This window comes from Bartonella sp. AA83SXKL, assembly GCF_042196965.1.
Lineage (GTDB): Bacteria > Pseudomonadota > Alphaproteobacteria > Rhizobiales > Rhizobiaceae > Bartonella.
This window is the reverse complement of record NZ_JBHIRG010000012.1, coordinates 1-45993: the sequence shown is the minus strand read 5'-3', so window position 1 is coordinate 45993 and position 45993 is coordinate 1. Positions and strand designations below refer to the sequence as shown.

The following is a 45993-nucleotide window of genomic DNA, read 5'->3' as shown; positions in this document are numbered from 1 at the left end:
AAACTCAATAGAATCAAGATTCACCTATTCCCCCATATTAGACATAACTATTTTATTTTACTTGCTTTTTATATACCCTTTACGAACAGCGTCGCAAAATAGGCTTGGATACCTTGAGAGATATTTCTATAAGACAATGCTATCCAATTCTCTCATGATTATAATCCTCAATCTGATAAAGTTGAAACAAACAATAGGATTGCGAATATGATTTGGGGAGCTCATCTAAAAGATGAAAAATGATAAAAAATTCCGCTATAACAATTGAAGAAGCGAGCATTCGTTGAGCCGTAACTTCTTTATTTTAGAATTTTTATATCACACTTTACTGTTGAGTAATATATATTTATTAAAATACATGACCACGGTCTAGAGCATCAAGCTTTGGCGAGAAAAACATTTCAGTATCTGCTTGTAAGACATTTTGACAATTTTTAGATTCCTTAACAAATTGTCCTGAAAGAAAACACTTCGTTCCCCATTCTTCTCTTAATTTTGCATCTTTTTTTCAATCTTCTACGCTATAGTTTTTTTTCACACCCCAAGACGAATAATAGAGCCATGCATAATAAAATAATTTTTTTTCATTTTATCCCTCTTTAAATACCTTATCTGTTAATATTATCCCCCCAAATGAGGGTTGAATTTTCACACTGTATGAGAATACAACCTCACTATCCACTTGCTTGCTTTCAAAGTGAACACTCTGAGTAAAGTAACGCAAGAAGAGCTCACAATAGCCATCGTATGAGTTTGTCATAAAATACAATAAGAAGGGAGAGAGCCCAAACTGAATACAAATGATGAAATCAGAAGGCGCATTAATGCTTTTGTTCAACTGATTTCAAATAGTTACATTGCAATAGGCATCGCCCCTAGCCCTATAGAAAGCCTATGAGCATTATAAGACTTAAGTCTCACGATCATTAAACCACAAAGCCATAACAAAAAAGTATGAGCTCTTTTTACCTATTTATATGTTGATTATTGTTCCCCATCGAAGGCCTAAATAGAAACGTTTTGTGATATATAGAAAACAATCAGCAATGCAAATCATTTTTACGAAGATTTCTTCGTGTAGAGTCTATTTGAAATCCATCCATCATTTGGAAGTCTGAATTTAAAAGCAGATAATTATGAAAGCTTTTCAAGGAAGGCAACAGATTGATCACTTTTAAAGAAGTAAAAAACGTGATCCAATCCTGAAGACAAAATTCTGATGAAAAAACTTTTGCTATGAATTCTTTTAAGGCATTGTGAAAGATTCTATCCATTATATTAAACGTTACACCATTTTTGGGGCTGTTCATTTTTTACTTTTATCAACACCGCTCTAGAAATCCGTTTCTTGAGCGTTTTTTATCGCCTCACTTTCTCCTTCAAACACAAATACTCAAAAATGCTTTGCCACCAACAATGACATTTTCCCGCTTTTATAAAACACATAAGTAAAAATAGAGAAGCGATTTTGAAAGCAACCCTCCCTTGAAAAGGGAAGTACCATCCATTTACTTCATAAACGAAAATAATCTCACCGTTTATTCAAATTTGCTCTACGATTTGGTACAATTTTATTGATAAAGTTTTCTCTATAAAAATTTAAGTAAATATGTTCATTAAAACCAATCATGGACTAGCAAAGGGATTATAGGATCCATTATCTCGCCGCCATTTTAAAGGTTCAGTGAAATCACTCGACCAAAGACCAATCTTGTTGCCACGTGCTTTTTCTTCCGCATGATGATACTGGGCTGGAATAGGATTTTTCCCCTCTTTTGAGAGTACCAACATACCTTCTGTAAGACCTGCCTCAGCTAAATCAACCCCTTGAACAAAACATTGCGCATAATAAACACCATTGTGCATCAAAGCCTGTTTACAGGATAAATCCTGCCCAAGTGTTTTGGTGACAAGCCAAGCCGTTGTAACCGCACCACAGGGCCATTCTTGATCATTTAATCTTGCTTTTTGACGGGGTGCACATGTGTCCACACCATAAAGATGAATATCACGGGAGATATGTGAGCGCCAAGATTGTGCAGCAGGCGTCAGTAATTTAAATGTAACCCCACTTGTAACAGAAGCCTTACCATGAAAAACAACAGCATTATTTGCAACATCATTTAATGAAACACTCTTCTGCAAATCGAGAGCTGGTTCATTTTTTTCTAATTGCTGTTTGGTGATAGATCTACCCAACTTTTTTTCTTCTCGATAGAGATCGACAATATCTTGGATATCTTGCGTCTCAAATGTTTTAAGAATGCTGAAATCCATTTTATCTTTATATTGGCTTAATCCCCACACTGTCGCCCCCATAATGTAAATAATAACAATCAATTTAAATAGCATCTCTTAACACGCTCGCTCAAAAAATTCGTTTTTTTCCTATCATGTCAGATTATTGATCAGCAATCCCCTTGTTTTTAAAGAAAAAATCCAAATATAAGTGTTGCAGATTAACTACATTTTGTAAAGAATGATATTCTTTCTTTCATTATTTTAATATTGTTATTTTTACCAATATACACAACTTAAAATTGCCATTTTCATGTAACACAATCTCAATTTGAAAAGACTTCTGTCTCTTTACGAAGAAGAGCTTGAGAGTGAACAGATCCACGATCAAGGCTTTTAAAGCAAACAAACGAGAAGAATTAAACTGTCATCAAATGACAGCACTCTTTAGTTTGTTAGAGGCAATGGAATGTCGACATATGAACAAATATTATTTGTTAAAGAGAGGTAAAATGACAGATAATAGATTCCAAAACATCATTTTTATCGTGACCATGCTGCTTTTTACGGCAGTTTTTGTATCTGATCTTTCTTATGCTGCTTCTACTACTGGTGGAGGTGGTCTGGGAAATCTTGATGGTGTTTTAGGCAACATTGTCACAATGATGACGGGTCCAACGGCAAGGCTCATTGCAATTATATGTGTTGCTGCTGTGGGGATTGGCTGGATGTACGGCTTTATTGATTTACGCAAAGCAGCTTACTGTGTTCTGGGGATTGCTATTGTTTTTGGTGCCCCTGCTCTCGTCACTAAATTAGCGGGCACAACATAAATGAACGAAGATACTCTTTTCCTTGCCTGTACGCGCCCGGCCATGTTTGCTGGTGTTACAATGGAAGCGATGGCGCTTAATGTCATGGCAACATCCATTCTTTTCATTTTAACCAGTGATTTTACCATGTTTGGTCTTGGGATTGGGATGCACTTTATTTTGCGAGAAGTGACAAAGTACGATCACAACCAATTTCGCGTATTATTTGCATGGCTCAATACCCGAGGAAAACAAAAAAACCTCAACAGATGGGGAGGAGGTTCAACCTCCCCTTTACGCCTTATCCGCACTTATAAGGAACTAAGCTGAAGGAACGAAACTGGTGAAACAGATGTCAATAATGAAACGGGAAACTTTGCCTGAAGAATATATTCCCTATATACGCTACATCAACCAACATGTCGTTGCTTTAAATTCACGCTGTTTAATGGTTGTGATGGCTGTTGAGGGTATAAATTTTGACACTGCGGATATTGATCAATTAAATTCTTTACACAACCAATTAAACACCCTTTTTAAAAATATCGCAGACGAACGGCTTGCTTTATATTCTCACATCATCCGCCGCCGTGAAACGATATACCCAGAAGGTCATTTTCTTTCATCTTTTGCAACAACATTAGATGAAAAATATAAAAAGAAAATGGTTTCGCAAGAACTGTATAGAAATGATCTATTTATTTCACTGCTTTGGAATCCGGCCGCGGATAAAACAGAAAAGCTGGTTTCATTTTTTCAGCGCTTGAGCAAAGCCAAGAAAACACAATCTGAGCCCGATGAGGAAGCTATTCGTAAACTCGAAGAGTTAAGTCAAGATCTTATGCAAGGTTTGGAAGAGTATGAAGTCCGTCTACTATCAATCTATGAACATGAAGGACTTTTATTTGCCGAACAAAGTGAATTTCTCCACCAGCTAGTGGGGGGAAGACGTGAGCGTATTCCTCTCACATTTGGAACTATTGCTTCAACAATTTACTCGGATCGTGTTATTTTTGGGAAAGAAATTATCGAAATTCGCCATGAAAGCAATGAACGCTTTGTGGGCATGTTTGGATGGAAAGAGTATCCTTCTAAAACACGCCCAGGTATGACTGATGGTCTGCTTACGGTGCCATTTGAATTCATCTTAACACAATCCTTTGTTTTTAAAAGTAAGGCAGCCGCCAGTGCGATTATGAGCCGCAAACAAAATCAAATGATCAATGCAGCTGACCGTGCTAGCTCACAAATCGATGCACTGGATGAAGCGCTAGATGATTTAGAATCAAACCGTTTTGTTTTGGGAGAACACCACATTTCTTTAGCTGTTTTTGCTGATCATCCTAAAATATTGTCTGAAAACTTATCAAAAGCACGTTCCCATTTAACCAATGGAGGAGCCGTGATTGCCAGAGAAGATTTAGGATTGGAAGCAGCATGGTGGGCACAACTTCCTGGAAACTTTAGCTATCGTGCGCGTTCAGGCGCCATTACCAGCAGAAATTTTGCCGCTTTATCGCCCTTCCATTCTTTCCCTGTTGGCAAACTGAACGATAATGTTTGGGGAGCTGCTGTCGCATTGCTAAAAACACAGGCTGGTTCACCTTACTATTTTAATTTTCATTATGGCGATCTTGGAAACACATTTGTTTGTGGTCCATCAGGATCTGGTAAAACAGTGATTGTTAATTTTCTTCTTGCACAATTACAAAAACACAATCCAACAATGGTTTTTTTTGATAAAGATCAAGGAGCAGAGATTTTTGTACGGGCTGGAGGAGGGAAATACAAACCTTTTAAAAATGGGCAACCCACGGGTATTGCTCCCTTAAAGGGCATGGAATACACCGAAAAAAATAAAATATTTCTTCGTAATTGGATCTTAAAGCTGGTAACCGCTGAAGGGCAAATCGTAACGGAAGAAGAGCGACAAGATATCGCCAAAGCCATCGATTCCTTAGAAAACTTACCCCCAACCCAGCGTTCTCTTGGTGCCCTTCAACTGTTTTTTGACAACACATCCAAAGAAGGGATTGCCATACGGCTGCAACGCTGGATTAGAGGCAATGATTTAGGATGGGTTTTTGATAATGACCAAGATGATCTCAATTTAAATGCGCAGTTCATTGGCTATGACATGACCGATTTCTTAGATAATGAAGAAATTCGACGCCCCTTAATGATGTATCTCTTTCACCGCATTCTTGATTTGATTGATGGGCGGCGCATCATTATCGTCGTTGATGAATTCTGGAAAGCTTTAGAAGATGATTCATTTAAAGCTTTTGCGCAAGATCGGCTAAAAACAATTCGTAAACAAAATGGCATGATGCTCTTTGCAACACAAAGTCCTAAAGATGCTTTGAACTCAACAATCGCGCACACAATCATTGAGCAATGCCCCACCCAAATATTTTTTCCAAATCAAAAAGCAAATTACAATGATTATGTCGAAGCTTTCAAACTTACTGAGCGTGAATTTGAACTGATACAGTCAGAGTTAAGCAGAGAATCCCGTCGTTTTCTCATCAAACAAGGACAAAGTTCCGTCGTTGCAGAACTTAACTTACGTGGAATGAATGATGAGATCGCCGTTTTAAGCGGCACAACAAAAAACATTGAACTCATGAATGAAATTATCAACGAATATGGAGCTGCCCCTGACAAATGGCTGCCCATATTTTATCAAAGGAGAAAAAATCAATGAAAAAATATGGCTTAGTTACACTGTTATCTTTTTCTTTTATTTCTCATGCAATAGCGCAAACAACACCCGATGTAGATGAATATTATAAACAAGCACTCGAGAACACACAAAAATTAAATACTGCAAAATCTGAAACAGCTGAAAGCATTTATAAAAGTGCAACTGATACTGCAAAAAAAATTAAAGACATAAGTCAAGAACTTGAAAATATTAAATCAAAACCAGAAACAAAACCAGAAGAATTGCAAGCCCTTCGACAAGAGATTCAAGTAAAGCTTTCTCTTCTTCAAGCAGGTCTTCAAGTAAGTTCTTTAAAACTTCAGTCTCTTGATATGATTCAAGCAAGAGATACGAAAACAAAAGATGAGCTACGTGAAGAAAAGGAACAACAAAAGCATAAATATCTTGAGGCACAATTAAAAGAAAAAGAAAAGAAATTAAAAGAAAAACTTGAAAGTACGAGTACAAATGTCAGACTTTAGTTTTTCTCCCTTTGAAAGCGTTTCTGGGTATATTTTAAAACCCCTCGATAATGTGATGGACACAACGGTGAGTGGGCTGTCTTCTGCTATTTCAGCGCCCTTAAATCTCGCCGCAATCATTTTTATCTTTCTTTATGGCTATAATGTTATGACAGGTCGCGTTGCCCTTTCCATGCATAGTCTTCTCAATAATGTTGTTAAAATCGTTGTTGTTACAACAATGGCAACGAATGCGGATACATTTAATACTTATGTCAAGGATATTTTCTTCAATGATTTATCCAATGCTATTGGGAATGCGCTTAACAGTAATCCTGCAAGCTCCAATGTTTTTGATTATATTTTGTTAAAGGCAAGTTCGCGTTATCAAGAAGTCTTATACAATGCTTGGTTTTTTGAAAAGATCATTGTAGGTCTTCTTGGTTCTATCATGCTTCTCGCGGTTATTCTTTTTTGTATAGGTGGTTTTATTGTGCAAATGTTTGCACAAGTTGCACTCGTCATGATTATAGGTCTTGGTCCTCTATTTATTAGTTTGTATTTGTTCAATGCAACGCGAAAATACTCCGATGCATGGATTACAACTTTGATCAATTTTACCATTTTACAAGTTCTCGTAATCATGCTTGGAACCATTATATGTCAAGTTATCCTACAGGTTCTCAAAGTTTCATATGAATCAATTTACGTTCTTTTTCCCCCTGTCATCGTCATTTCGATCATAGGAGTTATTATCTTCCGTGCGCTTCCTGGTATTGCAACAGCGCTGGCCTCTGGCGGACCATACTTTAACGCTGGTGTCTCTTCAGGAGGACAGATTTTTACAATGCTTTCCAATGGTGCAAGAGCGAGTGGCAATGCAGTAAAAAGTGCCACTTCACAAATCTCAGGAGCTGCCGGTAACGCTGTTAGAAGTGCGGCAGGGGCAGCAGCAAAAGCAGGTAAATCTGGAGGCGGTCGTGGTCGATTTTAAGATAAATCACCTCTTTAAAAGAATAAGCATTTTTGTTTTTGCCTTGTGTGCGCCCTTTGGCGCACACGCCATGATCCTGTTCCAAATAAGATCTAACATCTTGGGTCTAACAACAAAACCAATCAAAATCTTGCATCACATAAACTTGTAAAAATGTTCAGAACAAAGGCTCTCATGCATTGTATTCCAAGATATTTGTGAGTTCAAAAAATGAAACGAAAAATAACTTTTGTTATGGTCCTAACGATCGCTCTTACTGGTTGTGCCTCTTTGAGTGGCCCTAAAAAACCACCACGCTGTAATGGCAAACATACACGCGCTTTAAATAAAGATAAGTGGAATTGGGACAATAAAAACATTGTCTACCCAGAAAAGAGCGTAAAGCCTGTTACCACTCCCATCATTCTCAATACTTTGGAAAGTGAAAAAGTAACAGCCAATTCAGCTTTATTAAAGCCGATTATTCATGAAGCACGATCTGATAAAACTGTGGAGGTTATGCGTGAAAAGTGATGCCCTTGAAGAATATATAAAAGAAGCGCGCTCATTTGACATTGATCGCATGCATAGCATGCGCGTGCGGATGAAAATCTCCATGGCTTTAACAGTGCTTTTTGGATTGATGACAATTGCGCTAGCTTTAGCTGTCGCAGCTTTGACGCCTTTGAAAACGGTAGAGCCTTTTGTTATCCGCGTTGATAACTCAACAGGCATTATTGATACTGTAAGCGCCCTAAAAGAATCCCCTAACGACTATGATGAAGCGATAACGCGTTATTTTGCCAGCCAATACGTTCGCGCTCGTGAAGGTTTTCAAGCATCAGAAGCAGAAAACAATTTTCGCTTAGTCTCTCTTTTATCTTCTCCAAAAGAACAAAACCGTTTTGCAAAATGGTACGCGGGCAATAATCCAGAAAGTCCGCAAAATATTTATCATAACATGATTGCTACGATCACAATCAAATCAATCTCTTTTATAAGTAAAGATCTTATCCAAGTTCGTTACTATAAAACGATCAGAGACTTGAATGAAAAAGAAAATATTTCCCATTGGATTTCAATCTTAAATTTTTCCTACGTGAACGCACACATTTCAACGTCTGATCGTCTTATCAACCCTCTTGGTTTTCAAGTATCGGAATATAGATCTGATCCAGAGGTGATAAAATGATCAGACTTTTACAAACAATCTCTTTAATTTTTACGATCACTGTCAGCTTGCACACAGTTCTCTCACTTGCGGAAACAGCGCCTGTCAGTGCACGTAAAGATAACCGCATCAGATTTGTCAATTATGACCCCTACAACGTCGTACAAATCATTGGCTCCATTCGCTCTTCGGTTCAACTAGAATTTGCCGTTGATGAAGAAGTAACCTATGTAGGAATTGGAAATTCGGTTGCTTGGCAAGTTGCACCGGCTGGACACTTTGTTTTTCTCAAACCACGTGAAGTTCAGCCTGTGACAAATTTACAAATTGTCACAAGCCGCCAAGATGGAACACAACGCTCTTATCAATTCGAGCTACAAGTCCGTGAAGGCGATGTTTCAGCCGGCAATGAGACGTATTTCTTGGTAAAGTTTCGTTATCCAGAAGATGAAGCCTTACGTAAGAAATTAGCCGAAGCAGAAAAAGAAAAACAACGTGAAGAAAACTTTGTCAATGATATTTTAAATATCCATGAAGATTTTGGACCACGCAATTGGGCTTATGAAGCTCAAGGCTCATCCCTTATTGAACCTGCTTCTGTCTATGATAATGGGAAAACAACAACCTTTACCTTTTTAGGCAACATTGAAATCCCTGCCATTTACATTGTATCGCCTGATGGGCAAGAAGCGCTTATTCCCAAATCGATTAAAGGCAACAAGGTTATTGTTCATGCAACAGCTGCACAATTCACGCTACGACGTGGGAATGAAGTATTGTGCATCTTTAACAAAAGGTTCGTACCAAAAGGAATTAATCCTGAAACAGGTACGACATCACCATCTGTACAACGTAAAGTGAACCTAGGAAGCAGCCATGAATAACACCGTGGATGAAAAAAGCATTAATGATCGCGATACAATAAAAAATGCTCAAGGGAAAAGTCAACAAAACAATGTGGGGAAAGCTATTGCTCTTATTATTCTTTTCAGTGTCTGTCTTTATTTAGCCTATTCAACACTTGTTACAGACAAAAAGCAACCAATTGAATCTTCAAAAGAAGGAAAAGTTATAAAACAAACAGAGCTTTTTCATCCTGCAAAGCCTACCCCTCCCCCCTTTGAACAGCCTCAACGAAATAACGCTCTATTACCAAAAGTCGAGCTACCAACACCAAACATCAATCAATTAAATTCTGATGACTCACTGCTGGAGGCAGCACAACGTGCTCCTGTATTAGCTTATGCAAGTACACAACAAGGCAAAATAGATTCACAAACAAATAATGGTGCTTTGCCTCACCAACTTGAAAGCAAACCTGATGAAACGACACAACGTTTTAATCATCTTCTCAAACCCACAGTGCTTGAAGGTATTCGTGCTTCAACCCTTGGCAATCGAAACTACATCATCGCGATGGGAACTTCTATTCCTTGTATTTTAGAAACAGCCATCAACAGTGATCAACAAGGTTTTGCCAGTTGTATCATCTCCAGAGATATCTTATCAGACAATGGTCGTGTTGTGCTTCTTGATAAAGGCACCCAAATTGTTGGTGAATATCGCGCCGGATTGAAAAAAGGCCAAACACGTCTCTTTGTACTATGGAATAGAGCAAAAACCCCCAATGGTATCATTATATCTTTAGCTTCACCGGCAACGGATGCTTTAGGGCGTTCTGGTATGGATGGAGATATTGATAACCATTGGCTCGAGAGGATTGGGTCTGCGCTTCTTGTCTCACTAATAAAAGATGCAACACACTATGCCAATAAACGTTTATCAAAAAAACAGGAAAAAGAAGAAACTGAAACAATCTCTTCAGGACAAAACATCGCAAACATTCTCGTAGAAAATTACGCCAATATTCCTCCAACATTATCCAAAAACCAAGGGGAAATGGTGAATATCTTTGTTGCCCGCGATTTAGATTTTTCCAGCGTTTATAAATTGAAAGTCATCGAAAACAAAAAACAGATTATCAATCGAGCTGTTTCAAGAAACTTTTACAAAAATTCGGCGGTAACTTTAGAATGAACTCAAACTTACATACCATGAGCGATGAAACCGTTGCGATTGTTCTCACAAAACTTGAACCCATCAGTGCTTTTTTGAAAGATGATAGACTCTTTGAAATTGTTATCAATCGTCCCTATCAAGTCATGACTGAAGGATTTGATGGATGGAAAACAATAGAAGCACCGGGGCTCTCTTTTAATGAGCTTATGGGGATTGCGAAAGTTGTCGCCTCCTATTCCAAGCAAAACATATCGGACAAAAACCCAATATTATCTGCAACGCTACCAGGCAATGAGCGCATTCAAATTGTCATTCCGCCGGCTGTCGAAAAAGACACGATTAGTATGACAATTCGTAAACCATCATCGCAGAGTTTTTCTCTCGAAGAACTCGCCAAGAAAGGCCTCTTCTCGCTCTGTGAACAGGTCTCTTTCACACCTTTGAATGACTATCATTCTCGTTTTAATGAACTCAAAATCATCGAGCATAAATTAGCCAATGCCTACTGTAATAAAGACTTTGTCTCTTTTTTAAATCAAGCTGTAGAATGCCAGAAAAATATTTTAATTGCGGGAAAAACCGGTTCGGGTAAAACAACATTATCAAAAGCATTAATCGCCAAAATCCCTCAAGAAGAGCGTATTATCACCATTGAAGACACGCAAGAATTGGTGATACCACACCCTAACCATGTCTCAATGTTCTATTCAAAAGATGGACAAGGCTTAGCCTCCGTTGGGCCCAAAGAGTTACTTGAATCATCTTTACGGATGCGTCCTGATCGTATTCTTTTGCAAGAACTTCGAGATGGTACAGCCTTTTATTATATCCGCAATGTCAATTCAGGCCATCCAGGTTCCATTACGACGGTTCACGCATCAACAGCACTTGCAGCCTTTGAGCAGATGACCCTTTTGGTCAAAGAAAGTGAAGGCGGTGGTGATTTAGAGCGTGATGATATTCGAGGCCTGTTGATTTCAATGATTGATATCATCATCCAATGCAAACGGATTGAAGGAAAATTTAAGGTCACAGAAATTTATTACGATCCCTTCAAACAACGAAACATCTTTGGAGGTGACTAAAAGAAGATCACACCGGCTGCCAAAGGCTCTTTTAAAGCAACAATTGCAAATAAGAGAAAAAATGCATGAAAACCAACGAAACAGAAATAGAGAAAATCTTTTATCGATGACAGAAGAAGAATTAAAAAAACGCCGTGAAGCCGTTGAAGCAGCCATCAGCACCCATGCGATAGAGGGAATAGCGCTTCATCCTACAACACTCAAAATTTTAGAAGAATACGCAAAGGGAAATATTTCACTCGAGGAATTTAACACTCTTATGGACAACGTAAAATTATAAGGAAGCTACGATGCCAAAAGCAAAAGCAAAGACAAAAAATATACAGATAGTTTCTCCCCATCATTATGTTTACCCAAACACCACAACACTCAAAAATAAATATGGAATAAAAGACTTAAAATCCTTTCTGGAGAAATGCTCACATGATACAGCAGAAGCAATGGTTAATTTGCGTGAAGCCCCCTTACCAGAAAAGTTTGATAGCTCCTATCTATGCTCTATTCATCACCACTTATTTAAAAATACCTTTGAATGGGCTGGATATATGCGCCATCTCCCCTTTACATTTGAAGATGGCACCATAGCCGCTATGCCCGAAATGAAAAGAACAGGATGGGAAAATCCTTTTGCACTCGGCGATGAAATCCAAGACGGTTTACAAAAATTAGATCAAACGCTTGCCGAAAAAGATAATTTGCAAGGCTTAACGCGTGAGAAATTTAACGCTGAAGCAATAAGCTTATTTAACGCCCTTAACCAACTTCATCCTTTTAGAGAAGGCAATGGACGTACACAACGGGTCTTTTTTGAAAAGCTTGCTCAAGCAGCAGGGCATCAGCTTGACTTTTCACTTGTTACAAAAGAACGCATGATGCTCGCCAGTGTTGCTGTAGCAGAAAATGGTGATCTAGAACCAATGCAACATCTGTTTGAAGATATCTCTAATCCCAATAAAATACTTCTTTTAAAGGAATTCATGAGCAACATGAAAGAACTTGGGCGCAATGTTAATGATCGTCCTGTTATGGTTGCAAAAGAAGGTGAAACTTACACGGGCACCTATAGGGGTGCTGGTTATGATAGCTTTGCTTTCAATGTGAAAGGCGCTTACATCATCGGCAATAAAGAACAACTCACACCAGAACAACTCAAAACATTAAAACCCGGTGATAGATTTACTTTTACCGTTCCCAAAACAAAAGCGCTTGAAAGCATTCTCATTCCAGAAGAAAGATTAGCCCCTTTGACAGAAAATGAAACGGCCCAAATGGTTGCAGAAGATTCTTGTGTCCACGCAAGCCTAAAACAGGTCCAGCAATTGTCAAAAATTGTTTATGGTAGTACAAAAACATTAGACAAACAGATGGAAGAAATCATCAAAAATCCAAACTTAGGCCAACCGCTCGCCAACCAGATTGAAAGAGCACCGCACTCTATTTCTCATCTTGCCGGTTTCAGTTTATGTGGACTACAAAATCAGGCACGTGCAAACGCTAAAAATCATCTTGAGATGCTCTGTACTGCCGTTGTAAATTTTGCCCATGCAGTGAGACATGCTGAAAAGGAAATTACGCAAGAACATGCAACAGAACAAAGTCGCCTTGCAAAAATGGTAGAAATGCCAAGTCAAAGCTTGCAAAACCTCTTCGCCTTGCCAAAAGAATTACAACAAGAAGCTTTAGCAAAAAATCCTTTATGTCAAAAAGAGCTCAGCAACTTTGTAAAAAAGATCAACACCCGTCTCTCACCAAATGAACATAAAGCAGTTCAAAATAATGATTATGAAACATTGGCTCAAAGCATTGGTGTATCAGAAAATAAAGCCAAACAAATTACACAAATTATTAAGCAAACCAAAGAAGTACACCAGCAAGCACAAGTATGCACAATGCACCGTTCCAAAGCATTCGCTATGGCCTGCTAAGAATAGACAAAACCTTCCTCCTTAATGAGAAAGGCTCATAAGCGAAAACTGTTTGGCGTTATCTGCACCTTTGCAAAAAGAGATGAGAGTTCATATCACACACCTAGAAAAGAGCATTTCGCAACATATTCTGACAGAATTGAAAGTAAAATACAATGAAATATACCAAAACACAAATGGTACTCATTTTAACACCGATCGCTTTAGGTGCTTTAACGATATTCCTTGTCCCTCATTTTTTATTGTTTATAACAAATGGACTAAAAAGCGATCAAATTTATTGGACACTTCGTTCTGAGCCTTTATTAGTCTTAGCACTAACGGCTGCTGTTTCATTGTTGTATAGTCTCTCGCAAAAACTACACCTGCGTAAAATGATCACTTTTGTCTCCGTTGTCTTTTTTGGAACAACCGCTCTTTACTATATTGGTGGTGAAATAAAACGCTTAAGTCCCTATGTTGGCCAACAAGGAATAACATGGGGCTATGCTCTTCAATTCATGGACCCCATGGTTGTTTTTGGCATCATCGTTGGTGTTTTTTTTTCCATCATGCAATTCGTAACAACCCTTCCCCCTAAAAGTAAGGTCAAGCGCGCAAAAAAAGGTATTTTTGGTGAGGCCGCTTGGATGAATTTAAGAGAGGCAGCAAAAATCTTTCCTGCCAATGGGGAAATTGTTGTGGGTGAAAGATACCGTGTCGATCAAGATAATGTGTGCAACATTCCCTTTGCACCTGGCAATAAAACAACATGGGGAAAGGGTGGAACAGCCCCTTTGCTAACCTTTAATCTTGATTTTGGTTCAACTCATATGATCTTTTTTGCTGGTTCTGGTGGCTATAAAACAACAAGTACAGTAGTTCCTACGTGTTTAACCTATCCAGGGTCTATTATTTGTCTTGATCCTTCAACAGAAGTTGCCCCAATGGTCAAATTTGCGCGTCAAAAAATGGGAAATAGAAATGTCATTGTTCTCGATCCTAACTCATTGTTAACAAAAAACTTTAATGTCATCGATTGGCTTTTAGACGACAGCGTACCACGCACACAACGCGAAGCGAATATTGTAAGCTTTTCAAAGTTGCTTCTTACAGATAAAAAATCAGACAATTCTTCAGCGGAATATTTCTCAACACAAGCCCATAATCTATTAACAGCTCTTCTTGCTCATGTTGTATTTTCTGATGAATATGAAGACAGCGAGCGCAATTTAAAAACATTGCGTGGTATTCTCTCTCAATCAGAAACAGCTGTTGTTAATCAATTACGCATGATTCAAGAAACAACACCTTCTCCTTTTATTCGTGAAATGGTTGGTATTTTTACAGAAATGGCAGAGCAAACCTTTTCAGGGGTTTATACCACCGCCTCAAAAGACACCCAATGGCTTTCTTTATCCAATTATGCAGATCTTGTCTGCGGAGATGATTTTTTTTCCTCAGATATTACCAATGGCAATACAGATGTTTTTCTCAATCTCCCCGCAAGCATTTTAAACAGTTATCCAGCTATTGGACGTGTGATTATTGGCGCCTTTCTCAATGCCATGGTTACAGCAGACGGTAACTATAAAAAACGTGTTTTATTTGTCTTAGATGAAGTTGATCTTTTAGGCTATATGAATATTTTAGAAGAAGCCCGCGACCGTGGACGTAAATACGGTACATCCTTGATGCTCTTCTATCAATCCTCTGGTCAGTTGGTCAACCACTTTGGAGAAGCAGGAGCACGTTCATGGTTTGAAAGTTGTTCCTTTGTCAGCTATGCTGCCATTAAAGATCTCCAAACTGCCAAAGACATTTCAGAACGCTGTGGTCAAATGACCGTTGAAGTAACCGGAACGAACAAATCAAGAGGCTTATCTTTAGGAAAGAGCTCTTACAACATCAATTACCAACAAAGAGCTCTCATTTTACCCCACGAAGTTATTCAAGAAATGCGTCAAGATGAACAAATTATTCTGATGCAAGGACAACCCCCTTTACGTTGTGGTCGAGCGATCTATTTTAGAAGAAAAGAAATGTTAGCCGCAGCTGCAAAAAACCGTTTTGCCCCAAAAGCACAGAAAAACTAAAAAACACCCTCTAATGAAGGCCATGCATCAAAACAAAAACATCAAAGGATAAAAGCAGAGATTCTATCTCATAAAAGCCTATAAAGAAGGAATTCCCGCTTGATACAACAAGAAAAATATGGGGAAAAGTCTTTAAATGATGGTATTATGCCTGTGCTTACCAATGCCAATTTTCTTTATAAAGCACTCTCCTCATCTCCAAATAATAAATACCAATCATATCTATGCCTTGAGAATCCTATCAAGAAACTTTTGAAGGCACCGCTTTTATAGGGAAATTTTTCTACAAAAAAATTAAAAGACAATATGCATGAAAACAACCCAAATGAACCATTCTCTCTCAGTAAAAGAAAAAAGTGCCAAGATAAAGATTGATACACTCAAAAACACCTACGAATTTGAGGGATTTTTTCCTCACCCAAGTCTCAACATCTCAAAACAATATGCGTGGGGGATTTTCAAACAAAAAGTTTAACACACTCTCATGGACAATGTAACATTATAAGGAATGTAACAATGCCAAAAGCAAAAGAAAAAACAAAAGGAATTCCCTCACCCCATAATTATATCTATCTTGGTACCCAAATTCTCAAAAATAGATATGGAGAAACAGATTTAAAACGCTTTCTGGAAAAATGCTCACATGATAGGAAAAAAGCCATGATCAATCTGCGTGCAGAACCCCTGCCAGAATATTTTAATTCAACTTATCTATGCCATCTCCACCAACAATTGTTTAAAAATACCTTTGTATGGGCTGGACATCTGCGCCATATCCCCTTCGCATTTACAGACGATAGCATTGCCGCCATGCCAGAAATGAAAAGAATGGAATGGGGCAATAATTTTGCAACCGGTGAAGAAATCCCTGAACTCTTACAAAAATTAGATCAAACGCTTGCCGAAAAAGACAATTTGCAAGGCTTAACACGCGAAGAATTTGTCAAGGAAGCAACGAGTCTATTTTATTCTCTTCACAAAATCCACCCATTCATAGATGGCAATGAGCACACAGAACAAGTCTTTTTTGAAAATCTTGCCAAAGCTGCAGGACATCAGCTTGACTTTTCGCTTGTCACACAAAAACGTATGATGGCTGCCTGTAGCGAAGCAATGCAATATAGCAATACACAACTGTTGAAAGATCTTTTTGAGGATATCTCCAATCCCCCCAAAATACGTCTTTTAAAAGAATTTATGGACCATATAAACAATACGGGACGCAACGTGGATGATCGCCTTGTTATAGCAACAAAGGCAGGAGAAACCTATATAGGAACTTATAAAGGTTGTTATTCAGAAGGTTTTATACTCGATGTGCAAGGAACTTACATCATTGGTAGCAAAGATGATCTCACACCAGAACGATTAAAAACACTAAAACCTGGTGATATCATTACCTTTACCGCCCCCAACAGCAAAGAGCTTGAAAACACGCTTATTCCAAAAGAAACATTAGCGCCTCTCACAAAAAGTGAATGTGCCAAAACAGTTGCGCTAAATAGTTACGTTCTCAAAGCTCAAAAGCAAGTCCGAGCTTACACAAAAACTGTTTATGGTGACGCAAACGTATTAAACGAACAGATAGAAGAGATTATTAAAAATCCAGAATTAGGCAGACAGTTTGCTAATCAGATTAAACAGGCACCGCACTCTGTTTCTCCTCTTGCAGGTTTTAGTATATGCGGTCTACAAAATCCGGCACGTATACACGCTCGAAATTATCTTGATGTGCTCTCTCTTGCAATTGAGAATTATGTGTATACTGTAGAAGCTACCTATAATATAGTCACTCGAGACCATAAAATTAAACAAGAACGCCTTGGAAAAGCGGTAGAGAATCCCAGTCAAAACTTGAAAAATATTTTTGCTTTATCACCGGAAAAACAAAGAGAAATCTTGTCTCAATCTCCTCAATTACACCAAGAGCTCCGTACTTTTATAAACAGTTTAGAACATCGTCTCTCATCAAACGAATGTAGTGCGATCACAAACAAAGATTATGAAACACTTGCACAAAGTATTGGTATATCAGAACAGAAAGCACGAGAAATTACCGACATTGTTCAAAAAGCAAGGAACGCTCATAGCCAATTCTACACACGCACACAAAATCGTTCAAATACACTTGCTATGGCCAACTAAAAAATATGAAACTTTGTTTTTTTGATTTAAACACCTATGTGGAAGAGATATTTTAATATTCTTATCATACATGCAAAAAACAGACTACTTAAGCGCCCTACCACCAATTTTGCACATAGCATATACACCATATCCAAAGCAATTGGACAGGATAATTGTTAATTCCTTTTAAACGTCATGATTACTACTGACGAAAGCTACAAAAGCCTATTTTATTTGTCTTAGATGGAGTCGATTTTCGTGGTTATATGAATATTTTAAAAAGAGCACTCATTTTACCCCACGAAGTTATTCGAGAAATGCGTCAAGATGAACAAATTATTCTGATGCAAGGCTCCCCTTCGCAATGTGGTTGCGCCATCTATTTCAGAAGGAAAGAAATGTTAGCCGCAGCTACAAAAAACCACTTTACCCCACAAAAGAAAAACTAACTTCCTATTATGAGATCTTGACTATGAAAAGACCAACCACAAAAACAACATACATTTCTATTTTTAAAAACCCGTTAACAAAAAGTTTTTGACCGCTTCTTCACACATAAGGAAAACATGATAAAAAATCCGTGTTTTTTCCTTTTTGTATTTTGTGTATCGTTTTACCAGTACCCATCGTCTTTACAAGAAAGTCCCCCCCTCAAATCACCTATAACCAAACCAACATTTCCACTTGAGAACGTCCTGCAAATACATTCCTACAAAGCTTTTTGTTTGTAATTTATCCCCTACAAACAAACAAAAACATTTCACAACGCTAATCACCAATATCAAGACTTAAGAAAAAAAACGGTTGATCTTTGAGACAACAACTCTCAAAACACCTACACTCAAGAACATCGATTTTTTCCCAAAAAATATTTAAGATATACATCAAAATGAATAAATCATTCTTATACAAGCTTTTCCCCCTTTACGATATCATAAAGTGTTCTATTTTAATGATAAAGCGCTGAAAAAGTCTTTTCTCCCCAACCAAAGAAAGGGTTTCCTCTCTTATGGATCTTAAAGCAGCGCACACAATAAGAGCAACAACACAAAGTAAAAAACATTTTGTTGCAAAAATACACAAAAAAGATGTTCGTATGGCAAGATATTCATATGGAGCAATAAAAAAAATATAATGGAGAAAAATTTTTTATGACTGCTTTTGCCCATAGATTCACCAATCTGAGAGCTGTGTATGAAAAGTACCAGCACCATCCACTAACCAAGAGCGATTACACCCGCTATATCCACACCCCTCATCAAAGCGCTCTTGCAAACAACTTTGTTAAAGGAAAAAACAACAATTTTAAGCAACATTTTTCTTTTTGACCTCTTCCTTACACCTCAAAAAACGAAGATTTTACCCAGAGTCAATTTTATAGAAAATCCATTTTCTGACCACTCATGGGCTTCATATCAGCGCCCTAAATACCAGCATTTTACAGTACAAGATAATAAACAAAGGAAACATCAGAAAAGCTTTTCAAAAGCATCACGAAACGATTGATACAACATCCATACACTGAAGGGAAAAACACTCCCTCTCATAACACCCAAAATCTCAAAAGAATACGCGAAGGGGAATTTTTCACATGCAGCGTTTAAGACGCTCATCAACCACCACCCTACCTACTTAGGAGAGATTACATGTTAGAGCAAAATTATCTATATAAAGGAACCAAAACACTCAAAAATAAATATGGCATCAAAGACCCTAAAAAACTGTATCAACGCAGTACCCATGACGTCACTAAAGCAGCCGTCAATTTTCGCCATGAACCACCCCCACAAAAATTTGATGCTTCCTATCTAAAACTAATCCACTGGAGCCTCTTCCACGAAACTTTTGAATGGGCTGGCCACACCCGCGATACATCCTTTACATTTGAAGATGGCACCACTGCCCATATGCCAGCGATGCGTCCCAAAGGTTATGAAGTTCCTTTTGCTATCGGTCCACAGATTAAAAAAGAACTCACACAACTCGAAAAAATACTGAACCAGAAGAACAATTTAAAAGGTTTATCGCGCCAAGAATTTGCTGAAAGTGCCGCTGAAGTTTTTATGGCGCTAGAGCACGCACATCCTTTTAGAAAAGGGAATGGGCGCGTCAATCGAATGTTTATGGAAAAACTTGGACAAGCAGCAGGGCATACCATTGACTTTTCTTTCATCACAAAAGAACGCATGGCAGTAGCTTGTATTGAAGCCATGCAATATGGCAATCCCCAACCGATGAAAGATCTTTTTGAAGATATCACCCATCCGCAAAAATCCCTTGTTTTAAAAGAATTCATCTCCCAAATGAGAAACGCTGGACTGGATGAAATTAACGATCGTGTTGTTGTTGCAGCAAAGGAAGATGTAACCTATGAAGGCGTCTTTAGAGGTTTTTCAGCAGAAGGTTTTGTCATGGAAATAGAAGGGGCTTTCGTCGTCGGACACAAAGATGATCTCACCCCAGAACTCGTCAAAACATTACAAAACGGTGCCCGCCTCTGCTTTCAAAAAACCAACGTTCAAAGCTTAAAAGAAACACTGATCCCAAAAGAAACATTAGCCCCTCTTACCCATGAAGAGTTATTTGAAAGGATTTCAAATGACGCTTATGTTGAAGGGAGCCGAAAAGAAATCGAAAATTTATCAAAGACTGTTTATGGTAAAACCCACGCCTTAAAGACAACATTAGATATCATAACGGCAGCTCCAAACTTAGGAAATCAGTTTGCCGATGAAGCTTTACAAAACCCTCAATCAATTTCTAAATTTGCTGGGAGTAAAATACTTGGCATGAAAAGTTCAAATCGCAGACAAGCCGAACAGGCTGTTCCACAACTCAGCCAAGCCCTTAAAAATTATGGCGCAATAACACAACAAACAAAAGATGCAATTCTAGAGCAACACCAAAGAGAACAAAATCGCCTGAACCACACTGTCGAAAAACCTGGAAAAAATTTACAAAACCTTTTTGCCTTACCAGAAGAACAACAAAGGGAAGCTTTATTCCATTCTCGTTCACTGCGACAAGAACTCCATACCTTTTCACGACAACTACACAATCGTCTATCCTCAGAAGATCGTAAAGCCATACAAGAAAAAGATTATACCAGACTAGCTTGCCTCCTTGGGACATCGGAAAGCAAAGCAAAAGAAATTGCGAATACTGTAAAGAACACCCAAGAAGCACAATGCCAAGCTCGCAGCTTGAAAGTTAGTCGTTCCTCATCGCTGGCTCTTACCGGCTAAAAACGCGTGAACTTTTGCCTTCCAACAGAACTCTTTATACCAATCATTTTATCTCCATTACGCCCACCAATTGTTTTAAAATGTTACAAAAGATAGTCCTAAAAATGAATCCTGTAATCTACTATAACTTATTGATAATATTTCATAAAAAAACTGTATAAAAGACATAAATGTCCATTACATATCAATATGAATAGCGCGAAGTCTTTGGAGACCATTCAGTTTGATATTCTTCTTTTGTCTTAAAAAATATCAAAAAGTGGGAAATGCGCCAAAGAGGTTTTCTAAAAATATTGAAAGGAAACAGCCATGAAAAAAAGTCACCCAAGCCCTTCTACCAATGTAGAGGAACTAAGACAACAAATTGACCAACAAAACCTAGAAGCTTCTAATGTAGAAGACCTCTACGCAAAGGTTAATAAACCACCTAAAGAACAGCGCACCTCACCTCAATATACACTTCAACAACCACCAGAAACGGTTTATGCTCCCAAAAAGCCACTTGACCAACAAAACCTAGGAGCTTCTAATGTAGAAGACCTCTACGCAAGGGTTAATAAGCCACCCAAAGAACAGCGCACCTCACCTCAATATACACTTCAACAACCATCAGAAACGGCCTATGCTCCCCAAAAGCCACTAGGAAATCCCTATGATAGACTTGGTGAAAGACCAAGTGATGGGCGACGCACCGACAAACTCGTAAACCCCTATTCAATAACGGATTTGGCAGCACAAAATTGGCAAACACCCTACGACACAGTTGGTGAAGGTGCACAGGGTGGACGACATCCCCAAGAACCAGAACATCTCTATGCAGAGCTTGAAGTTGGTGAAAATGGTAGGCACTCTCCCCAAAGACCACTCAAATCCGTCTATGCAACGGTTGGCATGGGAGCTGAAGGCGGGCAAGAATCTGAACAACTAGAAAATCCCATCTATCAAGGCGTTGGCGGAGGCAGAATCTCCCCTCCCAGAACCCCAAAAGATGTGGTTACAACAAAGCTTTTAACAAGCGTAGACTTTCAATATGGTGTAAGAGAAACGCAAGAATGGTGCAGAGTTGTTTATGGTAACGAACATGCTTTGAATCAACAACTGGCTAAGATTCTTGACGACCCTCAAAATGCAGAAAAAGTCTTATGGAGCCTTGCAGAAAATCCTGAAAGCGCTGGTAAGCTTGCAGGTCACAAAATACTTGGTGTAAAATCTCTAAGCCGCAGAGAAGCTGAAGATGGTTTTCGTCCTCTTTGCTCAGCTCTTGAGAGACATATACATAATACACAAAAGCTCCATAAAAAGTTTACACGGGAGCATGAAAGAGAAAGAGGTCAAAGACAAGAAAGTCCAGAAAGAGATACAGAAGACAGACATTACCACCATCATCATCGTCATGCAAGAGGACAAGAACAAAATAGTCCAGAGCACAGCCCACAACAACAAAGACATGGAGAAAAAGGAATGGCTTTTGCCATGTAAGGGGAGCATAAACATAAAAACAGATAGTTTTTGTTTTTCATGTAATCTTTTTTTCAGTGAGTTTCTTGGTGCAAATCATTTTATCGTGATTGCACCAAGAGTTGTTTTAAAATATTACAAAAAATAGTTCTAAAAGTGGATCCTATAATTTATCATAACTTATTGATAAAATTTCATAAAAAAACTGTATAAAAGACATAAATGTTCATTACATATCAATATTGAATAGCGCAGAATCTTTGGAGGTCATTCGGTTGGATATCTTCCTTTATATCAAAGTTATCAAAACTAAAAGTGGGGAATGCACCAAAGAGGTTTTCTAAAAATATTGAAAGGAAATATGTATGAAAAAACATCATCCACATCCTTCTGCAAATCCAGAAGCCCTCTATGCAAAAATTAATAAACCAACCAGAGGAAACCAGCGCGGACCAACCCCAGAAGAGGAAGTTCTATACGCATCCGTTAGCAGTGTTTCTCCTTCAAGAGGGAGACATCCTGATCGGGGAAGAGAAAATCCTGAAACCGATTACACAGAGGTTGCTCCCCCAAAACGCGAAGCTGAGGTTACATACGCATCCGTTAGCAGTATTTCTCCTTCAAGAGGTAAACATCAAAGGACAGAAAATCCTGAAACTGACTATACAGAGGTTTCTCCACAACAAAAAGGAAGATCATCTTCACCTTCTCTCACAACTGATCAAAAGAGTGTAATGCTTTTAAAAAATCCACAGGTCCAAGCACGTGCAGAAGAGGTCATACATTGGAGTAAAATTGTTTATGGCAATGATACAATTTTCCAAAAACATTTGCAAAGCATACTTACAGATCCCAATAAAGGAAAAGAGCTTTCAGATCAACTTGCTGAAGATCCTGAGTCTATACATAAGCTTGCGGGCCGTACCGCACTTGGACTAAAAAGTCAAACACGCAAAGAAGCTGAAGAGGGTTTTAAATCGCTTGTTGACGCCATTGATGATTATACAAAGGCTGTAGAAAGAGCCACAGAGAGGCTATCGCAAACCCCTCTAGCGGAACAAAGACGCCGTCAAGAAAATTCTCAGCAAGTTGAGAGACACCATCATCATCATCGTCATCACGCAAGAGGACAAGAACAAAATAGTTCAGAGCACAGCCCTCAAAGACAAGGAGAAAAAGGATTTTCTTATGCCATGTAAAGGGGCATAAACATAAAAACAGATAGTTTTTGTTTTTCATGTAATCTTTTTTTCAGTGAGTTTCTTGGTGCAAATTGTTTCATCGCGATTGCGCCAAGAATTGTTTTAGAATGTTACAAAAAATAGTCCTAAAAATGGCGCCTGTAATTCACGATAACTATTGATAACTTATTGATAATATTTCACAAAAAAACTGTATAAAAGACACAAATGTCTATTAAGCTGATTGCAAATAGCGCAGATCTTTGGAAGCTCATTCAGCTCGATATTTTTTTGTCTCAAAGCGATCCAAGCATAAAAGGCAAGAATGCACCAAAGAGGTTTTCTAAAACAATTTTTGAAAGGAAACATGCATGAAAAAAAAACACCCTCATCCTTTTCCATCCTCTTCAATACAAGAACTTATAAAGCTCTATGAACAAGCAGCGGCAGAGGTCTCAGGCGCAGCCCCCCTTCCTAAAGAAACACCTTCAAAAAGCAAAAGACTATCATCCATACCGGAAGAAGATGAGGAAAGACAATCTCTTTTAAGAGAAGAAACTGTACATGCATCAACAAATCGAACAGCCTCGTTAACAAGAGGCGGCTCTACCAAAAGGCAGCAAAAACCTGAAACGACACACTCAACAGTTACTTCACAAATTACCCAAAGGACAACAAGAGTTCTCTCAGAGGAAGAAATCATTCTATTTCTTCCACACCATTCATTGGTTAAAACATATCGAGAGGAAATCCAACATTTATCCGCAAAAGCCTATGGCAATCCAAATATTTTGCAAGAAAAAATGCAGGAAATTCAAAAAAATCCTGCTGCAGGAGAGGAGCTCTCATGGCGCATGGCAGCATATCCTGAAAGTCTTGCTAAACTTTCCGGCACCAGCATGTTGGGCTTTAAAAATCGAGCACGTAGACAAGCGGAAGAGAGTTATTCCGCTCTCAGTGTCACCGTTGATTGTTATACAGAAGCTGTAAAACAGGCAAGAGAGAGCCTCGTACAATCTCCAGAGCAAGAACTCAAAAACTATGAACGCTTCATGGGGAAGGAAGCCGTCGCTAAACTTCTGCAAAAACCAGATCATCGTGAAAAAGAAACGCTTTCAGAGACAGAAATTTCTACCCAAATTCAACAACATTCAAAAGTCAAAAGACACCTCGCCCAAATCCAATATTGGTGTAAAGTTGTTTTTGGGAACGAAAACATTTTGCAATCACAAACAGAAGAGCTTTTCCAAAACCCTGAAACAATAGAAGCACTCGCACAGCAACTTGTCGGAAATCCTCAATCTTTTCACAAGTACGCTGGTCATAACTTTTGTGGCTTTAAAAATAAAGCACGCAGACATGCTGAAACGGGTCTTTCTCACCTCATTGACGCCGCTGACAATTATGCAACAGCTGTAACACAAGTAAGAGAGAGCCTTTCAAAAACTCAGCAGGCAAAACAAGAACACAATGAAGCACCTTCTGACAGAGCGCAAAATTTGCATCAACAACAAAGCGTCTCACAGTCTGCTCAACGCGTTGAGCTTTCAACAGTAACGCATGAAGGAGCAACAACCTCTACTCAACAAAGAGAAACAGATGTTCGTCCTCGCAAAACTGCCGCCCCAAAAGCGATGGCTTTTGCCAGCTAAACAGACATAAGTTTTCACGTTGAATCTAACGTCTTGGCGCAACACAGGAAAGAGGTATTTGCGCCAAGAAAGAGAGAAAAATTGAAACAAAATTTATTTTTCTGTCCCTTAACCCAAACACTGAGAAAATAATCTTTAGAGAATGATTATGATCTGAACCATAAGAGTCAAATCGTGCGAGACCATTCAGTTTCATATCCTCTCTCATAAAAGCAAATGAAAAAGCATAAAACAGAATAAAAACCAACGTACATTTTTAAATAGTATTTAAAAACAATATTGGAAGAGTTTGAAAGGAACATGTATGAAAAAAAGAAATCCCTCCCCTTTTATCACCGAAATGATGGAAAAATTTCAACAACAGGCTGAACAATCCCCTACCAGAACCCCTCCTTCCCAAGTTTCTCAAAGTTTGCCAAAAGCAACTGTAGAAAAACGCCCAGAAAATTTATCCTCCCACCCAAAAGTTGCACCACCACCCCCCCCTCGTATGAAAAGCTCAGTGCAAACCAACACAATGTCTCCTAACGCCAAAAACCAAGAGACACCTCCCCCACAAAAAAAAGCAGCTCCACCAAAACCTCCGCGTGCAAAAGAGAGGCAACAACATAAACAAACAGTTCAAGAGTCCCCCTTCCTACAGACAAAAGTGGCTCCACCCCCTCCTCCACGCATGAGAGAAAAAACACAAACCAGCACAACAATCTCCAACTCAAAAATCCAAGAAAACTCCTCTCCGCACACAAAAGCAGCTCCACAAAGACCTCCACGTGCAAAAGAGAGACAACAACATAAACCGACAGTTCAAGAGTCCCCCCCCCTACAGACAAAAGTGGCTCCGCCCCCTCCTCCACGCATGAGAGAAAAAACACAAGCCGACGCAAAAATCCTCAACTCAAAAATCCAAGAACACTCCTCTCCGCACACAAAAGCAGCTCCACAAAGACCTCCACGCGCAAAAGATAAGCAACAAAACAAAACAACAGCTCAAGAGGGAGAACATCTCTATGCAACGCCTGCTCCGCCCCTTCCCCCACGCATGAGAGAAAGAGTACAAAATGGCACAAAAATCCAAAATCCTGAAACACACGAACCAAGTGTTAGACCCAAAACACTATCACATATGAAAGTCAGGCAGCAAAGCAGTTCATCATCACAAGACAGTGGAACATATGCCGTCCCGCCTTCAAGAAAACCGCACCGTATAGAAAACAGAAAACAAAGCGATACTGTCGTCCAAAAGCCTGCCTCTCCACACACAGCAATTGAACAACCAAAACCGTCTCACGAACAAAAACCATCTATTAATACAATGGAAAGAGAGCTATTGCTCGTAGCATATCAAGAAGAGATACGATTTTTGTGCAAAAAGGTTTATGGCGACCGACTTATTTTAGAAGAAAAAATAGCAGAAATTAAAGAAAACCCTGATATGGGAGAACAACTCTTATGGGATGTTACAGAACAGCCTAAGTCTATTTCTAAGCTTGCTGGTAGAAAAGTTCTTGGCATAAAAAATCATGCGCGCAAACAAGCTGAAGAAGCTCTTCCCACCCTATGTGCTGCCATTAACGGTTATGTGTATACTTCAAAATATACAAAAAGTGAAAATATTTTACAAGGTTCTCACACGGAACAACAACATCAGCGACAAGCACAAGAGGAAGAGCTAACAAATCAACATTTACAAAATCCGCTCAATTCAGAAAAGAAAATACAGCCTCTCTCAAATGAGGAAATTGCCCGCAGAGTTCAAAAAGATCCATCGGTTCAATATGGTCAAAGAGAGATCCAATATTGGTGCCAAATTGTTTATAAGGATCCATTTATTTTGCAATATAGAATAGAAGATATGCAAAAAATTCCAGAGATGGGAGAAGAGCTTGTATTTCAAATTGAAAAGGATTGTACATCTGTTTCTCCGCTTGCTGGTAGACAAGTCCTTGGCATAAAAAATGGAGCACGCAAAGCTGCTGAAGAAAATCTTCCTACTCTTTGTACCGCCATTAAGGATTATGCTGAAACTGTAAAACAGTTAAGAGAAGGCATTGTGCAAAACCATCAGGAAGAACAACAAAAACGTCATCAACCACCTACCGATCTCGATAAAAAGTTGCAACAGCAGCAAAGCTTATCGCAGTCCCCGAAGCTACCCGAATGCTCAACAGCAAAGCAACTTCAAGAAGTTGTAGAAACATCTAGGCAAGAAGAGAAATCGCCTATTCGACCGCACAGAGCCGAAACATCAAAAGCAATGGCTTTGTCGTGACAGTCTAATCATCGTTGGCTTTTCATCCAAAACTTTGGTGCAATTATCTTGCCAAGATTGCACCAAAGACGGTGTATGAAATACAGAAAATTTTGAATAAGACACCCCATTATTTTACAGAATTCATTGATAAAATTTCACGATAATACTTTATAAAAATTACAAACTTTAACTTGGTTCCATGCGAATAAGGTCAATTTTTTCAATCATTCAAATAGGCATTCTTCTTTGAAGAAAACACTATGAAAATAACATAAGGCAAAAAATGTAAACAAAAAAAATCAAAAAATAATGTTACCATTTGAAAGGAAATATGCATGAAAGAAAACACAGAACATTGTGCCTCCTCTACACAGGAAGAATTGCAAGAACAACACTCTGTAATTAATGCAGCCATTTCAAAGCAAATCAATGAAGAAGCGCAAAATTTTTTCTACCCCAATAGCAAAGTGCTTAAAAATAAATACCGCATCAAAGATAAAGAAATATTAAAAGAATGCTGTTCTAATGATGTAAAAAAAGAAATGATAAAACTGCACCAAGAACCTCTACCAGAGCAGTTTAATGCCTCTTATCTAAAATACCTTCATCAAGGACTCTTTTCCCGTGCATTTGAATGGGCCGGACAAACACGCGAAGAGCCTTTTACATTTGAAGATGGCACTGTTGCTTCTATGCCCATTTTGAAAAGAAAAGAATTTACAAAACCTTTTGCGATTGGCAGAAAAATACAGGAGGGACTAGAAAAGTTAGATAAAACGCTTGCTGAAAAGAATAATTTACAAGGCTTAACGCGCGAAGAATTCGTTGAACAAGCAGCTAGTATAATGATAGATTTGCACCACTTGCATCCTTTCAGAGAGGGCAATAGGCGCACAAAGAGACTGTTTGTTGAAAAACTCTCTCAAGCAGCAGGACATGAGCTAGATTTTTCTCTTGTGAGCAAAAAACGTAAAGACTTTGTCCGCGCCGCTGCCATGGAACATGGCAACCCAGAGCCTATGAAGCATCTGCTTGAAGATATCTCAAATCCAGAAAAATTGCTCCTCTTACGAGAATTCACCAACTCTATGAGAGAGCTTGGATTGGATGAAAAAAATTATCATCTCGCTGTCGTTGCAAAAGAAGGAGAAACCTATCATGGTACCTATAGAGGCAGTGGACCCAATGGCTTCATGCTTGATGCCAACGGGATTTTCATCTTGGGAAATAAAAAAGATCTCACCCCAGAGCAAATACAGACATTAAAAATCGGTGATGCCCTCTCCTTTACAGCACAAAAAGTTCAAAACCCAGAAAAAACCCAGCAAAAAACATTGCTTCCAGAAGAAAAAAGAGCCACTCTTAAAAACGATGAAATAACTGAAAAGAGCAAAGACAACGCATCCATTCAAACAAAGAAAAAAGAACAAGCCCATTTTTCACCGTGGATTGTCCCTCATGCTTTACATGACAGCGTTGAAGTTATGCCCCAAAGTTTGCAAGAACAAGAAAAAGAACAAATGGCACAACCAATTGCTCAATCGGCTTCCGCTATGAGGCAAATGCAAAAAGATTTTCAAAAAAACATTTTACAGAGCAGTAATACAGCGACAAATAATCCAATATCTGTCAAAATGACAAAGGAAACACGCTCTGATCATCAAGAAAGAACAAAACAGCCCCCAAAAAAAGCAATGGCATACTGGGATACTGGTACAAGAAAAACGGACACCGTCCCTCTCACCTTACAGGAGAAATTATCATCACCGCCTGAAACCGAAGAAAATAAGACAATACATCGTAATTTCTTTTACCCCAATAGTATCACCTTAAAGAATAAATATGGAATAAAAGACTATGGAAAATTAAAAGTGCAATGTGCCCATGATACAACAAAAGCAATCATTCATCTGCGCCAAGAAGCGCCACCACAAAAACTAACCTCCACATATCTCCAATATATTCATCACACCCTATTTAAAAATACTTTTGAATGGGCCGGACAAACACGCGAAAAACCATTTACATTTGAAGATGGTACCGTTGCTTATATGCCAATGATGAAAAAAGCTGGTATTTCTTTTGCCTCAGCAAAACAGATACAGGAGGGTCTAGAAAATTTAGATAAAATACTTGCAGAAACGAATAGTTTAAAAGGCTTAACCCGCGAAACATTTGTTGAACATGTCACTGAAATGTTGATACAGCTCAACTATACACATCCTTTCAGAGAAGGCAATGGACGCACGCAACGAATGTTTTTTGAAAAACTTGGGCAAGTTGCTGGCCACACACTCGACTTTTCTCTTGTAACAGAAAAACGTATGAATCTTGCCAGTATTGCATCGCTAAAACATAAAGATAAAGAAGAAATGAAACATCTGCTTGAAGATATCTCAAATCCAGAAAAAATACTTATTTTAAAAGAATTCATGGACAGTATGAAACATATCGGGCTTGAGAGTATTCATCATCATCTTATTATAACAGCAAAAGAAGGTCATACCTATAAAGGCTTTTACAGAGGCAGTGGACCCAATGGCTTTATGCTTGATGCTAACGGAATTTTCATCTTGGGAAATAAAAAAGATCTCACCCCAGAGCAAATACAGACATTAAAAATCGGTGACGCCCTCTCCTTTACAGCACCAAAAATTCAAAACCAGCAAGAAGTGCTTATCCCCGCACAAACAATAGCCCCCCTTACCAACAATGAAATTGCCACAAGGATAAAAAACAACGCATCCATTCAAGCAAGAAGAAAAGAAATAGAAACTTTGTGCCAAATCATTTATGGCAATCGTCATATTTTGCGGGAAAGAATTGAGATGATCCATGAAAATCATACTGAAGGAGAACAACTCACCTATCAAATTACCACCTCTCCCCAATCGATTTCTAAGCTTTCTGGTAGCAATGTATTTGGCATCAAAAACAACGCGCGCGCCCATGCTGAAGAAAATATTTTGCCCCTCTGTAGAGCCATTGATCGTTATATCAATATTTCTAAACAAACAGAAAGAGACATTCTCCATACCCATCATGTAAAACAAAGGCGGTGTGAACAGTCGGTAGAAATGCCTAAGGCTTGGATGAAAAATCTCCTTTCCTTGTCAAAAGCACAACAGCAAGAAACTTTATCAAACTCTCCTGAATTAAGGGGAGAGATAAGGACTTATATCAAAAAAATCAATGAGCGCTTATCTTCAAACGAGCATGAAGTTATAAAAGAAAATAATCCTGAAAGACTTGCGAAGAGTCTTGGCACATCAACCATCAAAGCAAAAGAGATTATGGAAATAGTCAAGCAGATAAAAGAGATAGAACCGCATATACAACCCATGTATTTTTATAACCATAAATTCGATGAGCGCTTAGCACCAAACCAGTATCAATCTATCCAGCATCAATCTATAAAGAAAAATAATGAAAAAAAATGTTCCAACACCCTTGATAAAGAAGCAATTAAAGTGCAAAAAATGACAGAAATCGTCAATCAGAGTCCCAAAAGACAAGAAAATATTCAACCTCACAAAACGGAGCACACAAAAGAAATGGCAATGAATATCTAAAAGGTTTATAAACTTTAACTTTTTTGCCCCCTCTGGTAAAAATGATAGCCTTTACCCCCCCCTCTGCCTTCATCGGCAAATCAATTGCGCCTCAACGAGAATGGAAACCATGAGAGAACAAATTGATCTTATTTCCTCAGATTTTATCCTCATCAACTGTGAAAAGAAACCTGAACAGGAAAAATGCTGTTGAAAGATCATGTCTTCCTATCCTCTTGTTTATGTAATCTCTAAAACGAAAAGGCAGCCAAATTTGGGGAGAATATAAAGCCGTAAAGATAAAAATAAATCACCAGCTTTACCATCACCTTTTAGCTCAGCCTTACGACTTTTTAAAACATCTAAAGCGCTGTTTTTTTAATAATGAATAAATAATGGAAATTGCGTATTGCTCCACGCTTTTATTTTATTTGCGTTCTTTAATAGGGTCACACCCCTCACATAAAACAGAACGGTATTGGGTTGCACTATTCACGACATCACACCATAAAGAGAAATTATCATTATATATCCCTACATATCCCTTCAAACTGTTATAATATCACTCGCATATTTCAGTTTGAAAAAGAAATTTTAATTATTTTATGGCAACAATAAAAATTTTAATGCAACAGTAAACAAGGAGCATAAAAAAGTCTTCAAGCACCATTGTTGACAGAAAGATAAACACCGTCGTAAAACGCTTTCAAAAAGTATCCTTGATTAGGATAGAGATCAGATTTTTACGATTTAAAACGCTTTATTTCTCCTGTCATCGCTTCTCTTTTACAACAAAGCTGATATATCTTTATGACATTGATTAAAAAAATTGCAACAGTTGCTTCCGGAACCCTCATGAGCCGTATTTTTGGCTTCGTACGCGAAATGCTTATGGCCGCAGCCCTAGGGACAGGTCCTGTTTCTGATGCCTTTAACGCTGCTTTTCGTTTTCCCAACACATTTCGTCGTTTTTTTGCTGAAGGTGCCTTTAACGCTGCTTTCATTCCTCTTTTTGCAAAAAAAATCACTGAAGAAGGTCACGAAACGGCATGCAAATTTGCAGAAGAAGTCTTTGGCGTTCTCTTTTCGCTGCTCTTACTGTTAACGATTGCGATGGAACTGAGTATGCCTTTTTTGGTACGAACCATTATTGCCCCAGGTTTTACCGAAGATGCAACAAAATTTAACGCTACAATTCACTTTACTGCAATCATGTTTCCCTATTTAACCTGCATGTCGCTTGCTGCCATGATGGGGGGCATGCTTAATGCGCTGCGACGCTATTTTATTGCCGCCATTGCCCCACTCTTTTTAAACATTATTTTGATTGGTGTGCTTGCCTATGCTTGGATCTATAAACTTGACGCTTGGCATATTGGCTTAAATCTCTCTTGGGGTGTATTGGCAGCAGGGCTTCTTCAGCTCACCTTAATTGCCCTTGCTTTGCGTCAAAGTGGAATGAAAATTTCCTTCCGCCAGCCCCATTTAAGTCCTAATGTTCGTAAGCTATTAACTTTAGCATTCCCAGCAGCCATCACAGGTGGCATCACGCAAATTAATTTGCTTATTAATACCAACATTGCTTCTAGTCAATCGGGTGCTGTCTCTTCTTTGATGTATGCTGATCGTCTTTATCAATTGCCTTTAGGCGTAATCGCCATTGCCGTTGCAACCGTTCTTTTACCAGAGTTAACACGCGCTTTGCGGAGCAAAAAGCATAAAGAAACCCACCATTTACAAAATCGCTCTATTGAATTAACATTGTTGTTAACACTTCCAGCATCCATCGCTTTTTTGCTGCTCTCCACTCCCATTGTCAGTTTGCTCTTTGAACGAGGACAATTTACCAGTCAATCAACACACCATGTTGCACAATTATTGGAGCTTTATGGACTAGGACTTCCAGCTTTTGTTCTTATTAAGGTCTTTATTCCTAATTTTTTTGCCCATGAAGATACCAAAACACCGATGATTTTTACAGGTATTTGCGTTTTCATCAATATCAGTCTCGCCTTAACATTATTTCCTATTCTATCTGCACGAGGCATTGTTATTGCTGAAATTACCTCTGGATGGGCCAACACCCTTTTGCTGTGGAGTGTCCTTATCAAACGCGGTTATTGGAAATACGACTTCCAACTGATAAAGCGAATATTATGTCTCATGATGGCAACTCTTTTGAGTGCACTAGCCCTCTATTACGGATTGAATGTGTTTGTTTTTTTGTCTTTTCCTTTATCCTCACAAGCATCATTTTTCTTGCGCGCGATCACCTTAGCTGGGATCATGATTGGCATATTTTTGATCTATTTTAGTGCCTATTTTTTATTCAACACCCGTTCCTTTTTTCACACGCTTAAAAATTTGAAAAAACGCTCATAATATCTATACTTTGTCAAAAACAATAAAATGAATAACCTTAATTGAAGAAAGAGCACTCCTATGGATACCTTCACACCACTTGTCTTTTCCGGCGTACAACCGAGTGGTCATTTACATCTTGGCAATTATCTTGGAGCCATTCAGCGTTGGGTTGAACTGCAAAACTCTCATCACTGCCTCTATTGTGTTGTGGATATGCATGCGCTCACAGTCAACCCAGATCCCCTTACTTTACGCGAATCCACCAGAACAGTGACAGCAGCTTTTTTAGCCGCCGGTATCGATCCTCAAAAACACATTATTTTTAACCAATCACGTGTTTTTCAACATGCTGAACTCGCCTGGATTTTTAATTGTGTTGCCCGTATCGGCTGGCTTCAACGCATGACACAATTTAAAGATAAAGCGGGAAAAGATCGCGAAAAAGCATCCATCGGGCTTTTTGCCTATCCCACTTTGATGGCTGCTGATATTTTAGTCTATCGTGCAACGCATGTTCCAGTAGGCGAAGATCAAAAACAGCATGTTGAACTCACACGCGATATTGCACAAAAATTTAACAACGACTATGCACAACGTATTGCCGAATTAAATTTTGGTATCTCTATGCAAACAGATGAAGAAAAAAGACAAGGCTTTTTTCCCCTCCCAGAGGCGCTTATTGGAACAACAGCCACACGCGTTATGTCTTTGCGCGATGGGACAAAAAAAATGTCAAAATCAGATCCTTCAGATTTTTCACGCATTAATTTGACCGATGACGCTGATCTTATCGCAAAAAAAATACGCAAAGCCAAAACGGATTCAGCTCCACTTCCCGATACCCTTGCCGCTTTAAAAAAACGACCAGAAGTAGATAACCTGCTTGGTATTTATGCCGCCTTTGCCAAAGTTAGCAAAGAAAAGATTCTTTTAGAATTTTCTGGTCAACAATTTTCCCATTTTAAAACAGCTCTAGCCGACCTTGTTGTCCATAAGCTTGCCCCTATAACAGAAGAATTACGTCGCCTTCATCAAGAAAGCGGTTATATCGACTCTGTTTTGCATGATGGCGCTAAACGTGCTAGTATGCTCGCAGAAGAAAATATGAAAAAAATTCGTGAAATTATTGGATTTTTGCACAATACATAAAAATAATAAAACTAAAAACTGTAGAGAGCAAAAAAATCGTTTGTACAAAATAGAGAAAGTGCATGATTTCCAAACCCCAAAATCCGAAAAAAGAACCAAAGAAAAAAAACTTAGTTATTATCGATGAAACACCAGAGTGTCGGCGTGCCGTTGCGTTTGCCGCACAGCATGCCCAAAATACCAGTAGAACATTGGTATTACTTTGTGTCGTTGATAGTGTAGAATTTCAACATTTTCTGGGTGTAAACAACGTTATGCGTACAGAATCAAAGCAAAGTGCTCATAAAATATTAGGAGACATTGCCAGTGAAGTCCGCACCACCCATGCGCTTGAAACAGAAATAGTAGTGCGTGAAGGAAAAAAAATTGATGAGATTTCCAAACTGGTCGACGAAGATAAAAGGATTGCACTAATTGTTTTAGCAGCCAGTGGACATACAGAAGGACCAGGACCCCTTGTTCAATTAATCGGGAATAAAGGAACAGCTTTTTCAATCCCTGTCATTGTTATTCCTAGCAATCTTGCCGATGAAGATATTAGATCTATTGCCTAAAAAATATAATATTCTACAATGTAAGATCTTCCCAAGCCTTCATTATAAAAGGAGAATCTATGTTTATTCAAACTGAAACCACCCCAAACCCTGCAACTCTTAAATTCTTGCCAGGACGCGTGGTTCTTTCTGAGGGCGTATTAGAATTTCGTGACCGTGAAGAAGCAGCTAAAAACTCACCTTTAGCGGCTAAACTGTTTAATATTCCCAATATCAATGGTGTTTTTTTAGGTTATGATTTTATCACCGTAAGCAAAAAAGAAGGGGAATGGCAACATCTTAAGCCCGTCATTTTAGGCACAATTATGGAACATTTTCTATCCAATGAGCCAGTGATCACCACCAACGCCACAACACAAGCACAAACCCATGCCCTTAACGAAGAATTTTATGACGAAAAAGATGCTGATATTGTCTTAACCATTAAAGAGCTCCTTGAAACGCGTATCCGCCCCGCAGTTGCCAATGATGGTGGAGATATTACTTTTCGCGGATTTGAAAATGGTATTGTTTATCTCAATATGCGCGGCTCCTGCGCTGGATGTCCCTCTTCAACAGCAACTCTCAAACATGGTATTGAAAATCTTTTACGTCATTTTATCCCTGAAGTTTTAGGCGTTGAAGCCATGCCACAATAAATATTGACCTCAATAGGTAAAATAACCACACCGATTGCCCCTCTTCAACAGCGCTCAAACATGGAATGTAAAGATCTTACGTCATTTTATTCCTGAAATTTTAGAAGTAAGCTATGCAGCCATAAAAATAGAGTACTGTTAAAAAAATCTGTCCAATAATGATACCTTCACCCACCGTTCACCTCCACATATACCTTAAAAAGCTTTCAAAGCTCCCTTTAGGAAACATACGTTTTTTCAACAAACCAATTTACGTACACAGAAGTACAACGCATGAGCGTACATTTTAAATTTATTTTATCTCATAATCTTGTCATGCAATTTTAATCAAGAAAACACGACCTCGTTACAAAAAAGCCCCCAAAAAAAGAAAACATTGCAAGATAGAGTGCCCATTTGCTTCATCTTTCTCAGCTCTCCAAACGACAAATCACGCAAAATACTTCTTGTAGCAAGCCGGCACCATCATCATATCTGCCAGCCCCCAATGTTGCGATAGCCCTTGGCACTTAAGACGATTCATAAGAGTCATTTTTAATCCTTTCTTGTACAGTTTTTACCCACACGCCAGCCCCGCTTGTGGTATGCAAGCAAGTGATTTTAATTGATTTAACATGGAACAGATTTGAAATGAGAGAATCCCACGTTATTCGGGGTTCTAACTCAATATGAATAATGCTAATTTATTATTATAAATCAATATGTTGTAGCAGCAAGTTGACAAAGATCACATTTTGCAACTTGAATGAGAATTCTGACATTCTTCTTATTTCAATTCTGTTTATGTTGCACCAATAAAAATCGTCCGCTTACACAGCACAAACTGGATAATAACAAAAACTATTTTTAATAGCGCTTATGCACACTTTTATAAGAGACTGTTGCAGAACTAAGAGCTGGAAAATGAATGACTGTACGACCTTGTCAAGATCATAGCGTCCTTTTTCCATTCTTAAAATCAAGAATTCCCCCCCTATCATTTTCAATCTCATTTCCATAAATATGATGAAAAAGGTGTAACTACCCATAAAAAATAAATACATCGAAGCCAGATCTATTATGGTTGTTTGAGAAATTATCTGATAAAAAGAAAGAATATTTTTTCAATTCAGCAGGAATAAGTTTGTCTACTTTACGGCGTTGTTCTTCTCATAAAGCGCATACTTTTATTGTTGCTTGTGAGTCAATATCCAGTCCCCTCATAACCGCATATTAAAAGAAAAGAAAGAGTCGCTATTTCTCTGCGATACATGGCTTTGCAATAAAGGAAAACATATTGCTTCTATCTGATTGGTGTAATCTATGAAACAAGAAAAGAAGCCCATTGGAGAAAAATATGCCCAATTAGAGAAGAATGTAAAAATAGGAAACCAATGAAATGCAAAAACAATTGCAAGAAAATAAATGCCTAAACTTTTTTCACAAACTCCGACTTTAAACTCATCTGACCAATCCCTGGAATTTTGCAATCGATATTATGATCCCCATCCACCAAGCGAATATTCTTTACCTTCGTCCCCCCTTTTAAAACAGATGAAGCGCCTTTTACTTTCAGATCTTTTATCACCATAACGGTATCTCCGTTTGTTAAAATCTGACCATTGGCATCATAAACAGTATTGACAAGAACCGTATCATCGTTTTTTTGTGGCCATTCATGTGCGCATTCAGGACACACAAAATTTTCACCATCTTCATAAGTATAAAGACAATCACAACGAGGACATTTGGGATATTGGGTCATAAATTCCCCTTATTAAAAGAAAAATCATTCATTATGACTGGTCATAAAGCAAGAAGTGCTTATTGTCCATTATTTTAGAAAAATGTTTCCCTTTGTTTCAATCCTCATCTGTCAACAGTGTTTATGAATGCCCTCATCACATACCATACATGGGTTTATAAAAATGATTGATCATTATACAACTCAAATGAGTCCCCGCATATCATAAAATTTACGCATTTCATTCTCTCTAATAAATTAATCAAAATCATTTTCTTATACATCACCAATGCAATTAACGAATGGATAAAAAAACAATTAGAAAAGGAACATCTCTGAATAAAACGTTCTCAAAGAGCTAAAAACTGTTGCAGCATTGAGAAACAAGAAAATGATGTCCCCAACTTAACCTTTTATTTAAGTAAAGATAACAGTCATAATGTTAGAGAACAGACTGATTTATGATCATAGTCAATGGTTTTGTATATTGAATGAGAGCCGATAAATAAGCTGAGATTCTCTCAACCCCTTTTACATTGAAACAACCAAAACCTTTTGCATGTTACAAGTAGGAAAAGCCGTGTAAAACGATTATCCAAAATACTAAATACTCTCAAATATAAGAGCCAACATTGAAAGCGGGCAAAGTGAATAATGGTGCCGTCTTACTCTCTCATAAGCGTAAAAATGGTGCTGCTCAATGAAGGGACGGTTATCCCTTTCAAAGCAACACGCATAAGATGCGTTTTTAGTGTCTTGAGAGAGAAGATTCTTTAAAACAAACATATGAAATGTGCAACAATGATCGTATTTTGTTTTGTATGAGAAACATTCTCCTATTAAACAAAAATTTCTATCAAGCCATTGAGCAAACCCATTGGACATAAATGCTCCGATTATGCTCGATTATAATTTCCTACAGCATTTAGTTTTAAGAATCCGGCAGTTTTAGGAATCCGATTGATATGTAAGAGAGGAAAAAACAAAGAGAGCTTGAAAATGGAAGATCTCCCTTATGCACATAAAATCACACCCCTAAAATCACACCCATGTGATCAATTATCATACCTTTACAAAAAAACATTCCAATGATCTTAGGTGATAATATCAGGGTGATCTCTCCCCAATGCTTGTTGTATATTTAACAGTTTTAATGCCACCTGTTGCAAAGGTTTAAGAACGTCTTGCGGATTAAAATTGTGTTTGCGCGGATCACTTTCATATTGTTCAAAATAAAGCCGTAAAGTAGCACCTAGCGTCCCTGTTCCCGACAAACGAACCACCAACCGTGCGCCATTCTCGAAAAAAATACGGATACCTTGCTGCGTACTAACGCTCTGATCAACGGGATCATGATATGTAAAATCATCTGCTTTTTTGACGAAAAATCCAGCAATTTCAGTTCCTGCATGTGGTAAGTGCGCACGCAAATGCTCTATAATTTCCAAAGCTTTGTCTGCTTCGACTTCTTCATAATCATGCCGTAACGTGTAAAAACGCCCATAGGTGTGCCAATGCTGTTGAACAATTTGTGCGACAGTTTTTTCTGTTACCGCTAAAAGATTTAACCAAAATAATACAGCCCATAAACCATCTTTTTCGCGGATGTGATGAGAGCCCGTTCCAAAGCTTTCTTCACCACAAAAGGTTACTTTTCCCGCATCCAAAAGGGTTCCAAAAAACTTCCATCCCGTTGGCGTTTCAAAAAAGTTTAGTCCTTTTTTTTCCGCAACCAGATCAGCAGCACGCCCCGTCGGCATAGAACGTGCTATCCCCACCACGCCTTTCCGATATCCTTTAATGAGGTGTGCATGTTCAGCCATAATAGCCAAAGAATCCGAAGGCGAAACAAATTGTTGACGACCAATAATGAGGTTACGATCTCCATCACCATCAGAGGCTGCGCCAAGATCTGGTCCTTTCTCTGACATCAATAAATCATAAAGAGCCTTGGCATAAACCAAATTGGGATCTGGATGACCGCCTCCAAAATCTGGCAAAGGAATACCATTAACCACCGTCCCTTCAGAAAATCCTAAACATTTTTCAAAAATTTCATGAGCATAAGGCCCTGTTACCGCATGCATGGCATCAAACCGTAAAGTAAGACCTCGATCAACGGCCTTGGCAATACAGTCGAAATCAAAAAGCTCCTGCATCAAAGCAACATAATCAGCGACAGGATCAATAATATCAATCCGCATGGCTCCCATAAAGATCGTACCTTGCCTATCTAAATCAATATCTGGTGCTTCAAGAATTTTATAAAAAGAAAGACGTTGCGATGTTGCAAAAATAGCATCACATAAAGAATTAGGAGCGGGTCCCCCATTGGAAACATTGTATTTAATACCACAATCTCCTTCTGGACCACCAGGATTATGGCTTGCAGAAAGAATAAGTCCACCATGGGCATGAGTTTTACGAATAAGATGCGAAACGGCAGGTGTAGAAAGAATACCGCCCCTTCCCATTTTAATAAGAGAGACACCATGCGCCGCCGCCATCTTCAACACAATCTGAAGGAGAGTACGATTAAAAGTGCGCCCATCCCCCCCAAGAATCAACATTTTTCCTTCAAGAGGCCCAATGTTATTAAAAAGAGACTGTATAAAGTTTTCTACATAATGGGGTTGTTGAAAAACAGACACTTTTTTGCGCAAACCAGACGTTCCCGGTTTTTGCCCCTCAAAAGCCGTGGTTAAAACTGTCTTTACGGTCATATCAATCCTTCATATTCTTTCCTTTAACTTAAGGTGAAGAGTATCCAAAGTCGACCATTAATTCTACTTGACGGAAGTGTGAAATATTTGCACACTCACCAGAAGTAAGAATTTTTAAAGAAGCCCTTTTATTTAAAACGCTTTTTGCCATATGTTTTTAAATACGAAGGCTGTTTTAAAACAAAATTTTCGTAAAAGAATACAGGAGCATCATGATGATGAAAAAAACAGTTCCCAATGTAACATTCCACACACGCGTACGCGATGAATCAGTGGATGGAGACAATCCTTATCGGTGGCAAGAAGTTAACAGCGATGCTTACTTTAAAGGAAAGCGTGTTATTCTTTTTTCTCTTCCTGGAGCTTTTACCCCTACTTGCTCAACCTTTCAGCTGCCTGATTTTGAAAAACTCTATGATGAATTTAAACAAGCGGGTATTGATGAAATTTATTGTCTTTCCGTCAATGATGCTTTTGTCATGAATGCTTGGGGAAAAGCACAAAATATCAAAAACGTGAAATTAATTCCCGATGGCTCTGGTGAATTCACGCGCAAAATGGGTATGCTGGTTGCAAAAGACAATGTTGGTTTCGGCATGCGATCATGGCGCTATGCAGCTGTTATTAATGATGGTGTGGTTGAACAATGGTTCGAAGAAACAGGTTTTTCAGATAATTGTGCAACAGATCCTTACGAAGTTTCTTCACCACAAAATGTTTTAAAAGCCTTGAAAAGCTAATTCCCCCAATCGTCTATTTAAACAAAATTTTACGACACAAATCTCCCTCCTCAGGAAATTTGTGTCGTTTACTTTTTGCAACCTCTATTCGTGAAAGCAGACACGATAAGTTGATTGTGCGCCTTCAGTGAGAAAATATTCCAACAATAATTTTTCAATAAATCTTTCATGTTTTAACGGCTTTGCAAAAGCTTGGAAAATTGCCGATGAAAAATCCCGTTGTGGGACTAAAAAATCAAAGAGTTAACAGCTGTTGCACGCTATCAAAAAATGAGGATGCAATTGCCAAATGCGCAAATTCATGCAAAACTCTCTCGGAAACATCAAGGATTAACATATAGATAAACTATGCAAAATCAACGCTCAGCTCCTCATATTGAGAAAACCTTTATGTTGAAAATGGTTTGATTTATAGAGATAATTTATAATTTTGCATTATTGAATGTGCAAGCTGAATATCATAAGAGTGTCTCATTTTATCCCTTCTTATATTGCAACCATCAAAACCATTTTCTTGCCCACAACATGTGGGATTGGCATATGAATAAACGATTAAAAAGAGTGAAAATGCTTCTCGTAAATGCTTTCAAAGGCGAAAGCTGTGAACATCAAGACTGCAAGGTTCACAAAAGCATCAAGAGGGAAAATACAGATCAAACATTTGTTTGAAGAGGCGCACAGTTCAAATTAACTTATGTCTCATAAAAAGAAGCAAATATGGTATAAAAACTGCTCTGCATAAAGAACCGTTTATAAAGAAGATTCAATCAAAAAAATCCCGCAAACATTCCAATTCACATACCATAAACAGACTCATTACTGTTCTCATAGCCATTTATTCTAAGCTTTTATTTTTCTCTAAGAGAAAAACGGTTAAAGAAGTTGTTTATTCGGGTATTCTACCGTAAAGTGTGCTTCTATCTCTTCCTCTTCATCGAACTCAAAATCTTCATCACATTCAGGAAGACCAAAAATATCTGGATTGATGAAATAACAATCTTTTTTTGTCCCCTTCGCTACAATTTTATTTGTTTCTAATTCTTTGATACCTTCTTTAAAACTTTCAAAATTAAGATATTCTGGTTCTTGAATTAAAAGATCGCAAGTCAAAAATTCTTCAAGAATATCATGATCCAATGTTATCTGATCAAACCATAAGTCCACATCATCCCCCTCATCTAACATTTTCCCTACCTGCCACAACATCACAAAAAATGCTTTCATACCACTAAATGATAACCCAAAAATCATACGCCGACACGACGAGGCGCCTGAAAAGGTAATTTGCGGAAGATCTTCAAATCCGAAATTTGAAGGAGGAAGTTTAAATGATTTTCCAATATTCTCAGGTCTTTCAAGAATAAAGGGATTTCGTTCATAGAGCAGAGTAAAATCATATTGGACCATTTTCATTTCTCCGTTAAAGAATTGACTTTATGAAAAATGCATATTATTAGTAAGTTACCATTATGGCAGCTTACAATTCATCCAAACATGCTCCTGTAAAAAATTGTTCGATTTAAGTCATTCCATTGTTTTTTGAAGCTTAAAAAGTCTTTTAGGATAAAACGCTCTAGTTCTCCCTCCTTTTGCAATAAGGCTAGATTTTGTAATGTCCAAGAAGAGAACATCAAAGGATTTGATACTCATAGATGAGAATTCAAAGATGAAGCCAATATGAACTTGTCAATATTTTTATAAACTTTTGCAGAAGCTTTACGTGAAACCCTTTAATTTTCTCAGAGTTTTTGTTCGTTACAATTTTTTTTGCTCATTTTAACGCATTATCATCGCATCCTCAGAAGGGCACGTTTTATAGCAAATAGCGCTTATTTATCTCTTAAAAAATCTCTCTTTTATGCCGCACGCACTTCAAAACCCCGCTTTTGAACGCGTGCACCAACACGTATAAACGAGCAAAGCACAAATTTTAAAAATTGAATTTCAAATTTCCAAAATATTTCGAACAATCACTTCGATAAAGACTTTTACCATTATCATTTTTGGGCGGCTAAAATATCCTGTACTGTTTTGACCAATTGTTCTTCATCAACCGTCACTTGTGCTGGTCGACTTTCACGCCATGTTTGATTATCCTTAATTTCATGAGACAAACGCGCCCCTTCAATCAAATCTTTAATCTGTATTTTTCCGCTCTCACGTTCTTGTGAGCCTTGGATAACCACACAAGGCGCTTGGCGTCGATCTGCATATTTCATCTGCGCTTTTATCCCCGATGCCCCCAAATAGAGCTCAGCACGAATTCCCGCACCACGCAACTGCATCACCATTTTTTGATAACCAGCAACCGCCTCTGGCTCTTTATCCATCATCAGCACCACAACCGGCCCTGTTGTCTCCTTCATAGGCAACTTTCCAAGATTTTGCAAAGCAGCGATCAAGCGTGAGACCCCGATTGAAAAACCTGTTGCTGGAATGTTTTCACCACGAAAGCGTGCCACCAATCCATCATAGCGCCCACCACCACCAACGGAGCCAAAAACAACTTTCTGCCCATCATCATTGAAAACATCAAACAGCAACGTAGCCTCAAAGACAGGACCTGTATAATAATCCAGTCCACGCACCACCGATGGATCAATCTTGATACGATTCTGAAAGCCATTTGCGGCAAAAATTGCTTGCATTTCCTCAAGCTCACGAATTCCCTCACGCCCTTGAACATGATCACCAACCACTTCTTTAAGAGTCTCAAGCGTTTCTTCTGCTGTTTCAGCTCCAGCAGCAGTTAAGGTAAGAATACACTCAATCTCTTTTTCCTTAAGCTCCGCCCCTTTTGTAAAGTCACCACTTTCATCCAAACGCCCTTTTCCCAAAAGCAAACGCACCCCTTCAGAACCAAATTTATCCAGCTTATCAATTGCTCTTAAGACAGTTAAGCGCTTTTCAGCCTGCTCATTTCCCCAAAAACCAATTTTCTCTAAAACACAATCGAGAATTTTTCGGTTGTTCAGACGAATGGCATATTCATGATGCTGAAACCCTAGTTTTTCCAAACTATCGGCTGCCATCATACAAATTTCGGCATCAGCTGCTACCGTTGGTGTTCCAACAATATCCGCATCAAACTGCATAAATTGCCGAAACCGCCCTGGACCTGGTTTTTCATTGCGAAAAACAAAGCCAAGACGATAACTGCGATAAGGCTTTGGCAAAACTTCAAAATTCTCGGCAAAATAACGAGCAAGAGGCGCGGTAAGATCATAGCGCAAAGACATCCATTGCTCATCATCATCTTGTAGCGAAAAAACGCCCGCATTTGGACGATCTGAATCCGGTAAAAACTTACCCAGCACATCTGTATATTCAAAAATTGGTGTTTCCAGTGCTTCAAAACCATAAAGTTCATAAACTTCACGAATTTGCGCAATCATTGTTTCAGTTGCATACAACTGTGCACTTGTACGATCAACAAAACCCCGGGGTAAACGGGCTTTGGTTTTTTCTTGTTTTGATAACATATTTTTCTCTAACAACAATATATATTCACCGATAACGTGTGTCTATCTTATAGAAACAAACGCTGCAATAACTTTATCAACTGGAAACTGGTAACAATATACATAAGCTTTTGCTTTTAAAAGATGCAAACCTTTACCCTTAAGGCAATCTACTGAAAATATTTGCATTTTCAATAGGAACATAGCCCCCCGCTCAACATGAAATGCCCGCTTAACATTCAATGAAAAGACATCTGTGCTTGTTGAAAGAAACCTCAAAGCGACTGTTGATTCTGGATAAATCGGAAGCATCCCCCTCAAAAGCCCTCCCTTTCAGAATTCTTCAGATTTATTACAGATGCAAAAATCCTCAAGACACCAGTGTGCTTTGCGCTTGTTCTGCAAAATGATTGATAACATTTTTTAAATCAACAATATTTCGTCCAGCATCTGTAATAGAGCGTGATACAGAGGGAATAACATTCTGCCAAAGTCTTTGTGGAAATTGATTTGCTAGTTGTGTCATTGTTCCACCTTGAGCGCCAATACCCGGAACAAGAAACAGACTATTTTTTAACTGCTCGATTGTGTCTTTTGATTCAGATCCTAATGTCGCTCCTATAACCGCACCTATGGGGCCAATATTATGATGAATAACCGAAGACTGACTATTATAATCACAAATACACTGTGCAAGATGAAGAGAGAGTGTCTGATCACCAATAAGCGCATTTCGTATTTGTTTCCCCTCTGGATTAGAAGACTGAACAACCACAAAAACCCCTGCTCCTGCTTCTTCTGCAACCTTTATCAGAGGAATAAGAGCATCAAAACCCAAAAAAGGATTAACTGTCATGGCATCCACCTTGAACGCACTACTTGGACCAAGCCAAGCCTTACCATAGGCTTCAGCAGTAGAGCCAATATCCCCCCTTTTTGCATCCGCCAGAACCAATATGCCTTGTTCGTGTGCATTTTCAATCAGTTCTTTGAGAGCTTGAAGACCTTCCACACCATATAATTCAAAAAATGCGACTTGCGGCTTTATAATACCCACTTTACCAACAACTGCTGTTAAGAGAATATCACAAAAATCTTTTAGACCTTTATAATCAAAGCTTAGTTTCCACGATTGCAAAACTTTATGGCTCGGATCAAAGCCAATACAAAGAGGTCCATAGATTTCACGATTTTTAAAAAAAGTTGAACGAAACATTTTATATCCTAACAAGATCTCTCTTTAAACTTTTTGATACAATCAAAAAGAAAAGCATTTGTCAAAAGAATACAATAGCGAAAACACAAAGAAAGATCTCTCTATACAAAATGTGCTTTTATTTATGAAACATAAATATATTCCCATTTGTAACGCTTATCATATGTTTATCAACAAAAACATTGTCATGAGATAAAAATTCAAATTTATGAAAGAATATAAACAAAACAGCATCTATATTATAATGACCTCATAAAGCCCTATAGACATGCCTTGTCGTTTTCACCCCCCTTTTTTATGATCAACAAAAACTCTCTATGAACGCGCTTTAAACAAAAGTTTCAAAAGAAAATGCCCCATCATGATGATCTCGATCTTAACTTTAGATCTTTCCTATTCCTTTTGGCACATATCTATTCCCTTTTGGAACATAATTAGCAAAAAGGCATTGTATCTCCAGCATATTCAAGGAGATAAAACATGGAAACTCGCAT

32 protein-coding genes and 1 pseudogene are annotated in these 45993 nt (G+C 38.3%); 27 read left to right on the top strand and 6 right to left on the bottom strand.

The features are described from left to right. Window positions 1-1626: 1626 nt before the first annotated feature. Entirely contained in the window at window positions 1627-2352 is a 726-nt protein-coding gene (locus ACFINO_RS06840; RefSeq protein ID WP_375634758.1) for a hypothetical protein, read from the bottom strand. Between the two features lie 398 nt (window positions 2353-2750). Here ACFINO_RS06840 and ACFINO_RS06835 point away from each other — a divergent pair, with 398 nt between their 5' ends. The 26 genes and pseudogenes from ACFINO_RS06835 (at window position 2751) to ACFINO_RS06710 (ending at window position 35636) form a co-directional block, all read left to right on the top strand. Then, window positions 2751-3071: a TrbC/VirB2 family protein gene (locus tag ACFINO_RS06835; protein ID WP_375634396.1), complete on the top strand. Its 321-nt coding sequence runs from the start codon at window positions 2751-2753 to the stop codon at window positions 3069-3071. Next, the gene (locus tag ACFINO_RS06830) at window positions 3072-3380 is read left to right on the top strand and encodes a type IV secretion system protein VirB3 (protein ID WP_212112790.1); all 309 of its coding nucleotides are present in this window, start codon (window positions 3072-3074) and stop codon (window positions 3378-3380) included. 22 nt (window positions 3381-3402) lie between these two features. Further along, the gene (locus ACFINO_RS06825; RefSeq protein ID WP_375655299.1) at window positions 3403-5757 is read left to right on the top strand and encodes a VirB4 family type IV secretion/conjugal transfer ATPase; all 2355 of its coding nucleotides are present in this window, start codon (window positions 3403-3405) and stop codon (window positions 5755-5757) included. Beyond that, a complete protein-coding gene (locus ACFINO_RS06820; RefSeq protein ID WP_375634362.1) occupies window positions 5754-6239 on the top strand; it encodes a type IV secretion system protein VirB5 in 486 nt (161 codons plus the stop codon). Before ACFINO_RS06825 ends, ACFINO_RS06820 begins: the two co-directional genes overlap by 4 nt. Continuing rightward, window positions 6226-7212 carry a type IV secretion system protein gene (locus tag ACFINO_RS06815; protein ID WP_375610597.1) on the top strand — a complete coding sequence of 329 codons (987 nt, stop codon included), beginning with the start codon at window positions 6226-6228 and terminating at the stop codon, window positions 7210-7212. Before ACFINO_RS06820 ends, ACFINO_RS06815 begins: the two co-directional genes overlap by 14 nt. A gap of 210 nt (window positions 7213-7422) precedes the next feature. After that, on the top strand, window positions 7423-7725 hold the full coding sequence (locus ACFINO_RS06810) for a type IV secretion system protein VirB7 (RefSeq protein WP_375634757.1): 303 nt from the start codon (window positions 7423-7425) through the stop codon (window positions 7723-7725). Next, window positions 7679-8383, top strand: coding sequence for a virB8 family protein (locus tag ACFINO_RS06805; RefSeq protein ID WP_375610599.1), 705 nt, complete (start codon window positions 7679-7681; stop codon window positions 8381-8383). The genes ACFINO_RS06810 and ACFINO_RS06805 overlap by 47 nt, the downstream gene beginning before the upstream one ends. Continuing rightward, window positions 8380-9246: a P-type conjugative transfer protein VirB9 gene (gene virB9 / locus ACFINO_RS06800; protein ID WP_375621532.1), complete on the top strand. Its 867-nt coding sequence runs from the start codon at window positions 8380-8382 to the stop codon at window positions 9244-9246. Before ACFINO_RS06805 ends, virB9 begins: the two co-directional genes overlap by 4 nt. Continuing rightward, entirely contained in the window at window positions 9239-10399 is a 1161-nt protein-coding gene (gene virB10 / locus ACFINO_RS06795; protein ID WP_375612191.1) for a type IV secretion system protein VirB10, read from the top strand. Before virB9 ends, virB10 begins: the two co-directional genes overlap by 8 nt. Further along, window positions 10396-11466 (top strand): P-type DNA transfer ATPase VirB11, encoded by a 1071-nt coding sequence (gene virB11, locus ACFINO_RS06790; protein WP_375610602.1) that lies wholly within the window; start codon window positions 10396-10398, stop codon window positions 11464-11466. Before virB10 ends, virB11 begins: the two co-directional genes overlap by 4 nt. A 61-nt stretch (window positions 11467-11527) precedes the next feature. Beyond that, complete coding sequence (locus ACFINO_RS06785; RefSeq protein ID WP_375634756.1) at window positions 11528-11746, top strand: antitoxin VbhA family protein; 219 nt, start codon at window positions 11528-11530, stop codon at window positions 11744-11746. 10 nt (window positions 11747-11756) lie between these two features. Then, window positions 11757-13391, top strand: a complete 1635-nt coding sequence (locus ACFINO_RS06780) for a BID domain-containing T4SS effector (RefSeq protein ID WP_375634368.1) — start codon at window positions 11757-11759, stop codon at window positions 13389-13391. 155 nt (window positions 13392-13546) lie between these two features. Next, the gene (gene traG / locus ACFINO_RS06775) at window positions 13547-15466 is read left to right on the top strand and encodes a Ti-type conjugative transfer system protein TraG (RefSeq protein WP_375655298.1); all 1920 of its coding nucleotides are present in this window, start codon (window positions 13547-13549) and stop codon (window positions 15464-15466) included. 516 nt (window positions 15467-15982) lie between these two features. Next, complete coding sequence (locus ACFINO_RS06770) at window positions 15983-17611, top strand: BID domain-containing T4SS effector (protein ID WP_375655297.1); 1629 nt, start codon at window positions 15983-15985, stop codon at window positions 17609-17611. A 248-nt stretch (window positions 17612-17859) separates the two neighbouring features. Next, a pseudogene (locus ACFINO_RS06765) lies at window positions 17860-18042 on the top strand (type IV secretory system conjugative DNA transfer family protein); the annotation flags it as partial. 560 nt (window positions 18043-18602) lie between these two features. Continuing rightward, on the top strand, window positions 18603-18728 hold the full coding sequence (locus ACFINO_RS06760; protein ID WP_375655296.1) for a hypothetical protein: 126 nt from the start codon (window positions 18603-18605) through the stop codon (window positions 18726-18728). A 511-nt stretch (window positions 18729-19239) separates the two neighbouring features. Then, entirely contained in the window at window positions 19240-20838 is a 1599-nt protein-coding gene (locus ACFINO_RS06755) for a BID domain-containing T4SS effector (RefSeq protein ID WP_375655295.1), read from the top strand. A 309-nt stretch (window positions 20839-21147) separates the two neighbouring features. Beyond that, the gene (locus ACFINO_RS06750; protein ID WP_375655294.1) at window positions 21148-22317 is read left to right on the top strand and encodes a BID domain-containing T4SS effector; all 1170 of its coding nucleotides are present in this window, start codon (window positions 21148-21150) and stop codon (window positions 22315-22317) included. A 344-nt stretch (window positions 22318-22661) separates the two neighbouring features. Further along, window positions 22662-23495 carry a BID domain-containing T4SS effector gene (locus tag ACFINO_RS06745; RefSeq protein ID WP_375655293.1) on the top strand — a complete coding sequence of 278 codons (834 nt, stop codon included), beginning with the start codon at window positions 22662-22664 and terminating at the stop codon, window positions 23493-23495. Window positions 23496-23848: 353 nt separating this feature from the next. Next, complete coding sequence (locus ACFINO_RS06740; RefSeq protein ID WP_375655292.1) at window positions 23849-25129, top strand: BID domain-containing T4SS effector; 1281 nt, start codon at window positions 23849-23851, stop codon at window positions 25127-25129. Window positions 25130-25433: 304 nt separating this feature from the next. Further along, entirely contained in the window at window positions 25434-27398 is a 1965-nt protein-coding gene (locus tag ACFINO_RS06735; protein WP_375655291.1) for a BID domain-containing T4SS effector, read from the top strand. A 317-nt stretch (window positions 27399-27715) separates the two neighbouring features. Further along, the gene (locus tag ACFINO_RS06730; protein ID WP_375634383.1) at window positions 27716-30952 is read left to right on the top strand and encodes a BID domain-containing T4SS effector; all 3237 of its coding nucleotides are present in this window, start codon (window positions 27716-27718) and stop codon (window positions 30950-30952) included. 789 nt (window positions 30953-31741) lie between these two features. Continuing rightward, window positions 31742-33313, top strand: coding sequence for a murein biosynthesis integral membrane protein MurJ (murJ, locus tag ACFINO_RS06725; RefSeq protein WP_375655290.1), 1572 nt, complete (start codon window positions 31742-31744; stop codon window positions 33311-33313). Window positions 33314-33373: 60 nt separating this feature from the next. After that, window positions 33374-34444 carry a tryptophan--tRNA ligase gene (trpS, locus tag ACFINO_RS06720; protein ID WP_375655289.1) on the top strand — a complete coding sequence of 357 codons (1071 nt, stop codon included), beginning with the start codon at window positions 33374-33376 and terminating at the stop codon, window positions 34442-34444. A 62-nt stretch (window positions 34445-34506) separates the two neighbouring features. Beyond that, a complete protein-coding gene (locus ACFINO_RS06715) occupies window positions 34507-34998 on the top strand; it encodes a universal stress protein (RefSeq protein ID WP_375618294.1) in 492 nt (163 codons plus the stop codon). Between the two features lie 59 nt (window positions 34999-35057). Next, window positions 35058-35636 (top strand): NifU family protein, encoded by a 579-nt coding sequence (locus ACFINO_RS06710; RefSeq protein ID WP_375612176.1) that lies wholly within the window; start codon window positions 35058-35060, stop codon window positions 35634-35636. Between the two features lie 1408 nt (window positions 35637-37044). On the opposite strand, the gene ACFINO_RS06705 is transcribed toward ACFINO_RS06710, so the two are convergent. Further along, window positions 37045-37380, bottom strand: a complete 336-nt coding sequence (locus ACFINO_RS06705; protein ID WP_375618296.1) for a zinc ribbon domain-containing protein YjdM — start codon at window positions 37378-37380, stop codon at window positions 37045-37047. A 1073-nt stretch (window positions 37381-38453) separates the two neighbouring features. Next, the gene (locus ACFINO_RS06700) at window positions 38454-40082 is read right to left on the bottom strand and encodes an alpha-D-glucose phosphate-specific phosphoglucomutase (RefSeq protein ID WP_375655288.1); all 1629 of its coding nucleotides are present in this window, start codon (window positions 40080-40082) and stop codon (window positions 38454-38456) included. A gap of 215 nt (window positions 40083-40297) precedes the next feature. Here ACFINO_RS06700 and ACFINO_RS06695 point away from each other — a divergent pair, with 215 nt between their 5' ends. Continuing rightward, complete coding sequence (locus tag ACFINO_RS06695) at window positions 40298-40822, top strand: peroxiredoxin (RefSeq protein WP_375634401.1); 525 nt, start codon at window positions 40298-40300, stop codon at window positions 40820-40822. 873 nt (window positions 40823-41695) lie between these two features. On the opposite strand, the gene ACFINO_RS06690 is transcribed toward ACFINO_RS06695, so the two are convergent. The 3 genes from ACFINO_RS06690 to pyrF all read right to left on the bottom strand — a co-directional run bounded on the left by ACFINO_RS06690 (window position 41696) and on the right by pyrF (window position 45499). Next, window positions 41696-42229 (bottom strand): replication protein, encoded by a 534-nt coding sequence (locus ACFINO_RS06690; protein WP_375655287.1) that lies wholly within the window; start codon window positions 42227-42229, stop codon window positions 41696-41698. 590 nt (window positions 42230-42819) lie between these two features. Then, window positions 42820-44304: a histidine--tRNA ligase gene (gene hisS / locus ACFINO_RS06685; RefSeq protein WP_375655286.1), complete on the bottom strand. Its 1485-nt coding sequence runs from the start codon at window positions 44302-44304 to the stop codon at window positions 42820-42822. 349 nt (window positions 44305-44653) lie between these two features. Continuing rightward, a complete protein-coding gene (gene pyrF, locus ACFINO_RS06680) occupies window positions 44654-45499 on the bottom strand; it encodes an orotidine-5'-phosphate decarboxylase (RefSeq protein ID WP_375655285.1) in 846 nt (281 codons plus the stop codon). Window positions 45500-45993 lie beyond the last annotated feature (494 nt).

What these genes read in the sequence shown, in the direction of transcription:
- ACFINO_RS06825 (WP_375655299.1), top strand. Translation starts at nt 3,403, where the DNA reads ATGTCAATAATGAAACGGGAAACTTTGCCTGAAGAATATATTCCCTAT.
- ACFINO_RS06705 (WP_375618296.1), bottom strand. Translation starts at nt 37,380, where the DNA reads ATGACCCAATATCCCAAATGTCCTCGTTGTGATTGTCTTTATACTTAT.
- ACFINO_RS06770 (WP_375655297.1), top strand. Translation starts at nt 15,983, where the DNA reads ATGCCAAAAGCAAAAGAAAAAACAAAAGGAATTCCCTCACCCCATAAT.
- ACFINO_RS06830 (WP_212112790.1), top strand. Translation starts at nt 3,072, where the DNA reads ATGAACGAAGATACTCTTTTCCTTGCCTGTACGCGCCCGGCCATGTTT.
- ACFINO_RS06820 (WP_375634362.1), top strand. Translation starts at nt 5,754, where the DNA reads ATGAAAAAATATGGCTTAGTTACACTGTTATCTTTTTCTTTTATTTCT.
- ACFINO_RS06750 (WP_375655294.1), top strand. Translation starts at nt 21,148, where the DNA reads ATGAAAAAAAGTCACCCAAGCCCTTCTACCAATGTAGAGGAACTAAGA.
- ACFINO_RS06730 (WP_375634383.1), top strand. Translation starts at nt 27,716, where the DNA reads ATGAAAGAAAACACAGAACATTGTGCCTCCTCTACACAGGAAGAATTG.
- ACFINO_RS06810 (WP_375634757.1), top strand. Translation starts at nt 7,423, where the DNA reads ATGAAACGAAAAATAACTTTTGTTATGGTCCTAACGATCGCTCTTACT.
- murJ (WP_375655290.1), top strand. Translation starts at nt 31,742, where the DNA reads ATGACATTGATTAAAAAAATTGCAACAGTTGCTTCCGGAACCCTCATG.
- ACFINO_RS06755 (WP_375655295.1), top strand. Translation starts at nt 19,240, where the DNA reads ATGTTAGAGCAAAATTATCTATATAAAGGAACCAAAACACTCAAAAAT.
- ACFINO_RS06745 (WP_375655293.1), top strand. Translation starts at nt 22,662, where the DNA reads ATGAAAAAACATCATCCACATCCTTCTGCAAATCCAGAAGCCCTCTAT.
- pyrF (WP_375655285.1), bottom strand. Translation starts at nt 45,499, where the DNA reads ATGTTTCGTTCAACTTTTTTTAAAAATCGTGAAATCTATGGACCTCTT.
- ACFINO_RS06735 (WP_375655291.1), top strand. Translation starts at nt 25,434, where the DNA reads ATGAAAAAAAGAAATCCCTCCCCTTTTATCACCGAAATGATGGAAAAA.
- ACFINO_RS06740 (WP_375655292.1), top strand. Translation starts at nt 23,849, where the DNA reads ATGAAAAAAAAACACCCTCATCCTTTTCCATCCTCTTCAATACAAGAA.
- ACFINO_RS06695 (WP_375634401.1), top strand. Translation starts at nt 40,298, where the DNA reads ATGATGAAAAAAACAGTTCCCAATGTAACATTCCACACACGCGTACGC.
- ACFINO_RS06805 (WP_375610599.1), top strand. Translation starts at nt 7,679, where the DNA reads ATGAAGCACGATCTGATAAAACTGTGGAGGTTATGCGTGAAAAGTGAT.
- hisS (WP_375655286.1), bottom strand. Translation starts at nt 44,304, where the DNA reads ATGTTATCAAAACAAGAAAAAACCAAAGCCCGTTTACCCCGGGGTTTT.
- ACFINO_RS06700 (WP_375655288.1), bottom strand. Translation starts at nt 40,082, where the DNA reads ATGACCGTAAAGACAGTTTTAACCACGGCTTTTGAGGGGCAAAAACCG.
- traG (WP_375655298.1), top strand. Translation starts at nt 13,547, where the DNA reads ATGAAATATACCAAAACACAAATGGTACTCATTTTAACACCGATCGCT.
- ACFINO_RS06815 (WP_375610597.1), top strand. Translation starts at nt 6,226, where the DNA reads ATGTCAGACTTTAGTTTTTCTCCCTTTGAAAGCGTTTCTGGGTATATT.
- ACFINO_RS06760 (WP_375655296.1), top strand. Translation starts at nt 18,603, where the DNA reads ATGGATCTTAAAGCAGCGCACACAATAAGAGCAACAACACAAAGTAAA.
- ACFINO_RS06785 (WP_375634756.1), top strand. Translation starts at nt 11,528, where the DNA reads ATGCATGAAAACCAACGAAACAGAAATAGAGAAAATCTTTTATCGATG.
- ACFINO_RS06780 (WP_375634368.1), top strand. Translation starts at nt 11,757, where the DNA reads ATGCCAAAAGCAAAAGCAAAGACAAAAAATATACAGATAGTTTCTCCC.
- ACFINO_RS06710 (WP_375612176.1), top strand. Translation starts at nt 35,058, where the DNA reads ATGTTTATTCAAACTGAAACCACCCCAAACCCTGCAACTCTTAAATTC.
- ACFINO_RS06690 (WP_375655287.1), bottom strand. Translation starts at nt 42,229, where the DNA reads ATGGTCCAATATGATTTTACTCTGCTCTATGAACGAAATCCCTTTATT.
- ACFINO_RS06840 (WP_375634758.1), bottom strand. Translation starts at nt 2,352, where the DNA reads ATGCTATTTAAATTGATTGTTATTATTTACATTATGGGGGCGACAGTG.
- virB11 (WP_375610602.1), top strand. Translation starts at nt 10,396, where the DNA reads ATGAACTCAAACTTACATACCATGAGCGATGAAACCGTTGCGATTGTT.
- virB9 (WP_375621532.1), top strand. Translation starts at nt 8,380, where the DNA reads ATGATCAGACTTTTACAAACAATCTCTTTAATTTTTACGATCACTGTC.
- trpS (WP_375655289.1), top strand. Translation starts at nt 33,374, where the DNA reads ATGGATACCTTCACACCACTTGTCTTTTCCGGCGTACAACCGAGTGGT.
- ACFINO_RS06715 (WP_375618294.1), top strand. Translation starts at nt 34,507, where the DNA reads ATGATTTCCAAACCCCAAAATCCGAAAAAAGAACCAAAGAAAAAAAAC.
- ACFINO_RS06835 (WP_375634396.1), top strand. Translation starts at nt 2,751, where the DNA reads ATGACAGATAATAGATTCCAAAACATCATTTTTATCGTGACCATGCTG.
- virB10 (WP_375612191.1), top strand. Translation starts at nt 9,239, where the DNA reads ATGAATAACACCGTGGATGAAAAAAGCATTAATGATCGCGATACAATA.